The 56,626-nt window shown below is 40.1% G+C and carries 40 protein-coding genes (1 of these 40 cut by a window edge); 17 read left to right on the top strand and 23 right to left on the bottom strand.

What is annotated here, in order from left to right; translation table 11 throughout:
- Together AC3E9U_RS03335 and AC3E9U_RS03330 are read left to right on the top strand one after the other, a co-directional pair.
- Positions 1–5,183: PKD-like domain-containing protein (locus AC3E9U_RS03335; RefSeq protein ID WP_488745488.1), on the top strand; the 5,183-nt coding region annotated here is incomplete at its 5' end.
- Positions 5,184–5,401: 218 nt separating this feature from the next.
- Positions 5,402–12,061 carry a PKD-like domain-containing protein gene (locus tag AC3E9U_RS03330; RefSeq protein ID WP_488745487.1) on the top strand — a complete coding sequence of 2,220 codons (6,660 nt, stop codon included), beginning with the start codon at positions 5,402–5,404 and terminating at the stop codon, positions 12,059–12,061.
- Positions 12,062–12,333: 272 nt separating this feature from the next.
- Here AC3E9U_RS03330 and AC3E9U_RS03325 read toward each other — a convergent pair whose 3' ends face one another.
- Positions 12,334–13,524, bottom strand: coding sequence for a pyridoxal phosphate-dependent aminotransferase (locus AC3E9U_RS03325; RefSeq protein WP_488745486.1), 1,191 nt, complete (start codon positions 13,522–13,524; stop codon positions 12,334–12,336).
- 127 nt (positions 13,525–13,651) lie between these two features.
- Here AC3E9U_RS03325 and AC3E9U_RS03320 point away from each other — a divergent pair, with 127 nt between their 5' ends.
- A complete protein-coding gene (locus AC3E9U_RS03320; protein ID WP_488745485.1) occupies positions 13,652–14,974 on the top strand; it encodes a PDZ domain-containing protein in 1,323 nt (440 codons plus the stop codon).
- Between the two features lie 47 nt (positions 14,975–15,021).
- Here AC3E9U_RS03320 and AC3E9U_RS03315 read toward each other — a convergent pair whose 3' ends face one another.
- Positions 15,022–15,456, bottom strand: coding sequence for a DUF1573 domain-containing protein (locus AC3E9U_RS03315; protein ID WP_488745484.1), 435 nt, complete (start codon positions 15,454–15,456; stop codon positions 15,022–15,024).
- Positions 15,457–15,752: 296 nt separating this feature from the next.
- On the opposite strand from AC3E9U_RS03315, the gene AC3E9U_RS03310 reads away from it, so the two are divergent.
- Entirely contained in the window at positions 15,753–18,383 is a 2,631-nt protein-coding gene (locus tag AC3E9U_RS03310; RefSeq protein WP_488745483.1) for a valine--tRNA ligase, read from the top strand.
- A 62-nt stretch (positions 18,384–18,445) separates the two neighbouring features.
- On the opposite strand, the gene AC3E9U_RS03305 is transcribed toward AC3E9U_RS03310, so the two are convergent.
- The 11 genes from AC3E9U_RS03305 to rsfS form a co-directional block, all read right to left on the bottom strand.
- Complete coding sequence (locus AC3E9U_RS03305) at positions 18,446–18,910, bottom strand: PepSY-like domain-containing protein (RefSeq protein ID WP_488745482.1); 465 nt, start codon at positions 18,908–18,910, stop codon at positions 18,446–18,448.
- 49 nt (positions 18,911–18,959) lie between these two features.
- Positions 18,960–19,358 (bottom strand): hypothetical protein, encoded by a 399-nt coding sequence (locus tag AC3E9U_RS03300; RefSeq protein ID WP_488745481.1) that lies wholly within the window; start codon positions 19,356–19,358, stop codon positions 18,960–18,962.
- A 193-nt stretch (positions 19,359–19,551) separates the two neighbouring features.
- Entirely contained in the window at positions 19,552–20,457 is a 906-nt protein-coding gene (locus AC3E9U_RS03295; RefSeq protein WP_488745480.1) for a hypothetical protein, read from the bottom strand.
- Between the two features lie 206 nt (positions 20,458–20,663).
- Positions 20,664–21,140, bottom strand: coding sequence for a hypothetical protein (locus tag AC3E9U_RS03290; protein ID WP_488745479.1), 477 nt, complete (start codon positions 21,138–21,140; stop codon positions 20,664–20,666).
- Between the two features lie 356 nt (positions 21,141–21,496).
- Entirely contained in the window at positions 21,497–22,282 is a 786-nt protein-coding gene (locus AC3E9U_RS03285) for a superoxide dismutase (RefSeq protein WP_488745478.1), read from the bottom strand.
- 35 nt (positions 22,283–22,317) lie between these two features.
- Positions 22,318–22,599, bottom strand: coding sequence for an acyl-CoA-binding protein (locus tag AC3E9U_RS03280; RefSeq protein ID WP_488745477.1), 282 nt, complete (start codon positions 22,597–22,599; stop codon positions 22,318–22,320).
- The gene (locus AC3E9U_RS03275; protein ID WP_488745476.1) at positions 22,600–23,262 is read right to left on the bottom strand and encodes a phosphatidylserine decarboxylase family protein; all 663 of its coding nucleotides are present in this window, start codon (positions 23,260–23,262) and stop codon (positions 22,600–22,602) included.
- On the bottom strand, positions 23,243–24,061 hold the full coding sequence (locus AC3E9U_RS03270; protein WP_488745475.1) for a phosphatidate cytidylyltransferase: 819 nt from the start codon (positions 24,059–24,061) through the stop codon (positions 23,243–23,245). The genes AC3E9U_RS03275 and AC3E9U_RS03270 overlap by 20 nt, the downstream gene beginning before the upstream one ends.
- A 1-nt stretch (position 24,062) precedes the next feature.
- Positions 24,063–24,665, bottom strand: a complete 603-nt coding sequence (locus AC3E9U_RS03265) for a lactate utilization protein B/C (protein ID WP_488745474.1) — start codon at positions 24,663–24,665, stop codon at positions 24,063–24,065.
- 102 nt (positions 24,666–24,767) lie between these two features.
- The gene (ftsH, locus tag AC3E9U_RS03260) at positions 24,768–26,705 is read right to left on the bottom strand and encodes an ATP-dependent zinc metalloprotease FtsH (protein ID WP_488745473.1); all 1,938 of its coding nucleotides are present in this window, start codon (positions 26,703–26,705) and stop codon (positions 24,768–24,770) included.
- Between the two features lie 12 nt (positions 26,706–26,717).
- On the bottom strand, positions 26,718–27,089 hold the full coding sequence (gene rsfS / locus AC3E9U_RS03255; protein WP_325201935.1) for a ribosome silencing factor: 372 nt from the start codon (positions 27,087–27,089) through the stop codon (positions 26,718–26,720).
- Between the two features lie 94 nt (positions 27,090–27,183).
- Here rsfS and AC3E9U_RS03250 point away from each other — a divergent pair, with 94 nt between their 5' ends.
- Positions 27,184–27,915, top strand: coding sequence for a biotin--[acetyl-CoA-carboxylase] ligase (locus AC3E9U_RS03250; RefSeq protein ID WP_488745472.1), 732 nt, complete (start codon positions 27,184–27,186; stop codon positions 27,913–27,915).
- Between the two features lie 56 nt (positions 27,916–27,971).
- Here AC3E9U_RS03250 and AC3E9U_RS03245 read toward each other — a convergent pair whose 3' ends face one another.
- Entirely contained in the window at positions 27,972–28,364 is a 393-nt protein-coding gene (locus AC3E9U_RS03245) for an SRPBCC family protein (RefSeq protein ID WP_488745471.1), read from the bottom strand.
- 98 nt (positions 28,365–28,462) lie between these two features.
- Positions 28,463–29,110 carry an orotate phosphoribosyltransferase gene (gene pyrE, locus AC3E9U_RS03240; RefSeq protein ID WP_488745470.1) on the bottom strand — a complete coding sequence of 216 codons (648 nt, stop codon included), beginning with the start codon at positions 29,108–29,110 and terminating at the stop codon, positions 28,463–28,465.
- A 7-nt stretch (positions 29,111–29,117) separates the two neighbouring features.
- Here pyrE and AC3E9U_RS03235 point away from each other — a divergent pair, with 7 nt between their 5' ends.
- Positions 29,118–29,717, top strand: coding sequence for an NUDIX hydrolase (locus AC3E9U_RS03235; protein ID WP_488745469.1), 600 nt, complete (start codon positions 29,118–29,120; stop codon positions 29,715–29,717).
- A gap of 327 nt (positions 29,718–30,044) precedes the next feature.
- Positions 30,045–31,394, top strand: coding sequence for a DEAD/DEAH box helicase (locus AC3E9U_RS03230; RefSeq protein ID WP_488745468.1), 1,350 nt, complete (start codon positions 30,045–30,047; stop codon positions 31,392–31,394).
- Between the two features lie 65 nt (positions 31,395–31,459).
- Here the strand turns inward: AC3E9U_RS03230 and AC3E9U_RS03225 are convergent, their stop codons facing one another.
- Genes AC3E9U_RS03225 through AC3E9U_RS03215 form a run of 3 tightly spaced genes read right to left on the bottom strand, consistent with a single transcriptional unit; the run spans position 31,460 to position 34,638 of the window.
- Positions 31,460–33,193, bottom strand: coding sequence for a M14 family zinc carboxypeptidase (locus tag AC3E9U_RS03225; protein ID WP_488745467.1), 1,734 nt, complete (start codon positions 33,191–33,193; stop codon positions 31,460–31,462).
- Between the two features lie 5 nt (positions 33,194–33,198).
- Complete coding sequence (coaD, locus tag AC3E9U_RS03220) at positions 33,199–33,654, bottom strand: pantetheine-phosphate adenylyltransferase (RefSeq protein ID WP_488745466.1); 456 nt, start codon at positions 33,652–33,654, stop codon at positions 33,199–33,201.
- Positions 33,655–33,666: 12 nt separating this feature from the next.
- Positions 33,667–34,638, bottom strand: a complete 972-nt coding sequence (locus AC3E9U_RS03215; protein ID WP_488745465.1) for a D-alanine--D-alanine ligase — start codon at positions 34,636–34,638, stop codon at positions 33,667–33,669.
- A gap of 279 nt (positions 34,639–34,917) precedes the next feature.
- Here AC3E9U_RS03215 and AC3E9U_RS03210 point away from each other — a divergent pair, with 279 nt between their 5' ends.
- Positions 34,918–35,547 (top strand): PASTA domain-containing protein, encoded by a 630-nt coding sequence (locus AC3E9U_RS03210; protein ID WP_488745464.1) that lies wholly within the window; start codon positions 34,918–34,920, stop codon positions 35,545–35,547.
- Positions 35,537–36,583: an RluA family pseudouridine synthase gene (locus AC3E9U_RS03205; protein WP_488745463.1), complete on the top strand. Its 1,047-nt coding sequence runs from the start codon at positions 35,537–35,539 to the stop codon at positions 36,581–36,583. Before AC3E9U_RS03210 ends, AC3E9U_RS03205 begins: the two co-directional genes overlap by 11 nt.
- 44 nt (positions 36,584–36,627) lie before the next feature.
- Here the strand turns inward: AC3E9U_RS03205 and AC3E9U_RS03200 are convergent, their stop codons facing one another.
- From AC3E9U_RS03200 to AC3E9U_RS03190, 3 genes are all read right to left on the bottom strand, one after another.
- Positions 36,628–37,266 (bottom strand): dioxygenase family protein, encoded by a 639-nt coding sequence (locus tag AC3E9U_RS03200; RefSeq protein ID WP_488745462.1) that lies wholly within the window; start codon positions 37,264–37,266, stop codon positions 36,628–36,630.
- Positions 37,267–37,343: 77 nt separating this feature from the next.
- Positions 37,344–37,886, bottom strand: coding sequence for a GNAT family N-acetyltransferase (locus tag AC3E9U_RS03195; protein ID WP_488745461.1), 543 nt, complete (start codon positions 37,884–37,886; stop codon positions 37,344–37,346).
- A gap of 106 nt (positions 37,887–37,992) precedes the next feature.
- Positions 37,993–38,289 carry a hypothetical protein gene (locus AC3E9U_RS03190; RefSeq protein WP_488745460.1) on the bottom strand — a complete coding sequence of 99 codons (297 nt, stop codon included), beginning with the start codon at positions 38,287–38,289 and terminating at the stop codon, positions 37,993–37,995.
- A gap of 191 nt (positions 38,290–38,480) precedes the next feature.
- Between AC3E9U_RS03190 and AC3E9U_RS03185 the strand changes: the two genes are divergently transcribed.
- From AC3E9U_RS03185 to guaB, 8 genes are all read left to right on the top strand, one after another.
- Positions 38,481–39,500: a quinone-dependent dihydroorotate dehydrogenase gene (locus AC3E9U_RS03185; protein ID WP_488745459.1), complete on the top strand. Its 1,020-nt coding sequence runs from the start codon at positions 38,481–38,483 to the stop codon at positions 39,498–39,500.
- A 39-nt stretch (positions 39,501–39,539) separates the two neighbouring features.
- Complete coding sequence (locus tag AC3E9U_RS03180) at positions 39,540–40,403, top strand: hydroxymethylglutaryl-CoA lyase (protein ID WP_488745458.1); 864 nt, start codon at positions 39,540–39,542, stop codon at positions 40,401–40,403.
- Between the two features lie 113 nt (positions 40,404–40,516).
- Positions 40,517–41,755 (top strand): DUF4856 domain-containing protein, encoded by a 1,239-nt coding sequence (locus AC3E9U_RS03175; RefSeq protein WP_488745457.1) that lies wholly within the window; start codon positions 40,517–40,519, stop codon positions 41,753–41,755.
- Between the two features lie 60 nt (positions 41,756–41,815).
- Positions 41,816–43,045, top strand: a complete 1,230-nt coding sequence (locus tag AC3E9U_RS03170) for a DUF4856 domain-containing protein (protein WP_488745456.1) — start codon at positions 41,816–41,818, stop codon at positions 43,043–43,045.
- Between the two features lie 70 nt (positions 43,046–43,115).
- A complete protein-coding gene (locus AC3E9U_RS03165; protein WP_488745455.1) occupies positions 43,116–44,234 on the top strand; it encodes an imelysin family protein in 1,119 nt (372 codons plus the stop codon).
- Between the two features lie 2 nt (positions 44,235–44,236).
- On the top strand, positions 44,237–45,604 hold the full coding sequence (locus tag AC3E9U_RS03160) for an HTTM domain-containing protein (protein WP_488745454.1): 1,368 nt from the start codon (positions 44,237–44,239) through the stop codon (positions 45,602–45,604).
- The gene (locus AC3E9U_RS03155; protein ID WP_488745453.1) at positions 45,543–48,029 is read left to right on the top strand and encodes a TonB-dependent receptor domain-containing protein; all 2,487 of its coding nucleotides are present in this window, start codon (positions 45,543–45,545) and stop codon (positions 48,027–48,029) included. The genes AC3E9U_RS03160 and AC3E9U_RS03155 overlap by 62 nt, the downstream gene beginning before the upstream one ends.
- Before the next feature lie 74 nt (positions 48,030–48,103).
- The gene (gene guaB, locus AC3E9U_RS03150) at positions 48,104–49,576 is read left to right on the top strand and encodes an IMP dehydrogenase (RefSeq protein ID WP_488745452.1); all 1,473 of its coding nucleotides are present in this window, start codon (positions 48,104–48,106) and stop codon (positions 49,574–49,576) included.
- A gap of 260 nt (positions 49,577–49,836) precedes the next feature.
- On the opposite strand, the gene AC3E9U_RS03145 is transcribed toward guaB, so the two are convergent.
- Positions 49,837–55,119, bottom strand: a complete 5,283-nt coding sequence (locus tag AC3E9U_RS03145) for a DUF8202 domain-containing protein (RefSeq protein WP_488745451.1) — start codon at positions 55,117–55,119, stop codon at positions 49,837–49,839.
- Between the two features lie 172 nt (positions 55,120–55,291).
- Positions 55,292–56,626, bottom strand: partial view of a T9SS type B sorting domain-containing protein gene (locus AC3E9U_RS03140; RefSeq protein ID WP_488745450.1) — the final stretch only. 6,114 nt of this gene lie beyond the right edge of the window; 1,335 of the gene's 7,449 nt are visible here — the last part of the coding sequence; the start codon falls outside the window, past its right edge; its stop codon occupies positions 55,292–55,294.

Here is a 56,626-nt window from a genome sequence, read left to right as displayed (position 1 = left end):
TGTTGACCATCAGCGGTACACCAACAGCATCAGGTACGTTCAACTATACGGTAACCACTACAGGAGGATGTACTCCGGCAGCTACAGCTACAGGTACGATTACGGTAACACCACTACCTGCGATCGCTCTTAGTTCAGCGGCAGCTACAAGTGCTCAGACGGTATGTCAGAATGTTGGAATCACGGCTATTACATATACTGTTACCAATGCTACAGGAGCTACGGTATCCGGTTTGCCGGCAGGTGTAACAGGCAGTTATGCTGCAGGGGTGTTCACCATCAGCGGAACACCAACAGCATCAGGTACGTTCAACTATACGGTAACCACTACAGGAGGATGTGCTCCGGCAGTTACGGCTATGGGTACTATTAATGTAAATCCTTCAATGACACCAGTAACTGGGTTTACGTACACTACACCGGTTTGTATTAATGCGGCAACTAATCCGATGCCGATAGAGGTTGCAGGATTTACAACAGGAGGAACTTATTCGTCTACAGCTGGATTAAGTATCAACGGGACTACTGGTGAAATTACACTTTCCACTAGTACAGCTGGAACTTATACAGTAACGTACTCTTATCCGGCAACTGCATGTGGACCTGCAGGCAATAGCACTTTTAATATTACTATTTCTCCATTGCCGACGGTTGTCTTGACTTCTGCTCCAGCAACCGATACTCAGACGGTATGTCAAAATGCAGGTATCTCGTCTATTACTTATACTGTTGGTGGAGGAGCTACTGGGGTTGTTATATCAGGTTTGCCTTCTGGATTGACCGGAAATTATGCTGCAGGGGTGTTCACCATCAGTGGAACACCAACAGCATCAGGTACGTTCAACTATACGGTAACCACTACAGGAGGATGTACTCCGGCGGCTACGGCTACAGGTACGATTACGGTGACACCACTACCAGCTATCGCTCTTAGTTCAGCGGCAGCGACCACTACTCAGACGGTATGTCAGAATTTTGGAATCACGGCTATCATTTATACAGTTACCAATGCCACAGGAGCTACGGTATCCGGTTTACCGGCAGGTGTAACAGGTAGTTATGCTGCAGGGGTGTTGACCATCAGCGGTACACCAACAGCATCAGGTACGTTCAACTATACGGTAACCACTACAGGAGGATGTACTCCGGCGGCTACGGCTACAGGTACGATTACGGTAACACCGCTACCAGCAATCGCTCTTAGTTCAGCGGCAGCGACCACTACTCAGACGGTATGTCAGAATGTTGGAATCACGGCTATCACTTATACAATTACCAATGCTACAGGAGCTACGGTATCCGGTTTACCGGCAGGTGTAACAGGCAGTTATTCAGCAGGGGTGTTCACTATCAGTGGAACTCCAACAGCATCAGGTACGTTCAACTATACGGTAACCACCACAGGAGGATGTACTCCGGCGGCTACGGCTACAGGTACGATTACGGTAACGCCACTACCTGCAATCGCTCTTAGTTCAGCGGCAGCGACCACTACTCAGACGGTATGTCAGAATGTTGGAATCACGGCTATTACATACACTGTTACCAATGCTACAGGAGCTACGGTATCCGGTTTACCGGCAGGTGTAACAGGTATTTATGCTGCAGGGGTGTTCACCATCAGCGGTACACCAACAGCATCAGGTACGTTCAACTATACGGTAACCACTACAGGAGGATGTACTCCGGCGGCTACAGCTACAGGTACGATTACGGTGACACCACTACCGGCGATCGCTCTTAGTTCAGCAGCAACGACCACTACTCAGACGGTATGTCAGAATGTTGGAATCACGGCTATTACATACACTGTTACCAATGCTACAGGAGCTACGGTATCCGGTTTACCGGCAGGTGTAACAGGTAGTTATGCTGCAGGGGTGTTCACTATCAGCGGAACTCCAACAGCATCAGGTACGTTCAACTATACGGTAACCACTACAGGAGGATGTACTCCGGCGGCTACAGCTACAGGTACGATTACGGTGACACCACTACCAGCTATCGCTCTTAGTTCAGCGGCAGCGACCACTACTCAGACGGTATGTCAGAATGTTGGAATTACAGCTATTACTTATACTGTTACCAATGCTACAGGAGCTACGGTATCCGGTTTGCCGGCAGGTGTAACAGGCAGTTATGCTGCAGGGGTGTTTACCATCAGCGGAAATCCAACAGCATCAGGTGCGTTCAACTATACGGTAACCACTACAGGAGGATGTACTCCGGCAGCTACGGCTACGGGTACGATTACGGTAACACCACTACCGGCGATCGCTCTTAGTTCAGCAGCAGCGACCACTACTCAGACGGTATGTCAGAATGTTGGAATCACGGCGATTACTTATACTGTTACCAATGCTACAGGAGCTACGGTATCCGGTTTACCGGCAGGTGTAACAGGCAGTTATGCTGCAGGGGTGTTGACCATCAGCGGTACACCAACAGCATCAGGTACGTTCAACTATACGGTAACCACTACAGGAGGATGTACTCCGGCAGCTACAGCTACAGGTACGATTACGGTAACACCACTACCTGCAATCGCTCTTAGTTCAGCAGCAGCTACAAGTGCTCAGACGGTATGTCAGAATGTTGGAATCACGGCGATTACTTATACTGTTACCAATGCCACAGGAGCTACGGTATCCGGTTTGCCGGCAGGTGTAACAGGCAGTTATGCTGCAGGGGTGTTCACCATCAGCGGAACTCCAACAGCATCAGGTACGTTCAACTATACGGTAACCACTACAGGAGGATGTACTCCGGCGGCTACAGCTACAGGTACGATTACGGTAACACCACTACCGGCGATCGCTCTTAGTTCAGCAGCAGCTACAAGTGCTCAGACGGTATGTCAGAATGTTGGAATCACGGCGATTACTTATACTGTTACCAATGCTACAGGAGCTACGGTATCCGGTTTACCGGCAGGTGTAACAGGTAGTTATGCTGCTGGGGTGTTCACCATCAGCGGAACTCCAACAGCATCAGGTACGTTCAACTATACGGTAACCACTACAGGAGGATGTACTCCGGCAGTTACGGCTACGGGTACGATTACGGTGAATCCGATTCCGAATGCAATCGCAACTCCTTCATTACAAACTATCTGCTCAGGATCAGCGACCAACATTTCTTTATCAGGTGCTGTTGCAGGAACAACCTATGTCTGGACTGTAGTTCAAACAGGGGTTACAGGAGCATCGAATGGAAATGGAGCTACAATTGCACAAATATTGACAACTGTTGGAACCACATCCGGAACTGTGGTTTACACAATTACACCAACTGCGAATGGATGTATCGGAACACCAATCATGGTAACAATCAATGTAAATCCTACACCAGTTGTTAGTGCTACACCGGCATCAGAAACAATTTGTTCGGGACAGTCCACAGGAATTACTTTAAATAGTAATATTACCGGAACAACATATTCATGGACAGTAACACAGGTTGGAGCAACAGGAGCTTCCAGCGGAAGCGGAAATGTAATTTCTCAGACGTTAACAGCTACCGGATCTGCGATGGGAACTGTTATCTATACAATAACTCCAACGTTAAACGGATGTCCTGGTTCGCCATTGAATGTTACTGTAAGTGTAACACCGAGAGCGACAATGACGGCAACGGCTACAGCAACGAATATTTGTTCGGGAGGTACTGCATCAGTTGTTTTTGCAAGCAGTTTACCGGGAACTATTTATAATTGGAATGTTGTTCAGACAACGGTGACCGGAGCTACTAACGGAACAGGAACGAATATTTCTCAAGTGCTGACAGCTACCGGTAATACTACGGGACAAGCAGTTTATACTATAACTCCGATTACAAATGGATGTCCTGGAACACCGGTAACGGTTGCTATCAACGTAAATCCTATTCCGACTGTTACAGCAAGTCCGTCAAACCAGACAGTTTGTTCGGGAACAGCGACCAATATCACGTTGATAGGTAATTTGCCTAATACAACCTTTACTTGGAATGTTATCCAAACAGGTGTATATGGAGCATCTTCAGGAAGCGGAAACGTTATAGCGCAAACGTTATCAACAGTATCTTTAACACCGGGCACAGTAGATTATATTATTACTCCGCATACCAACGGATGTGCCGGAGCGCCTATTACGGTTACGGTTACGGTAAATCCAACACCGGAAGTATTTGGAAATCCAGGGAATACTGTAATCTGTAGTGGTGACAATGCTGAGTTTTCTTTAATACCAAATATCCCAGGTACTACGTTTACTTGGACAGTAGTTCAAAACGGAGTTACCGGAGCTTTCGACGGAAGCGGAAATACTAATCCTGTAAATGTTAGTCAGATGGTGGAAACAACAGGTAATGTTGCCGGAACGGTTACTTATACTATAATTCCAATGGCAAACGGATGTAGCGGTAATCCTATTACTATTACCTTTACAGTGAATCCGTTACCACAACCGCAAATTCAGGATGGTTACATATGTATTGATTCCGGTACAGGTTCTGTGTTATCAACGCATACTTTGGATACAGGATTAAACAATGCAAACTATGATTTTGTATGGTTCTTGGATGGTGTAGAGATATCAGGTGCAACAAATGCTATTTATGTAGCTGATCAGTCAGGAGTTTATTCTGTAATTGTTACCAACTCGGTTACGGGTTGTGTTTCACATGCAGTAGATGCCACAGTAACAGAGTCATTGTCTGCAAGTTCATTAAATCTGTATGTGAACGAAGCCTTTAGCGATAATCCAAATATTACCGCTGTGGTAGTTGGAGGTTCAGGTAATTTTGAATACCAATTGGATGGTGGTGCATATCAGACTTCCAATGTATTCACAGGAATTCTTCCAGGCTTACATGAGGTTCATGTTATTGATGTGAATGGATGTACAGATTTAACCCAGACGATTTTCGTTATTGGTTATCCTCATTTCTTCACTCCAAACGGAGATGGTTACAACGATACTTGGAACATCTGGGATCTACAGGATCAGCCGGATGCAGAAATCTTGATTTTTGACCGATACGGGAAATTAATTAAGCAGATTACTCCGGTTGGGGAAGGTTGGGATGGAACCTATAATGGACAACCATTACCATCAACGGATTACTGGTTTACGGTTAAATTTAGAGATGGAGTGAATAAAACGGAGCGTATTTTTAAAGCTCACTTCTCTATGAAACGATAGAAATGATTTGTTATTTTGCAAAAAAAGTCGCCTTTGGGCGGCTTTTTTTGTATATTAATAATAGTAACAAAAGCGCATTTTTTATACCGTTTGCCGAGTTTTTTTTAAAATACTAACAAAATAGTTGAGTTTTGTGTTATGTTAAAGTGAATAAAATTTCACTTTTTATCGTTATATGTTTTATTTTTGCTTTTTTACAGCCAAATTCCAACCAAATTATGAAAAAAAAATACCTATTAATCCTTTTTGGATTTTTATCGTTGCTTGTGAATGCACAGGGAACTCAACCTCCAGGTATAGAAGTCACAGCTTCCTCGTCTGTTGTTATTTGTAATCCGGGAGAGAGTACAACACTTTCATGTACTTATGTCCCAATCTATCAAACTACGGGCTATACGGTATCGTCAATTCCTTATAATCCTCCTTTTGGAGCAACGGCTGGATCGGCGACGAATCTTACGATCGATGACAGATGGTCTTCGATAATTGATTTAAAAGGTTTAACACCTCAGAACTTCAACTTCTGTTTTTATAATACCAATTATTTGCAAACCCTGATTTCTACAAATGGGGTAATGACTTTTAGTATAGCCGGTGTTACGCCAGGAGGATTTTATACTCCTAGCTCCGGTAGTACTTGGGTAAATTCGGGTGCTATTCCTTATGCCAGTGCGCCTGGAGCTGCTCCTTTCAGAAGTTCAATAAATGGTGTTTTCCAAGATATTAACCCGAATGTGAACAATGCCTTTGCGCACCCGAATATTAATTACTATACGGTAGGGAATTATCCTGATCGAGCCTTTGTTGTTAATTTTTCTGAAGTAGCTCAGTTTGGTTGTTCGAGTGATGCGGTAGTAGGACCTCAGACAAGTCAGATCGTGCTTTATGAGGCAACGAATATTATTGAGGTTCACGTTAAGAGAAGATATCCTTGTGTTTCCTGGGCAAATGGTCACGGACTGATTGGTGTTCAAAATGAAGCCGGAACGGTTGCGACAGCGGCACCGGGAAGAAATCAAGGTACTTGGATCACCAATAACGAATCTTGGCGTTTTACTCCAAACGGCGTTCAGTTGCCCCCAACATTTGTTTGGACAGATAATTTAGGTAACGTTGTTGGAACTGGACAAACAGTTTCGGTTTCCCCTAATGCAACGACTACCTATACAGTAACGGCAACTTATCCTTCATGTATCCCGTCGGTAAATTATCAGGTGACGGATCAGACAACTGTTGATTTGCCCAATATCCCTGCGGGTGTACCTTCAACTTTGTATAATTGTCAGGTAACACCGACACCAGCTACTTATAGTTGGGATTTTACGCCTAATGGAAATACCATAATGGCACCACTGAATCCGGCAAATTATGTACTTAGTTATCATACTACTCAGGTCAGTGCCCAAGGAACAGATGCTAATATCATAACAGGAAGTACAACAAATTACACTACACCGGGTACGGCTACTACGACGACGATTTGGACTTGTGTGGAAGATTTAAATACCGGTTGTAGAAAAGTGCAGCCTTTTGATTTAGTTGTAAGATCATGTACTGCGACTCCGGTTCAACCGCCAAATTTAGTTGCCTGTGATAATGATGGAAATGGAACAGAATCGTTCGATTTAACTCAGCAAAACACAACGATCTTGGGTGGGCAAAATGCGGCTGATTATACTATCACTTATCATACAACACTAGCCAGTGCTGACGGTACTGCTTTAAATAGTGCGCTAATTCCTGCGGGTGCTGCTGTTGGTCAGACTCAGAACTTCGTAAGTGCGGGACAAACAATATACGTAAGAATGGAAAGCGTGGCCACTCCTGGAGTTTTCGGGAATACAACTTTCCAATTGATTGTAAATCCACGTCCTGCAATTACAGGAACACTATCTGCGTGTGTTGGTTCAACTACTCAATTGACAGGAGCTGGAACTCCGGCTGCTTCAAACGCGTGGTCATCATCGGATACAAGTATTGCTACCGTTAACGCTTCCGGTTTAGTAACGGGAGTTGCACCTGGAACAGCAATTATTACTTATACAAACAATAACGGTTGTTTTAACACTGCAACTGTAACTATCAATGCATTGCCTACGGTAACTGTTAACAGCCCAACGACTTGTCAAGGAGGGACTGTAACGTTAACAGCTACACCGGGCGCAGCAGGAACGTATAATTATGCGTGGACAGTTCCTTCCGGAGCTACTAATCCGGGCAACGTTGCAACTTTCACAACTAATGTTGGAGGTGCTTACGGTGTTGTAATTACTAATACAACTACAAACTGTTCAAGTGCAACAGGTGCAGGAACAGTTACAATAAATCCACTACCGACTGTTACTGTAAACAGTCCTGCAGTTTGTTCAGGAGCTTCAGCAACAGTAACCGCTACTCCTGGTATTCCAGGTACTTATAACTACAGTTGGACTGTACCGGCAGGTTTTGCAAACCCAGGTAACGTACCTACTTTTGCTACAACAACGTCTGGTGCATACAGCGTAATCATAACTGATCCGGTTACAACTTGTTCTAGCACTAGTGCTTCAGGGACAGTTACAATTAATGCTTTACCGACCGTAACCGTGAACAGTGCAGTGGTTTGTTCAGGAGCTTCGGCTACTATAACGGCAACGCCTGGTTCGGCTGCTACATATTCATATGCATGGACAGTTCCTGCAGGATTTACTAATCCAGGAAACGTTGCAAGTTTTTCAACTTCAGTAGCAGGTACTTATAGTGTAATTATCACTAACACAACAACAACGTGTTCAAGTGCTAGTGCTTCAGGTACTTTAACTGTTAATCCGCTGCCTACTGTAACAGTAAACAGTTCAGGAATTTGTTCAGGTGCATCAGCGACAGTGACTGCAACACCGGGAACTGCAGGCTCATATAATTATGTGTGGACTGTGCCGGCAGGTTTCGCTAACCCAGGTAACGTAGCAAGTTTTACTACTACTACGACTGGTACTTATAGTGTAATTATCACTGATACTGCGACAAACTGTAGTAGTGCAAGTGCTTCCGGAAATGTGACGGCAAACCCTGCAGCAGGAAGTATGAATCTTCAGTGTGGTGCTTATGGCTCACCGGGACACCCTGGCGAAATATATATTGACTGGTCAAATGTACCGGGGATAACCCTTTTTACTTATAGCTATTCTATTAATGGAGGACCTACAATAACGGGAAGTCAAGCGGCTCCAAGTTCTATTTATATTCTAACAAATGGTCAGCCAATCACATTTACTTTAAATGGGTCCGGAACTGTATGTGTAACGCCTGAAACAATTACATGTGGTTGTCCAACACCGCAAATTAACGCTGTTACTAATGTGAATGCATGTTCGGCACAAACGGTTAATCAAATCAATTTCACTACAAGTGATGCTTATGATACTGTTAGCTGGACCAATAGCAACCCTGCAATTGGTTTAGCGGCGAGTGGCACCACAAACTTCATACCTTCGTTTACAGCTGCAACAATAACTACGCCTCAGACAGCTACAATTACGGTTGTTTTAACGAAGTTTGGCTGTGCTGGTCCGCCAAGAACATTTACGATTACTATAAATCCATTACCTACAGTAACGGTTAATAGTCCGGTAACTTGTGCCGGAACTAATACTACGGTAACAGCTACTCCTGGAGCTGCCGGAACTTATTCATATGTGTGGACAGTTCCTGCAGGATTTACAAATCCAGGAAACGTTGCAAGTTTTGCAACTGCGACAGCGGGTACTTATAGTGTTATCATTACTAATACAGCAACAAGCTGTGTGAGCGCAAGTGCTTCCGGAACTGTAACTGTTAATGCTCTTCCTAGTGCTACAGTAAATAGTTCAACTGTGTGTGTGGGCGCGACAGCAACAGTTACAGCGACGCCTGGTGCAGCAGGAACGTATTCTTACGTATGGACAGTTCCTGCGGGAGCAACAAATCCTGGTAACGTTGCAAGTTTCTCAACTACAACAGTGGGTACGTATAGCGTAGTGATAACAGATACAGCAACAAATTGTTCTAGCCCTAGTGCATCGGGAACAGTTTCTAATTATGCAACACCAACAGTAACAGTAAACAGTCCGTCAGTTTGTGCTGGAAATGCGGCAACTGTAACTGCTACTCCTGGTACAGCGGCGACGTATTCGTATGTATGGACTGTCCCTGGAGGAGTTACGAACCCTGGAAACGTTGCGAGTTTTACTACGACAACTGCTGGTATTTATAGTGTAATAATTACTAATACAACAACAACGTGTTCAAGTGCTAGTGCTTCAGGTACGGTTACTGTAAATCCATTACCTACTGTAACTGTTAACAGTCCTGTGACTTGTTCGGGAATTTCTACTAACGTGACTGCTACTCCAGGCAATGCCGCCGCTACTTATTCTTATGCGTGGACGGTTCCTGCAGGAGTGACTAATCCAGGAAATGTTCCTAGTTTCGCTACTTCAACAGCGGGTACTTATAGTGTAATTATTACAGATAATACAACAGGATGTATCAGTGCAAGTGCATCCGGAACAGTAACAGTGAATGCGTTGCCAACTGTAACTGTGAATAGTGCAACAGTCTGTGCGGGATCACCTGCTACATTAACTGCTACACCTGGATCAGCCGGAACATATACTTATGTGTGGACTGTTCCTGCGGGAGCAACAAACCCAGGTAGTGTTCCTAGTTTCTCATCGACAACACCTGGTACATATAGTGTAGTTATTACTAATAGTGCGACAACTTGTAGTAGTGCTAGTGCATCAGGAACAATATCTAATAATCCTCTGCCAACAGTGACGGTTAATAGTCCGTCTATTTGTTCAGGAGCTTCGGCAACGGTGATAGCTTCACCAGGTTCAGGCGGATCATATTCTTATGCATGGACAGTACCTGCAGGTGCTACTAATCCAGGAGATGTTCCAAGTTTCGTAACTTCGACTCCGGGAGCTTATAGTGTTGTCATTACGAATATGGTAACTGGTTGTTCAAGTGCGATTGCTACCGGAAATGTGATATTAAATCAAACACCTACAGTAACCGCGACTCCAACTTCGCAGACATTATGTTCAGGACAATCTAGCGGAATCCAACTGCAAAGTAATGTTCCTAACACGACTTTCACTTGGACTTATACTCAAACAGGTGGTGTAACAGGAGCCTCTAATGGAAGCGGAAATATTATTTCACAAGTGCTTACTGTGGGAACTGGTGCAGGTACTGTAACCTATACCATTACACCAACTGCGGCGGGAAGCTGCACAGGAATTCCAACCACTGTAACAGTAACAGTGACTCCGGTACCATTAGTAAATGTTAATGTAACGGATCAATCTATCTGTACTGGTGGTACAACAAACATTACCATGACTAGTAACGTTGCGACGACGACTTTTAACTGGAATGTTATTCAGACCAATGGCGTAGCTGGAGCATCAAGCGGAACGGGTTCTTCAATCAATCAGGTTCTTACGGCTTCAGGTACTACAATCGGTCAGGCGGTTTATACCATCACACCAATCAATAACGGATGTCCTGGAACACCAAAAACAGTGACGGTTACGGTTTATCCTAATCCGAATGTTACGGCAAGTCCGACTTCTCAAACATTATGTTCGGGGGAGACTACCAATATCACATTGAACAGCAATGTTCCGGGAACTGTATTCACGTGGACTGTTGTACAATCGAACTTATTCGGAGCGGCACCGGGAACTGGTAATACAATCAGTCAGACCTTAACTACAGTTGGTCTAACGCAAGGTACTGTGACTTATACCATTACGCCAACAGTTAACGGATGTACGGGAACACCAATTACAGTTACTGTAACGGTTAATCCGACACCGGAGGTATTCAGTCCTTCTGCGCCGCAGCCTATCTGTAGCAATAGCTCATCAGGTATTACAGTTACTCCGAACATGCCTGGAACATCGATTTCGTGGACTGTTGTTGAAAATGGTGTAACCGGTGCATTTGACGGAAGTGGCTCTGAAATCGTTCCGGGAGCAGGAATTGCCATCGATCAGATTTTAACGGCTACAGGAACTCAGCCTGGAACTGCTACTTATACCATCATACCGATGAATAATGGCTGTGCAGGAAGTCCGATTACTGTAGTTGTTCTGGTGAACCCATTGCCAAAAATCAGCATTCCTGATGGATTGATCTGTGTGGACAGTGCAACCGGAGCAGTAATCTATGGCTATAATATGGACACTGGTTTAAGTGCAACGGATTACGATTTCCAATGGTATTTCAACAATGATATGAATACCGTGATCTCTACAAGCAGTTCTTATATGGCTATGGAGGCAGGTCAGTATACCGTTTCAATCATGAATTCGACCACAGGTTGTACGGATGTGTTTATGATCATTGTTAACGCTACTAACCCGGCTACAAGCGCTACTGCAGTAGTTACTAATTACTTTGAGGATACTCAGGCGATTACAGTAACTGTAGCAGGAACCGGATCTTACTTATACAGTTTGGACGGAGGTGCATTCCAGACCAGCAATATCTTCATCAATGTATTACCGGGTGAGCATACGATAACGATTCAGGATGCCAACGGATGTACGAACATCACACTTGAGCATATCTTTACAATCGGTTATCCACATTTCTTCACACCGAATGCTGACGGATATAACGATACCTGGAACATCTGGTCATTAAGTGAAAGCCAGCCGAATTCGGAAATCCATATCTATGACCGTTATGGAAAACTGATCAAACAGCTTGTTCCTAGCGGCAACGGATGGGACGGAACTTATAACGGACAGCTTTTACCATCTACGGATTACTGGTTTACCGTTAAGTACAAAGAGAACGGTGCTGAGAAATTATTCAAAGCGCACTTCTCGATGAAACGATAAGTAATTGATTTAAATAAAAAAAGGCTGCCTGATAAGGGCAGCCTTTTTTGTTTGATGTTATTTGGAATGTTTTCGCTAGTCATCCTTAATAACATGTTTTAGGATATAAATTTTAAATGGAGAAGATGCTGAAGCAAAGTTCAGCATGATGCAGAGGATATTAGAGATCAGGACTGGAAAAATGCTCATACCGATAGCTATTGGACTTCCGCTCCAAAATAAAAAAGCCTCCAGTTAAACTGAAGGCTTTCTACATCGATTGAAATTTTTATTTAGTTCTTATAAACCTTTAAAGCTTCGTTTAATATCTGAACTGATTTTATCAAATCTTCTTTTTTAAGAACGTAAGCGATACGTACTTCGTCAAGGCCAACTCCTTTGGTAGAGTAGAAACCTGCAGCCGGAGCCACCATAACTGTTTCACCATTAAAGTCGTACGATTCCAGTAACCATTGTGCGAAATCATCGGCGTTTTTAATTGGTAATTTTGCGATGCAGTAAAATGCTCCTTTTGGAGTAGCTACTTTGACACCTTCAATTTTGTTTAACTCGGCAATTAACGTGTCGCGACGGTCTTTGTATTCGGTGATCACATCATCAAAATAACTTTGCGGCGTTTCTAATGCAGCTTCACTGGCAATCTGAGCATAAGTCGGTGGGCTCAATCTCGCCTGAGCGAATTTCATAGCCGTTGCCATTACTTCTTTGTTTTTGGAAACGATGCAGCCGATACGGGCGCCACACATACTGAAACGTTTTGAAACCGAGTCAATCATGATAGCGTGCTCTTCTAAGCCCGGAACATTCATTACCGAATGGTGCGTATAACCATCGTATGCAAACTCGCGGTATACTTCATCCGCGATTAGGAATAAATCGTGTTTTTTAACCAGTTCGGCCAATTGCATGATTTCTTCTTTTGAATATAAGTATCCTGTTGGGTTGCCCGGATTACAAATCAAGATCGCTTTTGTTTTAGGAGTGATCAATTTTTCGAAATCAGCAATAGGAGGTAAGGCAAAACCTGTATCGATAGTGGAGATTACAGGAACTACGTTTACGCCTGAAGCTGTGGAAAATCCGTTGTAATTTGCATAGAACGGTTCCGGAATGATGATCTCATCACCAGCGTCCATAGTACTTCCCATGGCAAAAAGCAATGCTTCAGAGCCACCGGTCGTAATAATGATATCTTCTGTGTTTATTGGTAAACCTTGCTTTTGGTAGTATGCAGCAAGTTTGGTTCTGTAACTTTCAAAACCTGCGGAGTGGCTGTATTCCAAAACGGTGATGTCAGCATTTTTAACAGCATTTAAAGCTACTTCAGGTGTTTTGATATCAGGTTGTCCGATATTCAAATGGTATACTTTATGACCTTTTTTTTTCGCAATTTCTGCGTAAGGAACCAATTTACGAATTGGTGATTCAGGCATTTGCTGGCCTTTTGTTGAAATTTTAGGCATGTGTCGTTTATTTTGAGGTACAAATTTGCGACATTTTTCAGAAACAATGAAAAATGAATTGTTATTAATTTTTTAAAGTTTTAGGAAATTAAGTATTTATGTAGTAATTTTCAGAAAAAGCCCGAATATGCGCTCAATTGTTTTTGTCTTTTTTTTAATGCTTTTTAATAGCGTTTTCGGACAAAATGGTTTTCAGTTTGAATCCGATAAGGATAAAATTGTTATTCCCTTTACGTTTGTTGATAACCTAATTATTATTCCGGTCGAAATCAATGGTACGAAATTAAATATGCTTCTGGATTCCGGTTCAGAACCTTCTATTATATTTAGTTTTCCTGAAAATGACACCATTCATCTTTACAATACCAAAAAAATTAAGATTTCGGGAATGGGAAATGAGGAAATGGCTGAGGGGATATACTCGGATACCAATTTTGCCAGTGTCAGCGATTATAAGAATAATAAATTTGACTTGCTCGTGATTCTTGATGAGAACCTCAATTTTTCTTCCCGAATCGGAATTCCTGTTAATGGTATTTTGGGGTATTCCTTTTTTAAGAATCATATCATTGAGATCGATTATCAAAAGAAGAAGGTAATAGTGTACAGGGATCGGGAAATTCTTTCCAAAAAGAAAAAGATGAAATCATTTACGGATTTGCCTATAACAGTTGTTAATGACCGGGCGTACCTTACTGTTAAAGCAAAATTGGATAAAAAGGAAATCGATTTAAAACTCTTGGTCGATACAGGTTTGGGTGACGGATTGTGGCTGTTTGAAAATGATGTGATCAAAACTAATGATAATTATTTTGAAGATGTACTGGGTGAAGGGATTGGCGGGACCGTTTTTGGAAAAAAATCCAGATTGGATCAATTACAGTTTTCGGAATTTAAATTCAATTCCCCTTTGGTTTCGTATCCTGATACTTCTTCTTATAAACAGTTGCGATTGGTCAAAGACCGAAACGGTTCGCTTGGAGGAGGAATGCTTAAACGTTTTACGATGATTATGGATTATCACGGAGGGCATCTTTATCTCAAGAAAAGTGGTTATTACGACGATCCTTTTAACTACAACATGAGTGGGATCGAAGTGCAGCATGGTGGGGTACAATGGCTTCAGGAAGTAGATAAAATACGGGATGATAAGTCTACAAATGTGTTAAATGTCAATGAAATTGCTTTAGATAACAGTACACTGAAGTATAAATTCACTTTAAAGCCGGTTTATGAAATAGCATCTGTGAGGAAGAATTCACCTGCTGAGACAGCCGGATTAAAAATCGGAGATAAGGTATTGAAGATCAATAATAAAAATGTAAGCAATCTTTCCAAACAGAAAATAGACGAGATGTTGCAGGAAGAAGATGGAAAAACCATTGAAATAGTAATAGACCGCAAAGGAATTGTAAAGAAATTCGAATTCCGACTTAAAAAGATACTATAAAAAAATCCCCGCTACTGCAGGGATTTTTATTTTATCTGTTACACAATTTACGATTGTGGACCGACTTTCTCTTTTTGAAGAACATTTTTCTCTTCTTTCACGATTACTTCTCCTTTGATGCGTAACGCTACTTTACCGCCTTCGTAATTTACAGCATTGGATTCCACGGTGATAGTTTTAGATATCCTGCCGGGATTCATGTTGTATTTTACATCGATTTTTCCTGTTTTTCCAGGCATAATCGGTTCAGTTGGTTTAGTCGGAACGGTACAACCGCAAGTGGATTGTACATTAGTGATGATTAACGGAGCATCGCCCGTGTTAGTGAACTCAAAAGTTCTTATTCCGTTATCAGAATCTTTAGTAACGGTTCCGTAATCAATAGTATTGTCTTTTGCTTTGAATTCGATTTTAGGTCCTTGCTGAGCATAAGACGCAACGCTAAACGCTAAAACTGCAACTAATCCTAATAATTTTTTCATCTTTTTAAGTTTTAATTGTTATTGTAAAATTACATTGTTTTAATAAACGAACAAATATTTTAACTCACTTTTTTTATTTGCTCAGTTATAGCTATTTTTGCAGTTATATTTACAAAAAGCATACCAATTATTTTTGGCCCTATTGTTTAGGCTCTTTCACAAGGCGCCTTGCCACTGTAAGTTGCTGCCGATAAAAAGTCGGGATCTACTGCTTTCAGGGCTATTAGAGAGATAAGTGATGAAAAACATTGCGGTGCAAAGAATGGCATCGTATAACAAATAACCGATCAACGAATATGACAATTCCGGCACAATTTGAAGCAAAAGCTGCTGAGCAGAAATGGTACGATTACTGGATGAAAAACAATTATTTTCATTCAAAACCAGACCACAGAACCCCATACACCATAGTAATTCCGCCACCAAACGTGACAGGAGTCTTGCACATGGGACATATGCTTAACAATACGATTCAGGATGTGTTGATCCGTCGTGCCCGTCTGAAGGGGTTCAACGCTTGTTGGGTACCTGGAACGGATCACGCTTCAATTGCAACAGAAGCAAAAGTTGTAGCCAAATTAAAAGCGGAAGGAATCAATAAAAACGACCTTACCCGAGAAGAATTCCTTAAACATGCATGGGAGTGGACCGATAAATACGGAGGAACCATTCTTGAGCAGTTAAAGCAATTGGGATGTTCTTGTGATTGGGACAGAACGAAATTTACCATGGATCCGGACATGTCGGCTTCCGTAATCCGTTCGTTTGTTGATTTGTATAATAAAGGATTGATTTACAGAGGGTATCGAATGGTAAACTGGGATCCGGAAGCAAAAACAACGCTGTCTGACGAAGAGGTGATCTACGAAGAGAGACAAGGAAAATTATATCATTTAAAATACCAGATTGAAGGTACTAACGAATTCGTAACGATCGCAACGACGCGTCCGGAAACGATTTTGGGTGATAGTGCTATCTGTATCCACCCGGAAGACGAACGTTACCAGCATCTGAAAGGTAAAAAAGCCATTGTTCCGATCTGTAACCGAGTGATACCGATCATTTTTGATGAGTATGTGGATATGGAATTCGGAACCGGATGTCTGAAAGTGACGCCTGCGCATGATGTAAATGACAAGGAATTAGGAGAACGACACAATCTGGAAATCATCGATATTTTCAATGAAGATGCGACGCTGAATTCTTTCGGATTGCATTATGCCGGAAAAGACCGTTTCGTAGTTCGTGAAGAAATTTCTAAAGAACTGGAATCCATCGGAGCCATGGCAAAGGTGGAAAACCATTTAAATAAGGTTGGAACGTCAGAAAGAACGAAAGCTGTAATTGAACCAAGATTATCAGACCAATGGTTCCTTAAAATGGAAGATTTGGTAAAACCGGCTATCAAAGCAGTTTTGGAGTCCGACGAAGTGAAATTGTATCCTTCACGTTTCAATAATACATACCGTCACTGGATGGAAAACATCCGCGACTGGAACATTTCCCGTCAGTTATGGTGGGGACAACAGATTCCGGCTTATTTCTATGCGGAAGGTAAAGAGGATTTCGTGGTAGCGGAAACTCCGGAAGCAGCATTGGAATTAGCTAAACAAAAAACAGGAAACGCTTCATTGCAGGTTTCAGATTTAAAACAGGACGCCGATGCATTGGATACGTGGTTCTCGTCATGGTTATGGCCTATGGCTGTTTTTGGCGGAATCATGAATCCTGAAAATGAAGATTTTAAATATTATTATCCGACGAACGATTTGGTTACCGGTCCGGATATTTTATTCTTCTGGGTTGCCCGAATGATTATTGCAGGTTATGAATATGCCGATGCTAAACCGTTCAGTAATGTATATTTGACTGGTTTGGTTCGTGATAAACAAGGCCGTAAAATGTCAAAATCACTTGGGAATTCACCTGAACCACTTGGATTAATTGAAAAATTCGGTGCCGATGGTGTTCGTTGCGGATTGTTGTTGAGTGCTGCGGCAGGAAATGATATTTTGTTTGACGAAGAATTGTGCAATCAGGGGAAAGCTTTTGCTAATAAAATATGGAATGCATTCCGATTGATAAAAGGGTGGGAGGTAGCTGATATTGCTCAACCTGAATCTTCAAAAGTAGCTATCGAATGGTACGAGGCCAAATTGCAGAAAACAGTAGCGGAAATCGAAGATAATTTCGGTAAATACAGAATTTCAGATGCTTTGATGGCTACCTATAAATTGGTTTGGGACGATTTCTGTTCTTTCTTCCTCGAAATGATCAAACCGGGTTACCAGCAGCCGATCGACCGAGCGACTTTCGACAAGGCTATTGAAATGCTGGAAACGAATTTAAAGTTACTTCATCCGTTCATGCCGTTCTTAACAGAAGAAATTTGGCAGCGCATCGAGGAAAGAACTCCGGAACAGGCATTGATCGTTGCTGAGTGGCCAAAAATGACTTCGGCAAATGAAAAACTGATTGCTGATTTCGATTTCGCTACAGAAGTAATTTCCGGTATCAGAACCATCAGAAAAGATAAAAACATTCCGATGAAAGATACGATCGAATTGAAAGTGGTCAACAGCGAAAATGCTTCGACATTTTTTGATTCGGTAATTGCAAAATTAGGAAACATTTCCACTTTGGAGTACGTTTCTGAAAAAGTAGACGGAGCTTTATCTTATCGTGTGAAATCGAATGAATATTTTATTCCAGTTACAGGTAATATTGATATTGATGCTGAAATCAGTAAAATCACAGAAGAACTTAACTATATGAAAGGTTTTCTAAAATCGGTTCAGGTTAAATTATCGAACGAGAAGTTTGTGGCGAATGCTAAATTAGAAGTTGTTGAAAGCGAACGCAAAAAAGAAGCCGATGCTTTGGCGAAGATTGCTACGCTTGAGCAGAGTCTGGTTAGTTTGAAATAACAAATACTTCATAAATGTAAAAAGCCCCCGCCAAAGCGGGGGCTTTTTTGTCATTTAGAGAATTAGTCTTTCTCGTTGTCGTCATTTTCAGTAGTTTTTTTAAGCATTTTACCGGAAGCGGCGACTGTCACATCGTACGTTTGCTTGGCTTTTGTGACTTTTACTTCATAAACGGTTCCGCTATCTGAAGTTTCGGCTTTTTCGGCTTCTTCAACTTTATAACCGGCAAATTCTTTGGCTATGGTCTGACTCACGGATTTTGGTAACTCCGTTATTTTAATCTCGGTTTCGGTTTCCAGCCAGTTACCGGATTTGTCAAATTTAGCCGAATGTTTCTTGCCTTTTATGTCAAATTCGGCTTCATATTCATTGGCACTTTCCATTTCCCATGCCGACTTTGTTACTGAAGTGAATTTAGCTTTAAAACCAGCCATAACTTCTGAAGGGACTTTATCATTCGCAATTTTTTGAGCAAAAGATGTGGTGCCAAGCATTATTGAGCCTAGCAATATTAATATTGACTTCATTTTTTTATTTTTTAATTGATTTTAATTTTTACAACTAATGGTTTGGAAATCAAAAAATAGGAGGTCGAAATTTTCTTGCTATGTAATCGGAAGTAAAATTGTCATCTGTCGTAATAATAACTGTTTTCTTATTTGAAATGCCTAAAAGACGGGCTGTAATTTTAAACTCCAGAATCGTTGGAGTAAAAAGTTGAATTGTTAAATCGGTATAGTGAAAAGGCTGGTGTGGTTTCTGATCATCCCCGTTTTCATGGCTGTCGAGTATTCCGTCAATAGGAATTAAATGATCGGTTACAAAATCTAATAGTGTCATGTCACGATCTTCCGTTACTTTACAGTGTTGGTACATTTTCGGAAGCGATGGCAATATGGAGAAATCACCCATTGGCAGGCAAAAAGTACCAATGGTGTAATACAGTAATAAAGATATGATTATCAGTTTCTTCACGTTTCTAAATGTACAATTTTTTATCAATAATATTATTACTGATGTTAAAAAGAAGGTTATCAAATGGTATAATTTTAAATTGCGGTAGACTTGAGTATAGTCTGGTTAGTTTGAAATAAGAGCTTATTTATAATTCAAAAAAAAATCCCAGGTGAACACTCGGGATTTTTTATTTATAAAGCGAATGATAAGTCTATCTCCATTTTTTATTACCGAAGGAATAACTTAGGTACACAAGTAAACCATTATACCCCCAATCTATATCATAATCGGCGTGATTTTCATTAAAATTCACATTTATATCCAAACCGGAATAACCGAGGGCCACATCGAGTTTTTTCCAGACTCTGTAGACACCCGACACACTGTAACCAAAAGTTTTTCCATCAAAAGTGTCAATTTTCAATTGAAAATAATTGATCTCTCCTCGCAAGGCAAACCTATCGGTAAAAGCATATCCTCCCCATATCCCAAAATCAACTAATGGAGCTACTGCATTATAGGTTTTGTTTTTTTCAAAATTGGCGGTTTCACCATTAACCTCTATTCCAATTTTTGTAGAAATTGTATGGGTACCAATTAATAATCCAACCTCGTACTTTGGTTTGCTTAAAATAGCGTATCCATAAGAAAAACGAAAGAAATCGGTTTTAACACTTGTACTCAAACTAGTATTTATATCATACGTTTCATCTCCTATTGTAAGTTCCCGGTCCAGAGTTCTGTCGCTGTCTCTTCGGGAATTGAAATAATTTAGATTAAAACGGGAACGGCTGGAAGATCTCCATTCAAATTCAGCTAAAAAAGTTGAGTTTTTCTTATCAAATCCTAAGTCTCTCTCAAAATCAACACTGGTTCCTCTGCCGGAAGTACCTGAAATACTGATGGTAGTATTGTTTAGCATTTCGTAAAAACCTGCCGAAACTCTGTATCTTTCAACATACCACGGCACATCACGAAGACTGCTGTTCTGAACAGTATCCTGAACTACGGGGAGTACTACTTCTACATTCTGCGCTATTTCATCTTTTTGTCCGTACAAAACACTACCAAAGAGTAGCAGTAGTAGGACCAGTCCCTTAAAAGTAAGATTTTTCATATGTAAAATAGTTTTGATTTATGTTGATTCAAAGTGGTTTGATATGGAAACCATGCCTATCAAATTTACGAAAATTTTTGTTAATATTATTTAATAACTATTTAATATTGAATGTTTTAAATAGGATTTACATGGCAAAAAATGCAATCAAAAAACCCCAAGCTTTACCTTGGGATTTTTATATATGTGCAATTTATTTTTGCAATTTATTTTTTACGGTCCATATCGCCGATAAAAGGTATTGCGTTCTGGGTCTCAGCCATGATTGCTGTTTGTAATCCGTTTTCCAGTTGAATGAATTTGGCTGCATCTATTGCTCCAACGGCCTTTTTCATTTTCTCATAATATTTTGAGTACAGCTTATCATAAGCCATTTCGTTTTTCAGCGTTGCTTTGAGAAGTTGATCGGCTTTCTCATTAGATAACGACTCATAATTATTGATGTAATCATTAATTAATTCGATTCTTTTTTTTCCAAGCAGTTTTCGTTCCTGCTCATAAGCATCATAAACTTTCCAAAAGCCAGCCGCCTGGGATTCTTTTAGCTCCATATAAGAATTGACTAATTCTTTTTTGGATTTCCCGTATTTTGCCTGAATGATTTCAATGTCTTCTTTTACAGTAGATTGAGCAAAAGCAACTGAAGAAATTACAAACGTTGCGATCAAAAATAATTTTTTCATGATTGTTTCTTTTTTAGTTAATTAAAAATATATCGATTTTAAACAAATCATATGTTGTATAATGCATTTTACAGATCGTTTTTTTACAGTCCCAACATGTAGTAAATTTACTAAAATTATATTCAAAGGACTGATTTGTATTGTGTTGCGATGAATGTTTTGTCGGTTTTTTTTATCCGTTTGTAGAATATTTTTGGATTTTGTAAATCGGTGTCGGCTAATAGTTGATTTTATCGCTTACAGAAGGTTTGATGAAATTCGATAAAAAGAAAACGGCACAAAAAAGAATTCTTCTTTGTGCCGTTCTGTAAAAATATTTGTAAATCTGCGTTTGATTCGCGGATGAGTAGAAGGATTTATTCCTTTATAACTCTTTTCATTGCGTCCAGATACTTTTGCTCTACCACGTTCCAATTGACCACGTTAAAGAAAGCCGAAATGTATTCGCCGCGTCTGCTTTGGTATTTAAGATAATAAGCATGTTCCCAAACGTCTAAAGCGAGAATTGGTGTTCCTGAAATAGGCATATCGGGCATTATTGGATTGTCTTGGTTTTGAGTACTTCCAACTACCAATTTTCCGGCTTTGTTGACCACAAGCCACGCCCATCCTGAGCCAAATTGCTTGCTGGCCGCATCCACAAATTGTGCTTTAAAAGTGTCGTATGAACCAAAATCTCTGATAATGGCAGCTGCCAAACTGTCTTTTGGTTGTCCGCCCGCTTTAGGACTCATGACTTCCCAATACAGATTATGGTTGTAATAGCCTCCGGCATTATTTCGAATAGCCATGTTGTTAGGATCCGATCCTTTGAGGATTTCTTCCAGCTTCCATTTTTCATAATCGGTTCCCGCGATGGCCTTGTTTAGATTATTGCAGTAGCTTAAATGATGACGGGAATAATGGATTTCCATCGTTTTTCCGTCGATATAAGGCTCTAACGCGTTGTAAGCATAAGTTAGACCGCGCATTTTGAATTTTCCCTTCTCAGCTTTTACTTCGGCCGGATTTCCGTACATGGATTGCGTTTCCTGTGCTTCAGGTTCCGGAATCTGAATTACCTCTTCAAGATTGCTTTTTTGTCGGCAAGAGAAAAGGGCCAGAAAGGCCAGACTCAGAAAGGCTATTTTTTGTGTTCTCATGAATGATAGGTCTTAAAAGAAAAAACGAAATCTGTTTACAAATTTCGTTCTTTCATTAGTTTATTGATAATCTGGATATATCGTTCTTTTGCTTGGTCCGACGTGAGATGGTTGACCTGCATCCATGCGTTAAGTTTGAAAGCGCTTCGCAGGTTTTGGGAGTCCTGACGGAAATAAAAACTATCAGTTTCATCCGCTGTGGCTTGTTTGTACAATCCATAAAGGATTAACTGCAAATCTATCGGAACAGAAGCTTGCGGGATTAATTGGGCATTTTTGAATGCCTCATCAAATAAGATGTCTAAATCTTTTCCCATTTATTGTTTAATGGCAATGATTGTTTTTCCACCAACTGCCTTATCGTTAAGCTTTACATTAACTTGTGTACCTAAAGGTAAGTATAAATCTACTCTCGAACCAAATTTAATGAAACCGGCATCGGTCCCTTGAACAACCTGCATGCCTTCTTTTGCATAGTTTACAATACGTTTTGCTAACGCACCTGCAACCTGACGGTAAAGGATTTCTCCAAAAACACGGTTTTCTACCACTACGGAGGTTCTTTCATTTTCTTCGCTCGCTTTCGGATGCCATGCTACAAGATATTTTCCAGGGTGATATTTGCTGTATTTCACCACACCGTTAACGGCATAACGTGTTACGTGAACATTTATGGGAGACATGAAAATGGAAATCATCAAACGCTTGTCTTTAAAATATTCGGGTTCGAAAACTTCTTCGATAACTACCACTTTTCCATCTACCGGAGCAATAACATGATTGTCGTTAATTAAGGTGACACGGGTCGGATTTCTAAAAAACTGCAGCACCATCACCATCATGAATAATGCAACTACCTGAACAGCTTTCTGCAGCCAGAAAACCGGGATGAAAGCATCTGCTAAAAATACAACTGCAACTACTGCTATAGTTGTTCCTAAAATAATTTGGGCGCCCTCTTTATGAAACTTGATGAACATAATTTAAAATTTGATAAAATAAATAAAGAAATGGAATTGCAAATATAACACTATCTAACCGATCTAAGATGCCTCCGTGACCCGGCATTATCTTTCCGCTGTCTTTAACTCCGGCTAAACGTTTGAATCGTGACTCGATTAGATCACCTATTGTTCCGAAAAAGCCAACGATTAAGCCGGTAAAAATCCAAAGTACAGGTGTTAAAAATGTGAAGAAATAACTTAATATATAACTTCCGATCATTGTAAATACTAGCCCTCCCACAAAACCTTCAATGGTTTTTTTAGGTGAAATGCGCTCAAAAAGTTTGTGTTTTCCAAACATTTTTCCGGTGATGTAGGCAAAAGTATCGTTGGTCCAGATCAGAATAAATATACCGATAATTATTTGCGGGTTAAATGTTACACCAAGAAAAGGTGTTTTCATCAATAAAATGAAAGGTATTATGATATATCCAAAAAGATTGACGTATTTGGACATTTGGTCATTTTTCGGTTTTCTTTTTTCAATAAACAGATCGGTAATCAAGTTTACCGAAACAAAAAGTGCTGCAAGACAAAGCAAAATGTCTGTGTTGAAGTTGTTTTTAGGTGCGCCATAAAACAGTATAAAACTTATAAGAGCAAGCAGGATAGGCAGATTTTGCTTCAGATGAATCAGTTTGCTGAATTCAGAAACCGTAACAATCATGAACATGCCAAAAAGCAGAAAAAAACTGTATTCTGAGTATAAAGTTGCTGAAACGAGAAGCAAAATATAAAGTAAGCCGGATAGGGTCCGTGTTATATTTTCATGCATGCTATAAGTCTTCTAAAAGCAATAAATATAAGTTTTTTGGACAACTGCCATACTGCAGGAAGTCTTCTTCTTTTGCTTTTTCAAAATATTTAAAAGTGGTAATGTTGGTAGGGTATTCCTTATCGTATCTTTTTTTGATTTCACGTAAGCCATCGCTTTTGTTTCCAATGATTTGACTGGTAGTAGCAAGAATTACGATGTGGGAAGGCAAATCATTAGGTTTGAACTGCTTAATTTGATTAGAGGAAAACAATATGGAACCTTCGTCTGCAATCAGATTTTCACACGAAGCCAATAAGAATGTCGGGTTTTTAGGATGTGCGTAATTTAGCTTGTTTTCATCAAGAAGGCTGAAAAGCTTCGGTTCCAAACACATGGCCTCTTTTTCAAACCAGTCATTTTCTTCTAAGATACTTTCGAAATTATCGTGAACTTCAGGCAAGTTTTCACAATAGAGAAATTTGCCTCCGTTTTTTTTGAAGTTATAGGTAAAAAGTTCGTCCACGGGCATTTTAGGCTCCGGATGATAAGGACTCATATTGTCTTCCTTATCCTCATTGGATCCTTCTGAAGCGGCACCAAAAAATTTTCTGAAAAGATTCATAAAAATCTCGAAATTTTGTGTTTGAAAACACTCAAAGATAAAAAAATCTTAATTCAATCTCGCAATCGAATTAAGATTTTTATAATATTTTATTAAAATAACTTACTGCAATTCCGTAATTGGTTCAGTCTCTGTTTTTTCGAAAGGACGTTTACCGAAGATTGTTTCAAGGTCATCTTTGAAAATAACTTCTTTTTCAATCAGAATATCGGCCAACTGAACCAGTTTGTCGCGGTTTTCCTGCAGGATCTGAATAGCTCTTGCGTACTGTTTTTCGATTAACTCGGAAATCTCCTTATCGATTACTCTTGCTGTTTCTTCCGAATACGGTTTTGAGAAGTTGTAATCGCTCTGTCCTGATGAATCGTAATAGGTCACGTTTCCTAATTTGTCATTCAGACCATACACGGTAACCATAGCACGGGCTTGTTTTGTCACTTTTTCCAAGTCGCTTAATGCACCGGTTGAAATTTTATCAAAAATTACCTTTTCGGCAGCTCTACCGCCCATAGTGGCACACATTTCATCAAGCATTTGCTCAGGATGAACAATTAAGCGTTCCTCCGGTAAATACCAAGCAGCTCCTAAGCTTTGTCCACGCGGTACGATGGTAACTTTTACCAGTGGTGCAGCATGTTCAAGCATCCAGCTCACAGTAGCGTGACCGGCTTCATGAATGGCAATGGCACGTTTTTCCGCAGGAGTAACAATTTTATTTTTCTTTTCCAATCCGCCGACAATTCGGTCAACCGCATCAAGGAAATCTTGTTTGTCTACTGCTTTCTTTCCTTTTCGTGCTGCAATTAAGGCAGACTCGTTACAAACATTCGCAATATCAGCACCCGAGAAGCCCGGTGTCTGTTTTGCTAAAAATTCGGTATCCAGTTCTTCTGATTTTTTCAAAGGTTTTAAGTGCACTTCGAAGATTTCTTTACGCTCACGGATATCCGGTAAGTCTACATAAATCTGTCTGTCAAAACGTCCGGCACGCATTAATGCTTTGTCTAATACATCTGCGCGGTTAGTAGCGGCTAATACAATTACGTGTGTATTGGTGCCGAAACCGTCCATTTCCGTTAAAAGCTGATTTAATGTGTTTTCACGCTCATCGTTTGAACCTGAAATATTGTTTTTTCCACGGGCACGTCCCACAGCGTCGATCTCATCAATGAAAATGATAGCAGGAGATTTTTCTTTTGCCTGTTTGAATAAATCACGTACACGGGAAGCTCCGACTCCTACGAACATCTCTACGAAATCTGATCCTGAAAGCGAAAAGAAAGGTACTTGTGCTTCACCCGCAACAGCTTTTGCCAATAAGGTCTTACCTGTTCCCGGAGGTCCTACTAATAATGCTCCTTTCGGAATTTTACCTCCAATTTCCGTGTATTTTTCAGGGTTTTTCAGGAATTCAACGATTTCCTGAATTTCTTCCTTAGCGCCTTCTAAACCGGCAACATCTTTAAAAGTGGTTTTTACATCGGTTTTTTCGTCAAACAGTTTAGCTTTCGATTTTCCGATAGAAAATATCTGTCCGCCACCGCCACCGGTACCACCACCTGACATCCTGCGCATCATAAAGATCCAGAATCCGATAATGATGATTAACGGAAGGAAGTTAATCAGAACATCGCCCCAATTGCTTTCCGGTTCAGAGGAATAATCGTTTAATTTCCCGGCCGTCCTTGCTTCATCCAGTTTCTTTTGGAATAATTCAGGGTTTCCGATGTCCAAAGTATAATGAGGGCCTGTATTCTCTTTGCCTAAGAAGGTTTTCTTCTCGACTTTACTGTGTGTTTTACTGTTTAAAGCTTCTTTTTTAAGATAAACCTGTGCCGTCGTTTTGTTGAAAACCACTTTGTTTACCTGGTTGGAATCTAAAAACTGATAAAATTTAGATAAAGAGGTAGGGCGGACTTCCTGAAAACTGGATCCGCTGGAAACTAATTGAATCGTAACTAAAATCAATAGTATGGCACCATAGATGACCCATGGACTTACTTTAATTTTGGTAGGATTGTTTTTTTTATCTTTTGACATGTAATGTTAATGTTAGAATTTGTTTTCGATCGAAGTGATTTTAGCATCACCCCACAAACCTTCTATGTTGTAGTAATCACGAATGTGTTTTTGGAAAACGTGAACCACAATGCTCACATAATCCATTAAAACCCACTCGCCATTTTCAGCACCTTCAACGTGCCAAGGCTTGTCTTTTAAATCTTTTGAAACTACTTTTTGAATTGAGTTGACGATAGCGTTAACCTGTGTATTGGAGTTACCGTTGCAGATTACGAAATAATCGCACACAGTATTTTCGATTGCTCTTAAATCCAGAATGTCAATATTGTTACCTTTTACTTCTTCAATTCCTTTAATGATGTTAGCTAATAATGCATCATTGTTAATCTCCTTTTTCGCCATCTATTTTTAATATGTTTTTCGCAAAGTTACCAATTTTTGTCTTTATTTTTGAACCTTAACATAAGATTAAACTTCATAAAGGCAATTTATTTATATGAACATCATCAAACTCGATGCCACATCTTCAACTAATGACTATTTAAAAACATTACTGACAAAACAGTTTGTTGAAAATTTCACTGTCATTAGTGCTGAAAACCAGACTTCCGGGCGCGGACAAATGGGAGCTGTGTGGGAAGTAGAATCCGGTAAAAACCTGACGTTTAGTGTGCTTGTCAAAGATTTATTGGCAGATATTCACGCTATTTTTCATTTAAATGTTCTTGTTGCCGTATGTATCGTTCAGGTATTGGAACAGTTGAAGATTTCTAATTTAGCAATTAAGTGGCCGAACGACATTTTGGCAGATAATATGAAAATTGGCGGAATTTTAATTGAAAACAGTCTGAAGAGCAATGGGGAAATTGTTTCTGTGGTCGGTATCGGATTGAATGTGAATCAGAAAAACTTCAGTGATCTGCCAAAAGCAAGTTCATTATCCAATATGCTGAATCAGGAATTAGACAAAGAGGCGATCCTGATTTCCATTGTTGAAACATTAAAACGTAACATTGCCCTGCTTCAAAGCAAGGAATATGATTCATTTTGGTTAAAGTACAATGAAAAGTTGTTTAAAAAAGGAGTTCCTATGCCATTTGAGGATAAAGACGGACTTCGTTTTATGGGCATCATTCAAGGCGTCACCACTAATGGAAAGTTAGAAGTGCTGCTTGAAGACGATAGTGTTAAAACATTTGAAATTAAAGAAATTCTAATGTTGTATTAAAAAAAAATCCCTGTTTGAAACAAATAGGGATTTTTAATATCTGGTTGTGATTATTATTACAGTTTGTTCATGTTTCCGGCCAGTGTTTCGATAAATTTCGTGATCGGACCTTTAACCATCATCGCCATCATAGGGTTGAACTCGCCTTCAAAAAGCAACTGAACTTCCGAAGTGTTTGGTGTCAGTGAATTGATGTTGGCAGTTAATGTGAACGGTAATTTGTCGCTGGCTGCACCCAAAACAACTTTGTTCGGAGCGACCTTGTCTTTCATTTTTAATTTTATTTCCGGCATGCCTTTTAGTCCGAAGATAAACGCATTTTCGTCTAAAACTTCAAATTTCGCAATGCTTTCCGGCATTAATTTCTCAAAATTCTTAACATTGGTCAATGAATCAAACAAGTATTCTGCTGACTTTTCTACGTTGACTTTTGGACTTTCTAAATTCATTATTTAAATAGTGTTAGATTAATGCATAAATTGATTTACTGGCAATTTGCCGGTTCATTTTGAAAATCTGAAAAATCTAAATGAACAGAAAAACGATTTTAGACTTCTACGCCCCAGGTAGACGGGCTTTTACGCCATTCTTTCAGAGTGTCATATTCGTCTTCCGTAATGTATTTTTTTGTCACGGCTTCTTTTAATAGCATGTCGTAATTTCCAAGCGTGAAAAGTTCAACATTGGCTTTTTTGAAATTTTCTTCTGCAATTTCAAATCCGTAAGTGAAGATTGCAACCATTCCTTTAACGTTAGCACCTGCAGCTTTTAAGGCTTCTACTGCCTGTAAACTGCTTTTTCCGGTACTGATCAAATCTTCAACCACCAATACGTTTTGTCCTTTCTGCAGGAAACCTTCAACCTGATTTTCTCTTCCGTGTTTTTTGGGTTCAGGACGAACATATACAAAAGGAAGTCCCATGATTTCAGCGACAAGCATACCGATTCCGATCGCACCAGTGGCTACACCGGCAATCACGTCAGGTTTACCAAATTGTTTTTCAATGTTTTTCGCAAATTCTTCACGCAGATAATTTCTTATCGGTGGAAATGAGAGGGTTATACGATTATCGCAATAAATAGGCGATTTCCATCCAGAAGCCCATGTAAAAGGATTTTTTGGATTTAATTTAATTGCGTTTATTTGTAAAAGCAATTCGGCAGTTTTCTTAGCTGTGTCTGTGTTAAAAATCATACTACAAATGTATAAAGTTTTTGTCAACGATAAACCTCTTTTCTTAACAAATCAAGTTGTTAAAGAAACCGATTTTCAACTTTTCCTATTGGAAACTGTTGATATTAAGCAAGTTATAATAAAAATGTTTCAAAATAAAATTAATAAAGCATTTTTATATCACCCGGATGAAAAAGAAATTTTAACAAAATTAAAGGAAAAAATTCCTGCAGTCAAAGCGGGTGGCGGATTAGTTTTTAATAAAAACGGAGAAGTGCTGTTCATTTTCAGAAACGGAAAATGGGATTTGCCTAAAGGTGGAACCGAAAAAGGAGAGGTGATCGAGGAAACCGCAATCCGGGAAGTGGAAGAAGAAACAGGGGTTACCGGTTTAAAAATTACGCAGAAACTTCAAAAAACCTATCATGTTTTTAAACGAAATGGCAAATACAAATTAAAAATTACGCATTGGTTTGAAATGAAAACGGATTTTGAAGGTGAATTACAAGGACAGGAAGATGAAGGAATTGAAAAGGTGGTTTGGTTAAAACCGGAAGAAATCAAAGAAGCTCTTGGAAATTCCTATGAGAACATCAAGTTGCTTTTTGAAGAAGAAAAGGTGATTTAAAGGAGATCAAGTGAAAAGGGAAGGGACGAGTTGGGAATAATCGAAAAATCACGTTGATTATATCAGTTTTATTTGTGCTCCATTTTCAAAAGGTTTTAAAGCCGGTTCCATAGCCCTGATGGGAGTGGTCGTCTTTTGGGATGAGATAGCGTACAGCAGGAACACGGTTTCCAAATAAGCCCGAACCATTGCTTCGCCAATTCGCTATCGCTCGGGTCGCTTTAAAAAAGAAAGCTGTTGTAAAAAATTGTTTTCCGAAATACTTAATTGCAATCTGCGACTGAACACTGCGCCGAACACTGAAAACTTTTCCCTTACCTTTGCAGCATGTATAAAAATCCACGTTCCAATAATATTCTTCTCAATTTAGGAATTGAAAGTCTTAACGAAATGCAGGAAATGGCACAGGATGCTATTTTGAATGATTCGAATGTTTTACTGCTTTCGCCTACAGGTTCCGGAAAAACCATTGCTTTTTTGCTGCCCATTTTTGAAATGCTTCAGCCTGAAGTGAATGCCGTGCAATGTTTGATTATTGTACCATCAAGGGAATTGGGCTTGCAGATTCAGCAGGTTTGGAAAAAAATGACTACCGATTATAAGGTAAACGTTTGTTATGGCGGACATAATATAGAGACCGAAATCAAAAATTTAAGCAATCCTCCGGCGATTTTAATCGGAACGCCAGGACGTATTGCTGATCATATCGACCGGGAAACATTCAAGACCGACACCATTGAAACATTGGTTTTGGATGAATTCGACAAATCCCTCCAATTGGGTTTCCACGAGCAGATGTCGTATATCATTGGCAGACTGCCAAAACTCAATAAACGTGTTTTGGTTTCGGCGACTTCGGGTATTGAAATTCCGAAATATACAAGAGTCGTGAATCCGACTATTCTGGATTTTGTTCCAACTGAAAAAGAAAACGAGAATCTTTCGATGAAGATGTTGATTTCCAATGAGAAAGACAAAATCGGAAGTCTGTTCCAATTGCTTTGTTCGTTAAAATCGGAACCGGCGATTATATTCTGCAATCACCGTGATGCGGCGGAACGCATAAGCGACACATTAAACGAAAAAGGAATTTATGCCACCTATTATCACGGCGGAATGGATCAGGAGGAGCGCGAGCGTGCTTTGATTCAGTTTAGAAACGGGAGTGTGAGTTATTTGGTTACGACCGATTTGGCAGCGCGTGGATTGGATATCCCCGAAATGAATCACGTTATCCATTATCATTTGCCTTCCAAGGAAGATGAGTTTACCCACAGAAACGGAAGAACAGCCCGAATGTTAGCCTCTGGTACCGCTTATATTATCGTTCACGAAAGCGAAAAAAAGCTGGACTACATCAATTACCAGATGCCCGTTTTGAATGTTGATAATGCTAAATCTTTACCGAAACCACCTGAATTCCAAACGATTTATATCAGCGGCGGAAAGAAAAATAAGCTGAATAAAATTGATATAGTAGGGTTCTTTTCGCAAAAAGGGAAATTGGAAAAAGGCGATTTGGGACTGATTGAAGTCAAAGATTTTGTTTCGTTTGCCGCCGTAAAATTCAAGAAAGTGAATGAATTACTGCGTAACATTAAGGACGAAAAAATGAAGGGTAAGAAATTCAAAATTGAAGTAGCCCGCAATGTAATTAAGAAGGAAGAAGAAAAATAGGTTTGCACATTAAAATAAAAAAGGTCACATGAAGTTTTCGTGTGACCTTTTTTCAATTAATCTTATTAATAACGCATTACTTTATAAATAGGGTATTGAAGGTGTTCTTTTTCGTAGTATTTGGAATGTTTGTAAACCCAATCCAACTGCGCATCGCCACTATCGGCAAATTTCTTGTCTTCCTGACGTTTCTTTTCCAATTCTTCCTTTAATTTCGGATTTTCATCTAAAATCTGTTTAGCCAAATCTTCAAAGACATAAGCTGAAAAGTACTCTTTCTGCTGTAATATAGTATCGAAGAAATTCCAGTTGAAGAACGAGTCCGCAGCTTCAGGCTCCAGCGTTTCCAAAAGATATTTTACGTTCTTCTGATTAGTCTTCACCACAAAATCCCCTTCGCTGAATTTTACATTTTCGCGACTTGCCGTAACCGAAGTATTATAGTGTCCGTAATGACCTTCGAAAGCTTCTTTGCTGGTTTTATAATCGGCAATTTTGTAGCTTTCGACATTAAGTACCGTATCTTTTTTCAAAGGTTGCATTTCGATTCTGTTCTGGCGAAGCAATTCAAGTACTTCCCAGTATTGTTTCGGTACAATATAAGATTCCGGAATCGTGATTTCTTTTTTGGGTTTATACACTTCGTAAAAAGGAATCATTTTTTTGAATGGTTTTGTTCGGTCGTAATACAAACGTTGTTTTCCGGAAACATCGCTAGGTTTGTACTTTGCTTCATAACCTAAAAACGGAATCTGTTTTACCTGCGCCGAATCAATTTCCCATAACACGGTATATTTTCCGTGAACAGAATAATTAGCCAGGTTAGCCTGACGCAGTTTTTTGATCTGCGCCGCATTCTTATCCGTATAGTTTAAAGTGGATAACATATATTCGTAAGTTACCTTTACTCGGTCTGCATATTTTTTAAGCATATGGGTTTCCACCATTGTGCCTAAAGTGTTGAACATCGAAGCATATCCTGTAGAAAATCGAGGTGTTTCCATGTTTTTGGCGAAACCTTTTTCGGGAACGTCGTTATGGATATTTACATAAGGAACCGATTCGATTTTTTTATTCTTCAGATCTTTTAAGATGGATGGCATCATTTGTTCGTTGAAGAACTTTCCTAATTCGCCGCCCAGTTTCTGGTAATGGGTATCGATGTAGGTTAAAGTGTATTGGTAATCCGCACCATTACTCACATGATTGTCAATGAAAACATCCGGATTTACGATGTTGAAGATCACCTGAAAACTTCTGGAATTTCTTGTATCCGATTTGATAAAATCACGATTAAGGTCGAAATTCCTTGAATTCCCTCTGAAACCGTAAGACTCCGGTCCGTTCTGGTTAACACGGGAAGTGTTGTTTCGGTTCATTGCGCCGCCAATGTTGTAGACAGGAATGGCAACGACAATGGTGTTTTTAGGCACGGCAATTTTTCCGGTAGCCAGATCTTTCATGAAAAGCATGGTGGCGTCGATTCCGTCCGTTTCTCCGGGATGGATTCCGTTGTTGATCAGGATTATCGCTTTGTTTTGAGCATTTATGACTTTAAAATCGAAGTTTTTCTCCGGATTGAAAGTTACGATGTGAAGCGGTTCACCATTATCGGTACTTCCCATGGTTTTTACGGCTATGGTTTCGAAGCTTTTATCCAGATTGTAATAATAATTCATAGCCTCCTTATATGTGGCCGACTGATTACCGTTTCCTTTTTCAAAAGGCGTTTTAAAATCAGGCTGTTGTGCCAAAAGGAGAGAAGTGCCTAAAAAGAACAGGCCGATTATTTTTTTCATAAATGTTATTTGGTTTTAACAGATTCGGGTACTAAAATAGTATAATCCCCGCCATTTCGGATTACATCGCGGACAATACTTGAACTGATGTGGGACGTATCGATAGCGGTTAGTAAAAACACGGTTTCTATGTCCGACAGCTGGCGGTTGGTATGGGCGATGGCTTTTTCAAATTCGAAATCGGCGGGGTTTCGAAGTCCGCGGAGAATGAACTGCGCATTAAGTTTGTGGCAAAGATCAATAGTCAGACCTTCATAAGTTACCACCGTTACTTTTGACTCATTTTTAAACGATTCTTCGATGAATTTTTTGCGCTCTTCCAGCGAAAACATGTATTTTTTTTCAGCATTGACACCAATGGCAATCACGATTTCATCAAATAACGGCAATGCTCTTTTAATGATGTCATAATGGCCTAGTGTAATCGGGTCAAAGGATCCCGGAAATATTGCTTTTCTCATAAATGTTAAGTGTTACAGTAATGCCAATTCAATCGCATTATCAAACAATTCGGTTAATGAAATTCCCGCTTCTTTGGCCTGTTGCGGTAAAATACTTTCGGTAGTTAATCCCGGAATTGTATTCATTTCAAGCATAAAAGGTTCTCCGTTTACGATGATGAATTCACTTCGTGAGAAACCTTTCATTTTTAATACTTCGTATGCTTTTTTGGAAACCGCTTCCACTTTCTGGCGGATATCGTCCGAAATTCGGGCCGGAGTGATTTCCTGCGATTTTCCTAAATATTTTGCTTCATAATCGAAGAAATCGTTTTCAGAAACAATTTCCGTGATCGGTAAAACCGTTGTCGCTCCTTTGTAGTTAATTACCCCAACAGAAACTTCAGTTCCGTCAAGGAAACTTTCAATGATGATTTCGCTATCTTCTTTATAAGCGTTTTCAATCGCCGGAAGTAATTCTTCTTTGGTTTTTACTTTTGAAATTCCGAAGCTGGATCCTGATTTATTTGGTTTGACGAACATTGGCAAACCTATTGTTTTGATGATTTCGTCCTCGTTGATACTATCGCCTTTATCTAAATAGAAGGAAGTTGCGGTTTTGATTCCATAAGGTTTTAAAACCGAAAGCATATCACGTTTATTGAAGGTTAATGCCGCCTGATAATAATCACATGAAGTTTGCGGAATACCCAACAGTTCAAAATACGCCTGCATTAGTCCGTCTTCTCCGGGTGTACCGTGAATCGCGTTGAAAACCACATCGAAATTAAGTTTGAGTCCGGCATAATTTACGGAGAAATCATGACGGTTTACCGGGAATTCACTTTCGTTTTCATCCACCATTACCCATTTTTCCTTAAAAATATGAATTCGGTAGGCATTGTATTTTGTTTTGTCCAAGAAGTTATAGACTACGTTTCCGCTTTTTAAAGAAATTTGATATTCACTGGAATAGCCTCCCATGATGATGGCAACATTTTTCATATATGTAAAATTTATTTTATAGAGGTCATATATGGTATCGCTATTTTTCGGTGTTTGTTTGCACAAAATTTTGTTAGTGGCGATTTCATATTTTAGTCGTTATTTGATGTGTACTAGTACTTACAAAATTATCACTATTTGTTGAAACCCACAGCAAAAAATATTTTTCTTCCGATAAAAATGAAAAAGTGGGTTCCTGACGACCTTAGGCAAATAATTACTTTTTCGGAAGAAACAAAAAATCTTTAGTATTTTATATCTTTGCCCAAAACCAAAACTATGAGTTGGAAGAAATTTTTAACTAGCCCCGCATTTTTCAAAAATTTAGCAATAGCATTAGTTATCGTTGCCATATCCATTTTTGGAGTGATGAAATTTTTAAGCGTGGCGACCAATCACGGAGAAGAAATTCCGGTTCCGAATCTTGCAAAAATGTCGCTTGAAAAAGCAGAAGAACGTCTGAACGACATCGATTTGGAATTACATCTGTTAGATACAGTAGATTATAATCCCGCGTTTCCGCCATATTCCATTGTGGAGCAGGATCCGCTTCCGGCTGTAACCGTTAAAGACGGTCGTAAAGTATATGTGAAAATCAATTCGGGAGGTTACGCGAAAGTAGTGATGCCGGAATTGGTTCAGAAAACATACCGTCAGGCATTATCGACTTTGAGAGCTTTAGGTTTACAGGAAGGTGATGTGAAGTATGTGGAATACATGGCGAAAGACGTAGTTCTTGAAGTAAAACAAAACGGTAAAACCATCAAAGCAGGAGACAAAATATTGAAATCCTCAAAAATTGATTTTGTTTTAGGTGACGGTAAAACAGGATACCAAGACCAGGAAATGGACAGTATTAATGCGAGTGAACAATTAGCGCCGCCACCGGCAGAAGAAAATGCAGAATAATCATATCTCAGACCAGGAAGAACTGGACGAAGAATTATACGAACATTATCGTTTTGAGGCAGGGAAAGGTCAGGCACCTTTGCGTGTGGATAAATTTTTAATGAATCTGATCGAAAACGCTACCCGCAATAAAATTCAGCAGGCAGCGTCTAACGGAAATATTTTCGTAAATAACATTCCTGTTAAGTCCAATTATAAGGTAAAAGCAAATGACGTGGTGCGTGTTTTATTGGAGCATCCGCCGTTTGAAAATATCATCATCCCGGAGAATATTCCTTTGGATATCGTTTATGAAGACGATCAACTTTTGGTGATAAACAAGCCAGCCGGATTGGTAGTACATCCCGGACACGGAAATTATACCGGAACATTGGTGAATGCGTTGGCATATCATTTTGAAAACCTTCCGATGAACAGCAGCGAGCGTCCCGGTCTGGTTCACCGAATCGATAAGGACACTTCCGGTTTACTGGTGGTCGCCAAAACGGATAATGCCATGGCACTCCTGGCGAAACAATTTGAGGAAAAAACTTCGGAAAGAGAATATTTTGCTCTGGTTTGGGGTAATGTTGTGGAAGAAGAAGGGACCGTAACCGGATATATTGGCCGTCATATGAAAGACCGTATGCAAATGGCTTGCTATGACAACGAAGAATACGGAAAATGGGCGGTAACGCATTATAAGGTTTTAGAGCGTTTTGGTTATGTGACTTTGGTATCCTGTAAATTGGAAACCGGCCGTACGCACCAGATTCGTGTGCACATGAAACACATCGGACATACGTTATTCAATGATGAACGTTACGGAGGTGATCTGATATTAAAAGGAACCACCTTTACGAAATACAAACAGTTTATCGATAACTGTTTCAAAACTTTGCCGAGACAGGCTTTACATGCGAAAACATTAGGTTTTGAGCACCCAACCACGAAAGAATTCATGCGTTTTGATAGCGAAATGCCGCAAGATATAAAGGAATGTATTGAAAAATGGCGCGTGTATTCCAAATCACATAATGCTGAAGAAGGAAACTAAATCATAAATAAAAAGCCTCTGATTTTCGGAGGCTTTTTTTATTGTTAGTCCAAAACGATGTCGCGTTTACCAATCCAGACATTGTTGACTTTCGTCATTTCCATTATTCCTAACCCGCCTTTTTCACGTGGCGTTGTGGAATGTATTTTTTTCAATAAAGGATCGTCTTTAAACATGAAATCATCAATATAGAACGGTTTGCTGTTGTCCGGGAGTTTTATGGCCGAATGGATGTGCGCAGGATTTTTGCCGCCGGGATAGGAGCCGGGACGGATAGTTTCAATTTTGTAGTTACCGTTTTTATCAGTTTTGCACCAGCCGTGATGTGAACCATGCCATTTCTGAAAGCCTTGCTCGTTTCCTTTTTTTGAATAAATCCCTTTGGAATCAGTGTGATATGCATACAGGATCACATTCGCATATGGAGTTTTATCCTTTTTATAGATCGTTCCGCTGATAGTCATTTTTTCACCGTCGTTTTTTTCATCGGGGATGACCATGGTTGATGTTAATTGTTTCGGCATGTTCACAAAGCAGCACTCTATGGAAGCATCCGGATCGTCGCAACTGTCTTTTTGAATAGCTGATGTCACGCTTAACTCTTTTGAGATTTCCTGTTGTCTGCAAAAAGACAATAATATTGAAACCGAGAGCAGTCCTATTATTTTAGCGGAATGTTTCATAACACAGGTTTTTTGATAATTGATTTGAATTTATAATTAGCTCCTGTCTTAACCGCCTGCAGAAAATCAGCTAATCATTATCGGTAGTATTCTTCTCGTAATAGAGAATAAATGACAGAATCTTCCATGGAATTATTTTTGAAGTAATGCTGTCGCAACTGACCTTCTTTGGTAAAATTCATTTTCTGAATCAAACGCAGCGATGCCTCATTTGTTGGTCCCACCAGGGCTTCGATTCGGTTTAGGTTCATCTTTGTAAAACCATAATCGATAACGGCTTTTAAGGCTTCCGACATAACTCCTTTGCCTTTATGTGCATCATTGTTTAAAGCATACCCGATTTCAGCACGACTATGCTCAAAAGACCAAGTGTGATAGCCGCAAGCCCCGATAATAGCTCCGGTTCCTTTGTCAAGAATCTGAAAATTCACAAACGACCTGTTATAAGTACTTAACCCTTTTTTGTATTTCGATTTTTCCTTATCAAGTTCTTCCGTGGTTGAAATCCCCAAAAACTGCATCAAAGCATTATCATCATAATGCTCAAATATGTAATCGTACGTTTCAGGGGTGATTTTTCTTAAAATAAGATGCTGTGTTTCCAGTAGTTCAAAATTCATCGTGCGTAAAATGATAAGTTTTTGTAAATAGTCAATCGTAAATTTACTAATTCGAATTATTTTTTAGACAAAAACACATCATCATAAACCGGAATTCGACAATTTTTTACGAAATCTGTTTCAAAATCTCCCGTTCCGAATGTCGTACCAGCGGTTTAAATTTTTCGTACCATACTTTCCAGGTATCGGCATTCATTTCTCTGGCTAAGTCGGCTTCAAAATCGGCCAGTGTTTTATAAGGCCCTTCAAATATAAAGCGATATCCTTCCCCCGTGAAGTCGGTTAGAATTCTTCCGCCTTCTGGCATTTTCATTAAACCCAGATTGTGGGCTTCATCAACCAATGCTTTGGCTTCTTTGAATCGGCCAAACTGAAGATAAAATATTTCTCTGACGATGTACATAATGCGAAAAATTAAATTAAACAAAAATTGACTGATAAAGTTACGAATTATTGAAATTGTAAGATGTTGATTTTTACTATTTTAAAACAAATTTTTCTGACTTGGAAAAGATTCTGAAAAAAACATTCTGTATCATAATCTCTGAATTCTGAATTCAAATTTCTATTTTTGCTCAACAACACAATAATATCATGTACAAACAGATTATCCGTCCTATACTTTTCTGTTTCGATCCAGAGGCAGTACACCATTTTACCTTTTCGGCAGTTCGCATCGCTCATAAAATACCGGGCATTTCCGCTATAATTAATTCTTGTTATGGCGTGAACGACAAACGTTTGGAGCGTGAAGTTTTCGGACTGAAATTCAAAAATCCGGTTGGATTGGCTGCTGGTTTCGATAAAGATGCCAAACTGTACAAAGAACTTTCCAATTTTGGTTTTGGTTTTATAGAAATTGGTACGCTGACGCCAAAAGGCCAGGAGGGAAATCCAAAGACGCGTTTATTCCGTTTGAGAGAAGATTCGGCGATTGTTAACCGAATGGGATTTAATAATGGCGGAGTAGCAGATGCGGTAAAACGTCTGAAAGCAAATAATGGCGTTTTAATCGGCGGAAACATCGGAAAAAACAAAGTTACTCCGAACGAAGAGGCGGTGAAGGATTATGAGATCTGTTTTGATGCCTTATATGATTACGTGGATTATTTTGTTGTGAATGTGAGTTCGCCAAATACACCTAATTTAAGAGCTTTGCAGGATAAAGAACCGCTTACACAGTTGTTGCAGACGCTTCAGAATAAAAATACAGCCAAGCCAAAGCAGAAACCGATCCTTTTAAAAATTGCTCCGGATTTAACGGATGAGCAATTGCTGGATATCATCGATATTGTAAAAGAAACTCAAATTGCAGGTGTAATTGCTACGAATACCACCATTTCACGTGACGGATTGAAATCGATTAATAAAATCGAAATGGGCGGTCTTTCCGGAAAACCGTTGACGAAACGTTCTACTGAAGTAATTCGTTTTCTTTCCGAAAAAAGCAACAAAGCTTTTCCTATTATAGGTGTAGGAGGAATTCATACTGCTGAAGATGCCATCGAAAAACTGGAAGCCGGCGCAAGTCTGGTTCAGTTGTACACCGGTTTTATCTATGAAGGACCAGCATTGGTGAAAGCCATCAACAAAAAGATTTTAGAAAATACATAAAAGGTAGTACCTTAGCGACTCAGAATTTCAGATTCTTCAATGGAAAAAGTCAAAATCATCGAATGTCCGCGCGATGCCATGCAAGGCATTAAAGAATTTATCCCGACCGATAAAAAAGTGCAGTACATCCAGTCGCTATTGCGTGTTGGATTTGATACCATTGATTTCGGAAGTTTTGTTTCGGCGAAAGCGATACCGCAAATGCAGGATACCGCCGAGGTTTTGGCAAAACTGGATTTGTCGAATACACAAAGCAAGTTGTTGGCGATTATTGCCAATACGCAAGGGGCAGAGAACGCTTCCATTCATCCTGAAATTCAATATTTAGGTTTCCCTTTTTCGATTTCGGAGAACTTCCAGATGCGTAATACCCATAAAACCATTGCCGAATCATTAGTGACTCTTCAGGAGATTCTAAATATCGCCGATAAGACCAATAAAGAGGTTGTCACTTATATTTCAATGGGATTCGGAAATCCGTATGGCGATCCGTGGAATGTGGAGATAGTAGGGGAATGGACCAAGAAATTAGCGAATATGGGAGTGAAGATCCTTTCGCTTTCCGATACCGTTGGGAGTTCTACTCCTGAAGTTATCGATTATTTGTTTTCCAACTTAATTCCGAAATACCCGAATATCGAGTTCGGAGCCCATTTACATACTACACCGGATAAATGGTTTGAAAAGGTAGATTCGGCTTACAAAGCGGGCTGTCGTCGTTTTGACGGAGCTATTCAAGGCTTCGGAGGCTGTCCAATGGCCAAAGACGATCTGACCGGAAATATGCCGACAGAAAAGATGCTTTCTTATTTTACTTCCGTGAAAGCAGATTCGAATTTAAGTCCGATGAGTTTCGAAAGCGCTTATAATGAAGCGATTAAGGTTTTTACGGTTTATCATTAAATTTTCCTGTTAAAATTATTTAAAAAAAGTCTAAATAAATTTTGCCTTATTTAGAATGAGTATATATATTTGCACCAGAAAATTATTTTAACTCAATCTAAATAAACAAACATATGAGATTCAAAAATCTTCTTTTAGCTTCACTACCAGTTACAGCTTTGTTTGCTGTTTCTTGTTCAAACGATGATAATAACACTCAACAACAAACTTTTGATTATACAGTTCCGACAACTTATACATTTGAAAGATCCGGTGTAACAACAGTTGATTATGCAGGTCAGACAAACCGCGTTCTTATGTTGGACGAAATGGGGAATTACATCAAAAATCAAGGTAATGCAGGTACAGTGATCGATGCTTCAAAGATGTCAGATATGTTTAATAACGTAAACAATCAGTTTGCAAATACTGCATTAAACGCAGCTACAGATAAGCAATTGAAAAACAAAACGGCTGCTTCAAAAGATTTCTTCGTGAATTTCAACGGAGGTGGTTCTACAGTAGAGCAGACTAACGTTAGATCTTTCTTCGAATCTCAGTTTACAAATGCAAATGCGGCAAGTGGTGGCCAGGTAGCAGCTGCGGGAACTGCAGGAACTTATTTGGATGGTTCTTCTAAGCGTTTATTTGCTGCTAACGGATTAGAGCCTCAACAAGTACTTTTGAAAGGTATGATGGGAGCTTGTTTCTTAGATCAGATCGTGAACAATTATTTGAGTAAAAATGTTTTGGACGAAGGTGCAAACAGAGAAAACAACACAAATAAAGTTTTCGAAGAAGATAAAAACTATACTAAAATGGAACACCTTTGGGATGAGGCATATGGTTACATCTACGGAGGAGACAACCCAACAGCAACTCCAAATCCGGTATATAAATTCTGGAGCAGCTATATCAATCAGGTTGATGCTGATTCTGATTTCGGAACGTTAAAAGAAGATATCGAATTGGCTTTCAGAAAAGGTAGAGCAGCAATTACGGCTGGTGATTATGCAACTCGTGATGCACAAATTGCAATCATCAAGAAAAAAATCGCATTGGTTCCTGCGGTTAGAGCGGTATTCTATTTAAAAGAAGGTAAAGCGAAATTGACTACAGATTCTGGTGCAAAAGCATTCCACGCACTTTCGGAAGGTTATGGATTTATCATGAGCTTACGTTATACTAACAAGCCGGGTACAAATTCTCCTTACATGACAAAAGCGGAAGTTGATACGATCTTGGCTGAATTAACTGCTGGTACAAACGGTCTTTGGGATGTAGATCATCTTAATGCAAGTATCGACGGATTGGCTGAACAAATTGCTGCTAAATTCGGGTTTACAGTTGCTCAGGCCGAAACGGTTAACTAATAAATGGAAAAACGGAAGGGGTAACTTTTCTGTTTTTTTGTACTATTGCAAAAAAAAATTATGAAAAAAACACTTCTTTTAACTTCATTACCAGTTATGGTTTTCTTTGCTGTTTCGTGCTCAGAAGATGGTGTTCAGTATCAAGAGTTCAATTATACAACTCCGGAAACTTATACATTTGAAAGATCTGGTGCGTCAACAGTTGATTTTACAGGTGAGACTAACAGAATTCTTATGTTGGATGAAATGGGAGCTTATATCAAGAACCAAGGAAACGCGGGGGCTGTTATTGATGCTTCAAAATTATCTGACATGTTCAGCAACGTAAATGGTCAATTTACTAACGCTGATTTGAATGCAGCTACCGATAAACAATTAAAAAATAAAACTGCCGCTTCAACTGATTTCTTCGTGAACTTCGGCGGAGGGGGTACTGCAATAGAGCCGCTTAGCGTAAGATTGTTTTTTGAAAATCAGTTCTCTAATGCTAACATGGCTAGTGGTGGACAAGAGGCTTCAGCGGGAACTGCAGGAACTTATTTAGATGGTTCTTCAAAGCGTTTATTTGCTCTTAATGGATTAGAGCCTCAACAAGTACTTTTAAAAGGTATGATGGGAGCTTGTTTCTTAGACCAGATTGTGAACAACTATTTGAGTAAAAATGTTTTGGATCAGGGTTCAAACAGAGCAAACAATAAGAATAAGGTTTTAGAGCAAGGTCAAAATTACACTAAAATGGAGCATCTTTGGGATGAAGCTTATGGTTACATCTACGGAGGTGATAATCCAACGGCTACTCCAAGTCCGGTTTTCAAATTCTGGAGCAGCTACATCAATCAGGTTGATGCGGATTCTGATTTCGGAACTTTAAAAGAAGATATCGAATTGGCTTTCAGAAAAGGTAGAGCAGCAATTACAACGGGTGATTATGCAACTCGTGATAAACAAATCGATATCATCAAGAAAAAATTAGCATTGGTTCCTGCGGTTAGAGCGGTATTCTATTTAAAGGAAGGTAAAGCTAAATTGGCCACAGACAACGGAGCGAAAGCATTCCACGCACTTTCTGAAGGATATGGGTTTATCATGAGTTTACGTTATACTAACAAACCCGGAACAAACATGCCATATATGACAAAGGCGGAAGTTGATGCTATCTTGGGCGAATTGACAGCAGGTCACTTCGGACTTTGGGATGTTGATTATCTGAATGCTCACATAGACGGATTGGCAGAACAAATTGCCACTAAATTCGGATTTACAGTAGCTGAGGCTGAAACGGTTAACTAATATAAAAATTGGAAAAAACAGAGGAGGAAACTCTTCTGTTTTTTTGTACTTTTGCAAAAATTTTCAAAAAATGAAAAAAATACTTCTTTTAATCGGTTTTACTGCATTCTTTGCAGCTTGTTCTTCGAGTGACAGCGGTACGCCGGATTCTTCCGGGGACGGTTACAACAGAACGGCGCTTTTAACGAATTGGGCTGATAATTTGATTATCCCTGCTTTTGAAAATTATCAGGCAAAAGTAAATACGTTACAGACTGAAGTAGCGGCTTTCACGGCAGCTCCGTCTGAAACAGATCTACAGGATGTGAGAACGGCCTGGATTGACGCTTATAAAGCATTTCAATATGTATCATTGTATGAAATCGGTAAAGCGGAAACCATAAATTTTGTTAGCTGTACCAATATTTATCCGACGAACACTACAGGTATCGATGCGAATATAGCTTCCGGAACCTATAATTTTGCGCTTCTTTCGCAATTCGACAAGCAAGGTTTCCCTGCGCTTGATTATATGGTAAATGGTTTAGGAGCTGATGATGCAACTATTGTAACGTTTTATTCAACCAATGCTAATGCTGTAAAATATAAACAGTATTTAACGGATTTGGCGGCAAGACTTAAAACCAATGCCGACTTGATCGTTAACGACTGGAACGGAAGTTACAGGTCAACTTTCATTGGAAGCAACGGTTACTCAGTAAGCAGTTCTGTGAACCGCATGGTTAATATTTATGTGAAGAATTACGAAAAGAATGTTCGCGCCGGAAAAGTAGGTATCCCTGCCGGAATTTTTTCAACAGGCACAACTTACGCTAATAAAGTGGAGGCTTACTACAAAAATGATATTTCAAAAGTCTTGTTGGATGAGGCTGTGAAAGCTTCTCAGGACTTTTTTAACGGAAAATATTTCAATTCGGCTCAAACAGGTCCGGGCTTGAAAGCTTATCTGGATTATTTGAATGTTGTGAAAAGCGGTCAGTCGCTAAGTACTACTATCAATAATCAGTTCGGAACTATTACCAATGCAAACGCGATCCTGAGCAATAGTTTCTCGGAACAGATTTTCAATGATAACAATAAAATGGTTCTTGCTTATCAGGAAATGCAAAAGAATGTGATTTACTTCAAAACCGATATGATGCCGGCACTAAACATAACAGTAGATTATGTGGATGCTGACGGTGATTAATCATGATTGACAGTTTTAAAATATATCTTAATAAAACAACAGAAACCGCAACGCTGGCCTTTTTCAGGCTGGCGTTTGGTTTAATGATGCTCTTTAGTATCATCCGGTTTGTAAGTTATGGCTGGGTCGAGAAGATGTACATCAAACCTCAGTTCCATTTTACCTTTTACGGTTTCGAGTGGGTCAAGCCTTTTGGGAATTTTACGTATTTGTTGTTCTTTATTTGTGGTCTGTCGGCACTGATGGTTACGATCGGCTACAAATACAGAATAGCCATTACAGTGTTCTTTATAGGTTTTACATACATCGAACTGATGGATAAGACCACCTATCTTAACCACTATTATTTTATTTCACTCGTAAGCTTTCTGCTGATATTTTTACCTGCAAATGCCGCTTATTCGGTCGATGCATTTAAAAATTCGGAAAAGTCCTTTCAGCGAATTCCTTCCTGGACTGTCGATGTTATTAAACTGATGCTGGCAATCGTATATTTTTACGCGGGACTGGCAAAGCTCAATTCCGACTGGTTATTCGAAGCCATGCCACTAAAAATGTGGTTACCGATGAGTGCCGGAATGCCTGTAGTAGGTAAATTCCTGAATGAAAACTGGGCGCATTATGCCTTCAGTTGGTGCGGAGCCATCTATGATTTAGCCATTCCGTTCTTACTGCTTTACAAGCGAACCAGACTAGTGGCTTTTGCGCTGGTTATCGTTTTTCACGTCTTTACAAAAATGTTGTTCCCTATAGGTGTTTTTCCTTATGTGATGATAATAAGTACACTGATATTTTTCGAATCAGGTTTCCATAAAAAAGTACTTCAAAAAATCTTCGGATTATTTAAAGTAAACTGGAGTTTGTTCGATAACGGACGTGTAAAAAGTCAGGATTTTACAGTTTCAGGAAAATTGAAAGTTGGGTTCATAACTGCTTTCATGGTATTTCAATTGCTTTTTCCGTTTCGTTATCTGATGTATCCGGGAGAACTTTTCTGGACGGAAGAAGGTTTTCGTTTTTCCTGGCGCGTAATGCTGATGGAAAAATCGGGTTATGCTCAATTTACTGTTACTGATGCAGTTACAAAAAAAATAACTTACGTGAACAACAGCGACTTTCTTACGCCTTTTCAGGAGAAGCAAATGTCGTTTCAACCCGATTTTATTCTGGAATATGCTCATTTTTTACACGACCATTATAAAAAAACAGGATACAATGACCCTGAAGTGAGAGTCGAAAGTTATGTCGCTCTCAACGGTCGTTTAAGCCAAAAATACATTGACCCCAATACAAATCTTGCAAAAGAAAATGAATCATTCAAACATAAAACCTGGATACTTCCGTTTAACGATGAAATTAAGGGATTATAAATACTTGTTACTGTTATTTGTAACACTAAACGCTTTTTCACAATACAAATTCTCCGGAACTGTAGTTGATAATACCGGTCATGCACTTTCGAATGTAGAGATCGTCAATAAAAGTAACGGGCGAAGCATCTTTACCGATAAAAATGGGGAATTTTCAATTCAGATCGCAAAACCCAGCGATTTCGTATTCGTGTTTTTTGCTGAGAATTATGCCATGGTTGAAAAATCAGTGAAAATTGACAACAAAGAAACCTATCTTAAAGTGATGCTGTATCCTTTGAATAAAACACTTTCAGAGGTAATTGTAAATAAACAGCGTGAGAATATCGCAGCGATCCGCAAGCTGAAAGATATTGAGGAGACTGCTATCTATGCCGGAAAAAAAACAGAAGTGGTTGTTTTGGATAAAATTACGGCGAACAAAGCAACCAATAACACGCGTCAGATTTACTCTCAGGTAGTAGGTTTAACGATTAACGAAAGCAATGACGGAGGTCTGCAGCTTTCCATCGGAGGACGTGGTTTAGATCCCAACCGTACTTCCAATTTCAATACGCGACAAAACGGTTACGATATCAGCGCCGATGTTTTAGGTTATCCGGAAAGTTATTACGCAACACCGACTGAAGCTTTGGAAGAAATTCAACTGGTACGTGGTGCCGCTTCTTTACAATACGGAACCCAGTTTGGAGGGATGATCAATTTTAAGATCAAAAGCCCGAGCAAAAAAGAAATTGAATTTACCAACAGAATGACAGGCGGTTCGTATGACTTGTTTACCAATTTCACAAGTCTGAGCGGTACTAAAGGAAAGTTCAGCTACTATACGTTTTATAACTACAAACAAGGGAAAGGTTTCCGTCCGAATTCACAATTTGATGCGAAAAACTTCTTTGCTAATCTGAATTATCAGTTTACGGCCAATACATCGCTGCATTTTGATTACACTCATTTTGAATATCTGGCGAAACAGCCCGGCGGTTTAACGGATTATATGTTCAATCAGGACCCGAGGCAAAGTAATCGCGATCGTAACTGGTTTGCAGTCGACTGGAACTTATACGCCCTTCGGTTCAAACACAAATTCCAGCATAATGCCGATTTCTCATTGCAACTGTTCGGATTGGATGCGTCAAGAAAAGCATTGGGATATCGTTCCAACCGCGTTTCAAATCCGGACACGCCGGGAACGGAAAGGGATTTGATTTTGGGAGATTTTGTGAACTGGGGAGCGGAAGCCCGTTATCTGAAAAAATATACATTATTCAATAATTCCAATGCATTTTTGATTGGAGGAAAATACTATCAGTCAAGAAATACCGGAATTCAAGGGCCGGGCAGTTCGGGATCGGATGCGGATTTCAACCTTGCAACCGATGAATTCCCTTATTATGCCAATCAGTCATCCTATGTTTACCCTAACCTGAATGTCTCTCTTTTCGGAGAAAATATTTTCAGATTATCACCGTCTTTTTCCATAACACCTGGTTTCCGATATGAATATATTAAAACCCAGGCTGATGGTTATTACAGAAGAATTACTAAAGATCTGGCCGGAAACATAATTTTTGACAAAACGGAATATGAAAATACCGTAAAGGAAAGAAGTTTTGTTTTGTTAGGGCTTGGACTGAGTTACAAACCGGTGAACAAAATCGAATTCTACGGTAATATTTCTCAAAACTACCGCTCCGTAACTTTCAATGATATCCGTACCGCAAGCCCGAGTCAGGCAGTGGCTGAAGATATCACCGACGAAAAAGGGTATACGGTAGATGTCGGAACCAGAGGAAAACTGTTCGATAAAGTAACTTTCGATGTCAGCGGTTTTGCGTTGTATTATGACCACAAGATAGGCGAGTATGAGGCTCCGAATCCGAATGGAGGCGGTGCAGTAGTGCGTTTACGTGATAATGTGGGAACTGCCATTACTTATGGATTTGAAACCATGTTTGACTGGAATATTGGCAAAACCTTCTTTAAAGAGAATGAGAATTTTGTGTGGAATATGTTCTCGAATCTTTCGGTTACGGAATCGGAATATCTGGAATCCGATCAGCCAAACATCAAAGGCAATAAAGTAGAATTCGTTCCTTTGTACAATTTAAAAACCGGTATGGGGATGGGTTATAAGAACTTTGTATCAAGTCTTCAGTTAACTTATGTATCCTCTCAGTTTACCGATGCGGAAAACCATCCAACAGATCCAAACGATAATGTTTATGGTATTTTCGGAGAAATTCCTTCTTACTATGTGATGGACTTTTCTGCGGCATACAAATGGAAACGATTCAAATTGGAAGCGGGAATAAACAACATAACAGATAACTGGTACTTCACAAGAAGGGCTACCGGATATCCGGGACCTGGGATTATTCCTTCAGAACCGAGAGTGTTTTATACCACTTTAGAATTTGTTTTTTAAAGTTAAGTTAAAACGGTTTTTTTAAGAAGGTAAAATGTACTATATTTGCATGCAATTTAACTACAAATTGCAACATGAAAGCACATACAGCTAAAATTATCGGTGAAGGTCTAACCTACGATGATGTTCTTCTGGTTCCAAACTATTCCGAAATACTTCCACGCGAAGTAAGTATCAAAACAAAGTTTTCAAAAAACATCACACTTAACGTTCCAATTGTCTCCGCTGCAATGGATACAGTTACCGAAAGTTCTATGGCTATTGCAATGGCTAGAGAAGGCGGTATCGGTGTTTTACATAAAAATATGACGATCGAACAGCAGGCTGCTAAAGTACGCAAAGTAAAACGTGCAGAAAGCGGAATGATCATCGATCCGGTTACTTTACCTTTAACAGCTACAGTTGGTGATGCAAAATTAGCGATGCGTGAATTCGGTATTGGAGGTATTCCTGTAGTAGATAACGATCAGACTTTAAAAGGAATCGTTACCAACCGTGACTTGCGTTTCGAGAAAAACAATACACGTCCCATCACTGAAATAATGACTTCAGAAAGATTGGTTACTGCTCCGGAAGGGACAACTTTAGCGACTGCCGAAGAAATTCTACAGGAAAATAAAATCGAAAAATTACCGGTAGTTAATGCCGACAACAAATTGATCGGTTTAATTACTTTCAGAGATATTACTAAACTTACTCAGAAACCTAACGCAAACAAAGATAAATTCGGACGTTTACGCGTAGCTGCTGCTCTTGGAGTTACAGCCGATGCGGTAGAAAGAGCAACTGCTTTAGTTAATGCCGGAGTAGACGCTGTTATCATCGATACGGCTCACGGTCACACTAAAGGTGTTGTAGATGTTTTAAAAGCGGTAAAAGCTAAATTCCCTGACTTGGATGTAGTGGTTGGTAACATCGCTACTCCGGAAGCAGCTTTGTACTTAGCAGAAAATGGTGCTGATGCGGTGAAAGTCGGAATCGGACCTGGTTCTATCTGTACAACCCGAGTTGTTGCCGGTGTTGGTTTCCCTCAGTTCTCTGCGGTATTGGAAGTAGCTGCTGCTTTACGCGGAACTGGTGTTCCTGTAATTGCTGATGGTGGAATCCGTTACACAGGAGATATTCCTAAGGCTATCGCTGCCGGTGCTGATTGTGTAATGTTAGGTTCATTGTTAGCAGGAACAATGGAATCTCCGGGTGAGACAATCATTTTCGAAGGAAGAAAATTCAAATCCTACCGAGGAATGGGTTCTGTGGAAGCTATGAAGGAAGGTTCTAAAGACCGTTATTTCCAGGATGTGGAAGACGACGTGAAGAAACTGGTTCCGGAAGGAATTGTGGGTCGCGTGCCTTATAAAGGGGAATTAAACGAAAGCATGTTACAGTTCATTGGAGGCCTTCGCGCCGGAATGGGGTATTGTGGTGCCAAAGACATCCAAACGTTGCAGGAAACAGGGCGTTTCGTTAGAATTACGACCAGTGGAATAGGGGAAAGCCACCCACACAATGTAACGATTACTAAAGAAGCTCCGAATTATTCGAGATAATATAAAAGTAAAAGAGAAAGCCTTCAGTCTGACTGGAGGTTTTTTTTTGGAAGCAAAAGGCTTGGGCTTTTTTGTGATCCTTGTTCCTGCTGTCCGCTATATTTTTTTCCGGTGGCTTCGAGAGCCTCAGCCACCGGAAAAAAGATACCGCTCCCATCAGGGCTATGGAGTTGGTCATTTTTCCTTTTGCAATCTTAATTTAAGGTATAAAAAAACCACTCGTTTTGCGAGTGGTTTTTTAGTATTAATTTATCGAATGATTATCGTTTCATCGAGAAGTGGGCTTTGAATAATTTCTCAGCTCCGTTCTCTTTGTACTTAACAGTAAACCAGTAATCCGTAGATGGTAAAACCTGTCCGTTATACGTTCCGTCCCATCCGTTGCCGCTAGGAACAATCTGTTTGATCAGTTTTCCATAACGATCGTAGATAAAGATTTCTGCATTCGGCTGATTCTCACTTAACGACCAGATGTTCCAGGTATCGTTATATCCGTCAGCATTCGGCGTGAAGAAATGCGGATAACCGATGGTGAAGATATGCTCAAGTGTGATGTTCGTACATCCGTTGGCATCCTGAATCGTCACCGTATGCTCACCCGGTAATACATTGATGAAGATATTACTGGTCTGGAAGGCACCTCCGTCCAAACTGTATAAGTAAGATCCGGTTCCTGCTACAGTTACTGTAATCGCCTGAGTATCCTCAAAATAATTAGTAACTACTGCAGTAGCGCTTGTAGCCGGGTTAGTAGCGTTAACAATGATCATGAACACATCCGTACAACCTGTGGTCGAATTCATGATTGAAACGGTATACTGACCTGCCTCCATAGCCATATAAGAACTGCTTGTAGAGATCACGGTGTTCATATTATTGTTGAAATACCATTGGAAATCGTAATCCGTTGCACTTAAACCCGTATCCATGTTATAGCCATAGATTACTGCTCCTGTTGCACTGTCCACACAAATCAATCCGTCAGGAATACTGATTTTCGGTAATGGAAGAACTGTCACAACTACTGTAATAGGATTGCCGGCACAGCCATTATTCATCGGTATGATGGTATAAGTAGCAGTTCCAGGCTGAGTTCCTGTAGCCGTTAAAATCTGATCAATAGCGATTCCCGCTCCCGGAACGATCTCAGAACCGCTTCCGTCAAAAGCACCTGTTACACCATTTTCAACAACAGTCCATGAGATCGATGTTCCCGGCATATTTGGAGTAACGGTGATTCCTGATGAGTTGCCGCTACAGATCGGACTTGGCGTAGAAGGGCTAAATACCTCCGGTGTCGGATTAACCGTTACAGTAACTGTAATTGGTGTTCCCGTACATCCGTTAACCGTTGGCGTAATGGTATAAGTCACAGTACCTTGCGTTAGACCAACCGTAGTTAAGGTCTGACTGATCGAGTTACCAGATCCGGGAACTGCTCCAAATAAATTGGATTGTAAAACAGTCCAATTGAATACCGTTCCAGGAACATTGCTGTTCAACGAGATATTAGTAGTTCCACCGGAACATAAAGTCTGTGAAGTCGGACTTGCCGTAACCGTCGGGTTAGGATAAATCGTCACAGTAACTGTTTTTGGCGTACCCGGACATCCGTTATTGATCGGTATGATCGTATAAATAGCCTGACCGATAGTAGTGCCTGAAACTGTCAGAACCTGATTGATTGAAGAGCCGGTTCCGCTGGAGGCTCCGCTTACGCCGCTGGTCTGAATAACATTCCAATTGAAAGTCGTAGTCGCAACGTTACTTGTCATAGTAATATTTGTTGTACCTCCTGTACAGATATATTGGTCAGTTACATTAACATTCGCAACAGGTACCGGAGTAACAGTAACCGTTACGGTGATCGGCGTACCTGCGCAAGTGCTGGACGATGATGGTGTAATGGTATAAGTAACCGTTCCTGTTGAGGTTCCTGCTGTAAGTACCTGCGAAATTATGTTTCCACTTCCATTAGAGGCTCCTGTTACACCACCTGTTTGGGTATAAGTCCATGAGAATGTAGTATTCGTAACAGTACCTTGCAACTGGATTCCGGTAGATTGTCCTGAACATAATGTTTCAGAAGTTGGTGTAGCTGTCACATTAGGCGTTGGTACCACAGTTACCGTTGCGGAACCGTTTAGAGACTGCACGCAATTTGGTGTTGTTCCCGCAGTTGCACTAACCAGAGTATAAGTTGCGTCCGATGTAAGGTTACCTGTATTTACACTTGCGTTACCTGATGCATCAAGGATAATGGTTTGAACTGCTCCTCCATTAACCGTATATTCAACAGTCGCATTTGCAGTTCCCGAGAATGTTATCGTAGCTGAAGTGTTGCTACATACAGAAGTAGATCCTGAAATAGAAGCAGTCGGCTGCGGAGCAATGTTAATAACAACCGATTGAGATACTATTCCGGTACATCCTGAAGTAGATGTAACATTTGTCAACTGATAAGTAGTTTGTACTGTTAAATTTCCGGTTGTGAAAGTCACAGAGCCTGATGCCGGTAAAACAACACTTGCGGCTGTTCCATTGATTGTATAATTTACGGTAGCATTAGGAGTCCCTGTAATTGTAATATTTGTCGAAGTTCCTCCGCAGATTAAAGACGCTCCGGAAATTGCAATAGTGGAAGTTGGAGTAGGTAATACATCAACTGTAGCCGTTATTTGACATCCGTTACTGTCTGTATAAGTAATTGTCGTTGTTCCAGCAGCTATGCCTGTAACTAATCCTGTGTTGTCAACAGTAGCTACAGTAGTATCGGATGATTGCCATGCGTTTGTTGCAGCCGGCGTTCCTGATCCTGTCAATTGAGTGGTTGCACCCATACAAATTGTAGATGTCCCGGATATCGTAGGTAAAGCATTTGTTGTTACTAATGCCGTTGCCGAACATCCGTTGGTATCTGTATAAGTAATTGTTGCTGTTCCCGGTGATACACTGGTAACAAGTCCAAGGTTATCAATAGTCGCTACAGCAGTATCAGATGAAGTCCACGCATTTGTTGTTGCCGGTGTCCCCGAACCTGTTAATTGCGAGGTAGCTCCCATACAGATTGTCAGCGTCCCAGATATCGTCGGTAAAGGATTAACTGCCACAGACGTGGTTGTTGAACATCCGTTGCTATCAGTATAAGTAATGGTGGCTGATCCCGGAGATACACTTGTAACCAATCCTGTACCGTCAACAGTTGCCACGTTCGTATCAGAAGACTGCCATGGGTTTGTAGTTGCCGGTGTTCCTGAACCTGTTAGTTGGGTGGTTGTTCCCATACAAATCGCCAGAGTTCCGGATATAGTAGGCAAAGCGTTAACTGTCACAGATGCCGTGGTTGAACATCCGTTGTTATCTGTATAGGTAATTGTTGTGCTTCCTGCTGATAAGCTGGTAACCAATCCAGTGCCGTCAACAGTAGCCACTGTAAGATCAGATGACTGCCATGCGTTTGAAGTGGCCGGTGTTCCCGATCCTGTCAATTGGGTAGTTGAAGTGCTACATACCGATAATGTTCCTCCGATTGTAGGCAATGAATTAACTGTAATGGTCATGTTTGAGGTATTAGCGCACTGTCCTGCATTTGGAGTAAAAGTATAAGTCGTTGTAGTTGTATTGTCCAAGGCAGGTGACCATGTTCCAGTAACACCTTCGTTGGAACTGGTTGGCAGTGCTGCTATGGTGTTTCCGGAACAAATAGGAGCTACGGAAGCAAATGTAGGTGTCACAACAGGATTCACAGTAATAGTCATCGTAGTCGGACTTGAGCAAAGGCCTGCCGTTGGAGTAAAAGTATAGGTCGTTGTAGTTGTATTGTCCAAAGCCGGCGACCAGGTTCCAGTTACGCCTTCATTGGATGTCGTAGGCAATGCCGCTAATGTATCTCCGGAACAAATAGGAGCTACAGATGTAAAGGTTGGGGTGGGGCCTGGGTTGATGGTTACCGTGGTATTTAAAACAGTTGGGGTACAGCTTTGTGTTGTTATCGTTACGGAATAAGTACCACTTCCGGCTGCAGTAATTGAAGGGATTGAAGGGTTTTGAGCAGTAGAAGTAAAACCGTTAGGTCCGGTCCATGAATAAGTGGTTGTCGGAGTCATGGTTTCAGCTGTCAAATTCAGGGTGGTTCCTTCACAAATCGGACCGTTATTTGTAATTAGCGTCGGCGTTGCCATTCTTGCTAAAGTAAAATAAGGCATCCCTGCCGGAATATTAATTCCTCTGAATTCTGTACGGGTTCCTGTATTAACCGCTGAACAGGCCGCAACAACGACAGCATTTGAAAAATCGGTACCGTCATCATCAAACAATAAACATAAATTGCCGGTAGTTCCCAAACCTGTAATTTGGGCATTCTCGAATCCGAAAGTGGTTTGCTGGGTAAAATTAGTTGCCTGTGTTTTCCAAACTCGGTTTAATCGTTCCAATACACCAGTAGGTTTAGTGGCTCCGGGATTAAATACTTTTGTTAATCCGTTATTTCCCCATCCTAAGAAAGAAAGGTTGCTGACAAAAACCGCAGTGTTTGTTGCATTTTCCGTCGGTATCGCCCCATTACCTAATGAAATGGTTATAGCTTCACCATTATTTACGCTTATGGATTGTTTTTGAGTTAATCCACTATTATCATCTCTTCCGATAACAGCAATATCATTGTTAAATCCTACATTCGAAGCTTTATTCCATAAGATTGTGAATCCATCGGAAGCAATATAATTGTATGTTCCTGTAGTATTGGTATTTCCGCCACGGGTGATACCATATTTTATAGAAAGATAACTTTCAATTTTATCCATTTCTGCAAGGGTAGGTTTTGCATTGAATAGAATTACTTCGGCTATGGCACTGTTACTGTATTCGGAAGTATTGTTAGCTCCTAAATATAAACCTGTTGAAACTGCAGGATTGTACAAAGGTGCCGAATTATTGGGCGTAGAAGCTTGTACAGAATTCTTTCTCATGGATGCATTTGTGCCACAGCCGTAACTGGCAATCATAGAAGCACTAGTGGCGGGATACTCCGTTGGCGCTCCCCAATCAAAAGTATAACCTGTACCGGAAAGCCCGGTCTGGAACCGGAAATTCGGTTTTAACTGATAACGTCCCGTTGTACCAGAGTAGTAGGTAAATCCACTACCGTTAGGAACTTCCTGCGTGGTAACTATAATAGCGGTTCCATTGTTTCCAAGTAAATCAGGAGAACCGGTTGTTTTAGTCAATTTTGTGCTTGAACTTGTATTGAATTTTATTGTTGGGTTGTAATTGTATTTAAAGGAATTGGTTGCTCCACTTACAAAGGTAGGTCGGTTACCTGCTGTTGCCTGTGTAACACTATAGCCTGCGGCACTACCACCACTCGTAGACCATGTTTGTACGGGACTTCCGGTGATTGTTGTTGGATTGTCAGCCTTTAACCATAATGTTAAATTGGTTGATACTCCTCCTGGGGATTGGGCAAAAGCACTAAATCCTGTCAGTGCAAAGGCCGTAATAGAGAGGATTTTTGAGATTTTGACTTTTAAAATTTTCAATTCCATATTCAATATTCAGATATTAGTTGTGTTCTTTTTTTAGGGGATAATTATTATTTAAGATATGTTGTAAAAAACAATTTATTGTTTGGAAACTAACTTATTGTTACAGGCGAATCGAAGTGCAAAAAAAACCATTCGCTAAGCGAGTGGTTTTTTATTGCAAATCTTTTGATGTTTATCGTTTCATCGAGAAGTGCGCTTTGAATAATTTCTCAGCTCCGTTCTCTTTGTACTTAACAGTAAACCAGTAATCCGTAGATGGTAAAACCTGTCCGTTATACGTTCCGTCCCATCCGTTGCCGCTAGGAACAATCTGTTTGATCAGTTTTCCATAACGATCGTAGATAAAGATTTCTGCATTCGGCTGATTCTCACTTAACGACCAGATGTTCCAGGTATCGTTATACCCGTCACCGTTCGGTGTAAAGAAGTGCGGATAACCAATGGTAAAGATATGCTCAAGGGTGATATTCGTACATCCATTAGCATCCTGAATCGTTACCGTATGTTCACCCGGTAAAACATGGGTGAAGATATTACTGGTCTGGAACGCTCCTCCGTCCAAACTGTATAAGTAAGATCCGGTTCCTGCTACAGTTACAGTGATAGCCTGAGTATCCTCAAAGTAATTTGTAACTACAGCAGTAGCGCTTGTAGCCGGGTTAGTAGCGTTAACAACGATCATGAATACATCCGTACAACCTGTAGTCGCATTCATGATGGAAACAGTGTACTGACCGGCTTCCGTAGCCATGTAAGAACTGCTTGTAGAGATTACGGTATTCATATCATTGTTGAAATACCATTGGAAATCATAATCCGTTGCACTTAAACCTGTATCCATAGTATAGCCATAGATCAGTGCTCCGGTTGTGCCGTCCACACAAATCAATCCGTCAGGAATGCTGATTTTCGGCAATGGGTTCACCACAACAACTACAGTGATAGGGGCTCCTGCACAGCCATTATTCATCGGTATGATGGTATAAGTAGCAGTTCCAGGCTGAGTTCCCGTAGCCGTTAAAATCTGATCAATGGCGATTCCCGCTCCAGGAACGGTCTCAGAACCACTTCCGTCAAAAGCACCGGTTACACCATTTTCAACAACAGTCCATGAAATCGATGTTCCAGGCATATTTGGAGTAACCGTAATACCTGATGAACTATTGCTACAGATAGGCTGCGGCGCAGAAGGACTGAATACCTCCGGTGTCGGGTTAACCGTTACAGTAACTGTGATTGGTGACCCGGTACATCCGTTAACTGTTGGCGTAATGGTATAAGTCACAGTACCTTGCGTTAGACCAACTGTAGTTAAGGTCTGACTGATTGTAGTACCAGTTCCCGGTGCCGCTCCGAATAAGTTCGATTGTACAACAGTCCACGTGAATACAGTTCCCGGAACATTGCTGTTCAATGTGATATTGGTAGTCTCCCCCGAACATAATGTTTGAGAAGTCGGACTTGCCGTAACATTCGGATTAGGATAAACCGTAACCGTCACTGTTTT

Source organism: Flavobacterium sp. 21.1 (assembly GCF_057801535.1).
Note: the sequence above shows the minus strand (reverse complement) of the source record. Positions and strands in the feature narration are given on the sequence as shown.

Excerpts from the sequence above, each read along its gene's own strand:
- AC3E9U_RS03330 (WP_488745487.1), top strand. The coding sequence starts at position 5,402 with ATGAAAAAAAAATACCTATTAATCCTTTTTGGATTTTTATCGTTGCTT.
- AC3E9U_RS03325 (WP_488745486.1), bottom strand. The coding sequence starts at position 13,524 with ATGCCTAAAATTTCAACAAAAGGCCAGCAAATGCCTGAATCACCAATT.
- AC3E9U_RS03320 (WP_488745485.1), top strand. The coding sequence starts at position 13,652 with ATGCGCTCAATTGTTTTTGTCTTTTTTTTAATGCTTTTTAATAGCGTT.
- AC3E9U_RS03315 (WP_488745484.1), bottom strand. The coding sequence starts at position 15,456 with ATGAAAAAATTATTAGGATTAGTTGCAGTTTTAGCGTTTAGCGTTGCG.
- AC3E9U_RS03310 (WP_488745483.1), top strand. The coding sequence starts at position 15,753 with ATGACAATTCCGGCACAATTTGAAGCAAAAGCTGCTGAGCAGAAATGG.
- AC3E9U_RS03305 (WP_488745482.1), bottom strand. The coding sequence starts at position 18,910 with ATGAAGTCAATATTAATATTGCTAGGCTCAATAATGCTTGGCACCACA.
- AC3E9U_RS03295 (WP_488745480.1), bottom strand. The coding sequence starts at position 20,457 with ATGAAAAATCTTACTTTTAAGGGACTGGTCCTACTACTGCTACTCTTT.
- AC3E9U_RS03290 (WP_488745479.1), bottom strand. The coding sequence starts at position 21,140 with ATGAAAAAATTATTTTTGATCGCAACGTTTGTAATTTCTTCAGTTGCT.
- AC3E9U_RS03285 (WP_488745478.1), bottom strand. The coding sequence starts at position 22,282 with ATGAGAACACAAAAAATAGCCTTTCTGAGTCTGGCCTTTCTGGCCCTT.
- AC3E9U_RS03280 (WP_488745477.1), bottom strand. The coding sequence starts at position 22,599 with ATGGGAAAAGATTTAGACATCTTATTTGATGAGGCATTCAAAAATGCC.
- AC3E9U_RS03275 (WP_488745476.1), bottom strand. The coding sequence starts at position 23,262 with ATGTTCATCAAGTTTCATAAAGAGGGCGCCCAAATTATTTTAGGAACA.
- AC3E9U_RS03270 (WP_488745475.1), bottom strand. The coding sequence starts at position 24,061 with ATGCATGAAAATATAACACGGACCCTATCCGGCTTACTTTATATTTTG.
- AC3E9U_RS03265 (WP_488745474.1), bottom strand. The coding sequence starts at position 24,665 with ATGAATCTTTTCAGAAAATTTTTTGGTGCCGCTTCAGAAGGATCCAAT.
- ftsH (WP_488745473.1), bottom strand. The coding sequence starts at position 26,705 with ATGTCAAAAGATAAAAAAAACAATCCTACCAAAATTAAAGTAAGTCCA.
- rsfS (WP_325201935.1), bottom strand. The coding sequence starts at position 27,089 with ATGGCGAAAAAGGAGATTAACAATGATGCATTATTAGCTAACATCATT.
- AC3E9U_RS03250 (WP_488745472.1), top strand. The coding sequence starts at position 27,184 with ATGAACATCATCAAACTCGATGCCACATCTTCAACTAATGACTATTTA.
- AC3E9U_RS03245 (WP_488745471.1), bottom strand. The coding sequence starts at position 28,364 with ATGAATTTAGAAAGTCCAAAAGTCAACGTAGAAAAGTCAGCAGAATAC.
- pyrE (WP_488745470.1), bottom strand. The coding sequence starts at position 29,110 with ATGATTTTTAACACAGACACAGCTAAGAAAACTGCCGAATTGCTTTTA.
- AC3E9U_RS03235 (WP_488745469.1), top strand. The coding sequence starts at position 29,118 with ATGTATAAAGTTTTTGTCAACGATAAACCTCTTTTCTTAACAAATCAA.
- AC3E9U_RS03230 (WP_488745468.1), top strand. The coding sequence starts at position 30,045 with ATGTATAAAAATCCACGTTCCAATAATATTCTTCTCAATTTAGGAATT.
- AC3E9U_RS03225 (WP_488745467.1), bottom strand. The coding sequence starts at position 33,193 with ATGAAAAAAATAATCGGCCTGTTCTTTTTAGGCACTTCTCTCCTTTTG.
- coaD (WP_488745466.1), bottom strand. The coding sequence starts at position 33,654 with ATGAGAAAAGCAATATTTCCGGGATCCTTTGACCCGATTACACTAGGC.
- AC3E9U_RS03215 (WP_488745465.1), bottom strand. The coding sequence starts at position 34,638 with ATGAAAAATGTTGCCATCATCATGGGAGGCTATTCCAGTGAATATCAA.
- AC3E9U_RS03210 (WP_488745464.1), top strand. The coding sequence starts at position 34,918 with ATGAGTTGGAAGAAATTTTTAACTAGCCCCGCATTTTTCAAAAATTTA.
- AC3E9U_RS03205 (WP_488745463.1), top strand. The coding sequence starts at position 35,537 with ATGCAGAATAATCATATCTCAGACCAGGAAGAACTGGACGAAGAATTA.
- AC3E9U_RS03200 (WP_488745462.1), bottom strand. The coding sequence starts at position 37,266 with ATGAAACATTCCGCTAAAATAATAGGACTGCTCTCGGTTTCAATATTA.
- AC3E9U_RS03195 (WP_488745461.1), bottom strand. The coding sequence starts at position 37,886 with ATGAATTTTGAACTACTGGAAACACAGCATCTTATTTTAAGAAAAATC.
- AC3E9U_RS03190 (WP_488745460.1), bottom strand. The coding sequence starts at position 38,289 with ATGTACATCGTCAGAGAAATATTTTATCTTCAGTTTGGCCGATTCAAA.
- AC3E9U_RS03185 (WP_488745459.1), top strand. The coding sequence starts at position 38,481 with ATGTACAAACAGATTATCCGTCCTATACTTTTCTGTTTCGATCCAGAG.
- AC3E9U_RS03180 (WP_488745458.1), top strand. The coding sequence starts at position 39,540 with ATGGAAAAAGTCAAAATCATCGAATGTCCGCGCGATGCCATGCAAGGC.
- AC3E9U_RS03175 (WP_488745457.1), top strand. The coding sequence starts at position 40,517 with ATGAGATTCAAAAATCTTCTTTTAGCTTCACTACCAGTTACAGCTTTG.
- AC3E9U_RS03170 (WP_488745456.1), top strand. The coding sequence starts at position 41,816 with ATGAAAAAAACACTTCTTTTAACTTCATTACCAGTTATGGTTTTCTTT.
- AC3E9U_RS03165 (WP_488745455.1), top strand. The coding sequence starts at position 43,116 with ATGAAAAAAATACTTCTTTTAATCGGTTTTACTGCATTCTTTGCAGCT.
- AC3E9U_RS03160 (WP_488745454.1), top strand. The coding sequence starts at position 44,237 with ATGATTGACAGTTTTAAAATATATCTTAATAAAACAACAGAAACCGCA.
- AC3E9U_RS03155 (WP_488745453.1), top strand. The coding sequence starts at position 45,543 with ATGAATCATTCAAACATAAAACCTGGATACTTCCGTTTAACGATGAAA.
- guaB (WP_488745452.1), top strand. The coding sequence starts at position 48,104 with ATGAAAGCACATACAGCTAAAATTATCGGTGAAGGTCTAACCTACGAT.
- AC3E9U_RS03145 (WP_488745451.1), bottom strand. The coding sequence starts at position 55,119 with ATGGAATTGAAAATTTTAAAAGTCAAAATCTCAAAAATCCTCTCTATT.